The following is a 51868-nucleotide window of genomic DNA, read 5'->3' as shown; positions in this document are numbered from 1 at the left end:
CTTATGAGACGCGGATCTTCGGTCCCGACCGGGTGCGCGTCCAAGGCCGGCTCGTGGGATTGATGCGCCGTTATTGAGATCTTCTCGGGCGGCCATCCCTGCCCGCCAGATGTTTTAATCCCTTGAGCTTCGCGCGCTCCCCTCTCTCCCGAATGCGACGGCTGAACTAGCGCAAGGCATCCTCCTGCGCCTGCGAGGCGGAGTTCGATGCCGTCGACGGCTCTGCCATAGGCGGCAACAGTGGCATCCAGGGCCTCTGTCGCTGGGGCGTGCGGGCTGGCGCGACGCGCCAAAGCTCCTCGGGGCGCATGGCGCCGGCGACGTGGAACAGCGCGAGGGTCCCGGTGCGCGCCATGTCTGTCGGTGTGACCACCTGCGCCGGGCATTTGATGGGGGCGGGATTGGGGCTCACCACCAGAACCGCATTCAGGCAATCGGCTTCCAGCCCCTCCGGGCGACGCGAAACAGCGACGATGCCGCCGGACGTGCGGGCCGTGCATCCCATCCGGTCGCAAAGGAAGGCGTCGGCGAGGCCCGGGGATTGCGGGCTGCGTGCATCGCTCTCGCGGCTCAGCCATTGCTCCGCCACCATCTTGTTCGCGGACGCCCCGAGGATCGAGAGCGTCCCGTCCGCGATACGCACCGCCACCGTCCGCCCATCGGGCGCGATGAGAATATCGGGGCGCAGCGGGGCGCCGCCGAGCAAGAAGGCCGCGGCGGCGGGAAGCAATGCAATCGCCGCCAGCCGGGTGCGCATGAGGCACAGGCACAACAGGGCAAGGCTCAGGACAAGGACCGCCACCGGGTTGAACCAATCGGTCCTCAGGCCCGCGCCGGGCAGCGCAGCGACCCGGTCGGAGACCGCGACCATGATGTCGATGCCGACGCCCATCACCGGCCACGCCAGGGAATCCCAGCCGAACGGCAGCAGCAGAACCCCGAGCAGGCCGAACGGCATCACGAGAAAGCTCACCGCCGGCATGGCCGCGAGATTGGAGAGAAGGCCATAGGCGCCGACCCGGTGGAAATGCAGCGCCCCATAAGGCGCCGTCGCAAGCCCCGCCACCAGCGAGGTCAGCGCCAGGGTGCCGACGAACAGCGCGGCTTTCAGCGCGGCGCGTCCCGCCAAGCCGTGCGCCGCCCAACCGAGCCGCAGCGGGCGCAGGCGTTCGAACGCGGCGATAAGCGCCAGTGTCGCCGCGAACGACATCTGCATGCCGGGATCGAGCACCGAGACCGGGGCGATCGCCAGCACCAGCACCGCCGCCACCGCGACGCTGCGCAAGGTCAAAGCGGCCCGCCCCACCATCACCCCCAGCAGCACCAGCCCCAGCATGAGAAACGAGCGCTGCGCTGCGACGTCGTTTCCCGACAGCACGAGATAGGCCGCGCTCCCGAGCAGCGCGCATCCCGCCGCCAGGGATTTCACCGGTGCTCCCAGCGACAGCGGTGGAAATAGTGCGAGCACGCCGCGCACCAGCGCAAACAGCGTGCCCGCCACCAGCGCCATGTGCAGGCCGGAGATGGACAGCACATGGGTGAGGCCCGACAGGCGCATGCTCTCCTCGACCGCCGGGGTGATCGAGGAGCGGTCTCCGGTCACCAAGGCGACCGCGATGTCGGCGGCGGAGCCGCGCAGCACGCGACGGATCTTCTCGGCGAGCGCTACACGCACCCCATGAACGGTTGCGGCGATCTGCACGCTGAAGGGCGGCGCGGTGGCAAGTGCGATCGGCTTCGGCGGACCCAAGGAGAAGCCGACCGCATCGATGCCGGCGAACCAGGGCGCGCGGCCGAAATCATGGGCGCCCGGCATCGCCGGCCCGAGCGGCGGCAGCAGGCGGGCGGGCAGGCTCAGGCTCGCCCCCACCTGCGGCGCCGAGCCGCGCGGCAGCGACAGGCGCACCCGCTCGGGCTTCACATCGAGCCCCTTGGCCTTGGCGGTCTCGACCCGTAGGATGATGCGGTCGGCGCTCGCCCGCTTCTCCAGATGCTCCACATAGCCTGTCAGCTGAACGGTGCCGGCCGGCGGGATGAGGACCGGGCGGGCGATGCGGGCGGTCTGCAGGCAGGCCATCGTGAAGCCGCAACTGAGTGCGAGCACCGCGCTCAGCGCGGCGAACGAGAACGCCCGTGCGCGCGCCGCGATGGTTGCCGCCAGCAGTGCCGCCGTCAGCACGAGGCTGGCGACAAGCGAGGGCTCCTGGTCCGCGCCGAAATAAAGCAGGATCCCGGCCGCGAACAGCACCGGCAGCCACAGCACCAGGCGGCCCGCCTCCGCCTCCGCCATAAGGTCGGCGATGAGGGCGGCGCCGAACCGCGCGCGCAGGTCCGCGAGGAACATGGTCGCGCGCAGCCTTGGCACCGCGCGGCCGGTCCACGCAAGCGCGCGCGCCGCGCCCTTCGCGGCGCGCGGCGGGTCTTCATCGCCGGTGTGTGATGTCCTTGCCATGCCCCCGCGTTCCCCAACGCGCCGGCCTATGCTACACGGGCGCCGCCCGCGCGCCACATGCCGCCGGTCCATACGGCACCTCCGGCGGCGCGCCGCCCCGCTCCAGACCCCCTTTTCGGCGGACCTTCATGTCAGAGATCGTTACGCGCTTTGCTCCCTCCCCCACGGGCTTCCTGCACATCGGCGGCGCCCGTACCGCGCTGTTCAACTGGCTCTATGCCCGCGCCAAGGGCGGCAAGATGCTGCTGCGCATCGAGGACACCGACCGCCAGCGCTCCACCAAGGAAGCCATCGACGCGATCCTCGACGGCTTGAGCTGGCTCGGCATCGAATGGGACGGCGACACGGTCTATCAATTCTCCCGCGTCGCCCGGCATCAGCAGGCGGTCGCGGACATGCTGGCGCTGGGCAATGCCTATCCTTGCTATGCCACGGCCGAAGAGCTGGAGGAGATGCGCGAGACCGCCCGCAAGGAAGGCCGTCCGCCGCGCTATGACGGCCGCTGGCGGGATCGCGATCCCGCCGAGGCCCCCGCCGACCGCAAGCCGGTGATCCGCCTGCGCGCCCCGCAGGAGGGCGAGACCGTGATTCACGATCTGGTGCAGGGCACCGTCACCTTCCCGAACAAGGATCTGGACGATCTGGTCCTGCTGCGCTCCGACGGCACGCCCACTTACATGCTCGCCGTGGTGGTGGACGATCACGACATGGCCGTCACTCACATCATCCGCGGCGACGACCATCTGACCAATGCCGCACGCCAGACCCAGATCTATCGCGCCCTCGGCTGGGACGTGCCGCAGATGGCCCATATCCCGCTGATCCACGGGCCGGATGGCGCCAAGCTCTCCAAGCGCCATGGCGCGCTCGGCGTCGATGCCTATCGCGCCATGGGTTATCTGCCCGCCGCCCTGCGCAATTATCTGGTGCGCCTCGGCTGGAGCCACGGCGACCAGGAAATGTTCTCCACCGAGGAAATGATTGCGCTGTTCGATCTCGACCATGTGGGCCGCTCGGCCGCGCGGTTCGATTTCCAGAAGCTGGAGAACATCAACGGCCATTACATCCGGGCCAGCACTGACGATGAGCTGTTCGACGCCGTGATCGCCCTCATCCCCTATCTGCCCGACGGCGCCGAGCGGCTGGCGAAGCTGACGGAGGACCACAAGGCGCAATTGCGCGCCGCCATGCCCGGCCTGAAGGAGCGGGCAAAAACACTGGTGGAGCTGCTGGACAATGCCGGCTTCATCTTCGCCGAACGCCCCTTGCCGCTGGAGGAGAAGGCCAGCGCGCTTCTTAGCGACGAGGCGCGGGCCCATCTCGGCGCGCTGCTGCCGGCTTTGGCGGCGGCGGAATGGACCGTGCCGGCCACCGAGGCCGTGGTGCGCGATTATGCGGCGGCGGCGGGCATCAAGCTCGGCGCCGTGGCCCAGCCTCTGCGCGCCGCCCTCACGGGGCGCACCACCTCGCCCCCCATCTTCGATGTTCTCGCGGTGCTGGGGCGCGAAGAGAGCCTCGCGCGGCTCCAGGATCAGGCCACGTGATCGGCCCGTTTCCGCGCAAGCCGCCCGCCGAGGCAAGCGCTGCACCTGAAGTGCATCTCGACCTCAAGGGGCTCAAATGCCCCTTGCCGGCGCTGCGCACCCGCAAGGCGCTGGCGGCGTTGGCGCCGGGCGCACGGCTGGTAGTGACCTGCACCGATCCCATGTCCGTCATCGACATTCCCCATATCGCGCAGCAGACCGGCGATATCTTCGAGGGCCGGACGGTGGAAGCCGGCATCCTCGAGTTCCGCATGCGCAAGGCGGCGAAATAGCCGCGCTCAGCCGCGCTCAGCCCGCCCTCAACGCGCTTTCCACCAGCCGCACCCAATAGGAAGCGCCGAAGGGGATCGCAGCATCGGCGAAATCATAGGCCGGATGGTGCAGCCCGGCGCTCGGGCCGTTGCCAATGAAAATATAGGCGCCTGGGCGCGCTTCCAGCATATAGGCGAAGTCCTCCGCCGCCATCAGCGGCGGGGCGGCCCCGTTCACCTGCGGCGCGCCGGCCACCTCTTCCGCCACGCGCTGGGCGAAAGCGGTCTGGGCGGGATGGTTGATGGTGACGGGATAGCCCTCCACGAAATGCACCTCGGCCTTGGCGCCGAACGCGCTCGCGACGCCCTCGGCGATCTGCTTCACCCGTTCGCGCAATTGCAGCCGCACCGCCGGCGAGAGGCTGCGCAGCGTGCCGGTGAGTTTCGCGCTTGGCGGCAGCACATTGTCCGCATCGCCCGCATGGAACATGGCGATGGAGACCACGCCGGACTCCAGCGGATCCAGATTGCGCGCCACGACCTGCTGCAGCGCGGTCACGATGGAGGCACCGGTCAGCACCACGTCGACGCCTTCGTGGGGCTTCGCGGCATGGCTGCCCTTGCCCTCGACAATGATTTCAACGTGGTCGGCGGAGGCCATGATCGCCCCTTCGCGCATGCCGAAGCAGCCCACCGGCAGGCCCGGCAGATTGTGCATGCCATAGACCTCGTCGATGCCGAACCGCTCCATCAGCCCGTCCTGAACCATGGCGCGGCCCCCCGCGCCACCTTCCTCCGCCGGCTGGAACACCATGATGGCGGTGCCGGCGAAGCTTCGGGTCTCGGCAAGATGACGCGCCGCGCCGAGCAGCATGGCGGTGTGGCCATCGTGGCCGCAGGCATGCATCTTCCCGGGCGCCTGCGAGACATAGGCAACGCCGGTCCGCTCCAGGATCGGCAGGGCATCCATGTCCGCCCGCAGCGCGATGGTGCGGCCGGCGCCGCTGTTTCCGCGGATCACCCCGACAACGCCCGTCCGGCCGATTCCGGCCACCACCTCGTCGCAACCGAAGGCACGCAACTGCTCAGCCACGAATGCCGATGTGACGGGCAGATCGTATTGCAGCTCCGGCGTCTGGTGGAGCTGCCGGCGCCAGGCAGTGATTTCATCGGCCGCATCCGCGAGCCGGTTGATGACGGGCATGAAGGGCCTCCCTCTCAGCCGGATGGTGCGCGCGGGCGGGGGATGTGGTCAATGGCGTGGGTGGCGGTAATAAGGCGCACTGCAGCAAAACCGTGGCGAGTCGTCGCCGCAGCACACAGGCAGTTTCCCTTAGCCACCTTGACCCTGCGGCCCGCGCAGCCTAACACCCATGCCCAGTGAGCCCGTAGCTCAGCCGGTAGAGCACGTGACTTTTAATCATGGGGTCTCGGGTTCGAATCCCGACGGGCTCACCACCATCTCAAAATCATTGTCGTCGGATATGCAGCCGGCGGTTTCGCGCCGTCGGTGCAGAGGCATTCGGCCGGCCCTTCGCTCACGTTGTCGCAGCGAACGCCGATGCTTATGTTCAGCGAACACGTAACCGTCACATCGGCGACCAGAGGGCCGAAAAGGATACCGCCATGCCGCGCGTCCGGCACTACAGGCTTGATTGCAGCCCCGGCTGCGCCGTGGAAGCGACGCTTAGCCTGATCGACGGCAAGTGGAAGGGTGTGATCCTCCACCACCTCCTCGAGGGAACGCTGCGCTTCAGCGAGCTGCGCCGCCGCCTGCCGAGCGTGACCCAGCGCATGCTCACCAATCAGTTGCGGGAGCTGGAGGCGGACGGGCTGATCACGCGGCGTGTGTTCGCGCAGGTTCCGCCCAAGGTGGAATACAGCGTCTCCGAGCGCGGGCGGAGCCTGGCACCGGTGATCGCCGCCCTCAAGGCCTGGGGCGACGAGAACGTCATCCTGCCGTCCCGACTTGCAACCGAGGCGGACGAGGCGGCCTGAAACGCGCCGTCGCCCTCGGCTGGGGCGGCCTACGCGACGAGGATTTCCATCCGGTCGCGGCCGCCGTTCTTGGCGCGATAGAGCGCCTCGTCGGCATGGCGCATGAAATCGAAAACGTGCAGCCGCGCGGCATTCCGCGCCGTGCAGATTCCGATGCTCGCGGTCACCTGTTTCAGAAACGGGTGGAATTGCTCCCAGGGTTCTAGCGCCATGGCTGCACGGACCCGGCAACCAACCTCGACCGCGCCTTCTTCGCCGGTATTCGACAGCAGGATCGCGAATTCCTCGCCGCCGAAGCGTGCCGCGACATCCGCGGATCGGCGCACGGCCTCCTGGACGAGACTGGCGGTGCGCCGCAGGCAATTGTCGCCGACCACGTGGCCGAAGCGGTCATTCACCGATTTAAAGTGATCGATGTCCACCAGCAGCAGGGAAATGGTGGCATTGTCGCGGCTGCATCTGCGCCATTCCTCATCGAGCGCGGCATCGAAACGCCGCCGGTTCGCCAGTCCGGTCAGCCCGTCGGTCGTGGCCATCGCCGCGAGGTCGGCAAGGGCGCGCTTGAGCACCGTAATGTCAGAATGGGTGAAATAACCGATCCCGCTGGCCGTGCGGCGCGCGATGACCCGCCTCCAGCGGCCACCGGGCAGTTCGACCTCGAACGGCGTGCCGGCGAACAGCATGTTGTCCAACATCGACTGCTCCACGGCGCGCTCCGTGAAGCCGGCCTTTTCCCAAGCCTGCCGCACCACTTCAACGAGGGTCGATCCAACCACCGAGACGCCGTCCTCCAGGTCATAAAGCGACCGGAACTCCTTGTTGGTGGCGACGATCTTGTCGTTCTGGTCCAGAACCATCGCGCCGTCGGCGATATAGTCCAGCAAGTCGATCGGAAACTCGTTCCATGCGGTCGGCTCGGGCGTGTCGTGATCTTCCGACAATTGATGCCAGATGCGAATCCTCTGGCCATCATGGGTCGGTTGCGAGGCGACGCGAAGCCGCCGGCCGAGGTGGGTGAATATGAAAGGGCGCGTCTGGGTCCGATGACGGCTCACCCCTTCGTCAATATAACGCTCGATGAACGGAAGCTCTTCTTCGGTCAACCGGCCGGTGTAAAAGCGTCGCAGGTTTTCGCGATAGGGTTCACCAGTGTAGACATGAGACGCATGCTCCGGGAAAAATCGGATAAATGCTGAGTTCCAAAGAATCGTACGATCTTCGGCATCAAAAAGACAAAAAGCAATGTCTATACTGTCAAGAAGAGATGATATTAAGAGATAAGTATTTTGATCCGACACGAAATTCCTCGGACGATAGACAACGTAAGCAATATTAGGTCACACCAAACCAGAATAACAAGAATTTCCTTCAGCGGTATTTAAGTAGTCACGGACATCGCGATGCCGGGACGGATTATCGATTACGGCCTTCCCCAAACCGGGCATTTCCGTCGGGCTGTCATGGCAAGGGGGAGGCAACGCGAGGAGGCACGGTCGATGCACCTGCCGCTGCACCACCGCAGCCCGTCACAATACGCAGCGCGATGCCGCCGTCAGGCCATTGGGGGCGCCCCATTCATTGCTCGGCAGACCAGAAAAAGCGCCTTCGAACACCTGCCGCTTGAGGGTGAAGCGCACCGGCTTTCCGTCCGCGTCGAAGTCTACGATCCAGAAATAATCATAGGTCGCGAAAGGCCAGCTCGCCGGCACCTCCGGGAGCGTACCGAGCTTCAGCAACTGGCGCAGCGTGACAGCCGCGCCGGGATTGGCGGCTTCAAGTTCGGCATCGGCAATATGGTCGTGCTCCCACACCATGACGACGGTCTTGCCGCTCCAGCGCGGATCGGAGAGCACGTCATCCACCGCCTGTTGGGTGCGACTCGTGACCAGCCGCGTGAAATCCATCTTGCGCTCGGCCTTTGCCGAGTCGCTCACGGCCCTCTTCGGCTTGGGTTGCGCCGGTGGGGAGGCGCTGGCCGATGGCGCGCCGGGCGCTGGCGCCTTGCGCACCTTCCCGCGCGGACCTGCGGATGCGCTCGGCAAGGCGGTATACATAACCACCGGCTGGGCCCAGGTGGCAGCGGCGGGCGCGGCGAGTTCCATCGTGTGAAGCGTCACGGCGAAGAAGGCGGCCGGACCCTCGCCGGACGCGAACAGGGAGTTTGCAGCGCCCTTGCCGAGATATTGAGCCGCAAGCGCCCGCGCCCTTTCATTGCCGACCGAACAGAGGCGATAGGCATCCTGCTTCTCCCCGTGCCGCAGGATGATGATGCGGGCGGGCGCAGCATCCGCGGGTGGGGCCGTGAAAAAAGCCGCTGCCGTGACGCCGAAAACAAGAAGGCTGCGAAAAACCAGGCGCGAGAAGCAAAAAGCGGGCATGAATCGACCCTCAAGGCGGTGCGGGGTGACCTTACCAAAAGTCCGACGGAGCGCCATGCCGATGCGGTCGCTTGCCAATGTCCGCGCCCTCGCCTATGCGGAGCGACGCCATTGTCGGGGGTTTCCATGCAGAAGGTCTGGTCTTGGGTCGGAGGCGTCACCCTCTGCACGCTCGGCGTCGCGCTGGTCGCGGCGGTAGCTGATCGCGCCGTCGCTCAAAGCTCCAACCCGCCGCACATCACCATCCAACCCCACAATCCCAATGTGATCCACCTGCCTGTGATCCCACAGGGCAGCTATCTCGATCCCGGCCCGGGCGCGCCGATCCGTCCTGACGTCAGCTCTGGCGACGGTCGCAATGAGGATTATGTCTTCCCGCCGAATCTCGACGGCTATATGGGCTCCTCGCCTCCTGGCGATCCCACCGACAATGGTCAGTGGAGCCCGCTGCCCGGCGATACCCCGAGCTTCTGAGCGCCGGGCCACCCCTCAGCGCGTCGACGCGCGGGACCGCGCGCCTGGGCCACCCTCCAGGCAGCACGCCGACGCTGCCACCGCTCCGGGGCACACCACCAAACGCAAGGCATAAAAAAACGGCGGGGCAAAACCCCGCCGTTCTTCTTTTCGATCCCGCAAACGCGGAAAAGATCAGCGCTTCGAGAACTGGAAGCTGCGGCGAGCCTTGGCGCGGCCGTACTTCTTGCGCTCGACCACGCGGCTGTCGCGGGTCAGGAAGCCGCCCTTCTTGAGCGGGCCGCGCAGTTCCGGCTCGTAATAGGTGAGCGCGCGGGAAATGCCGTGGCGCAGCGCGCCGGCCTGGCCGGAGAGGCCGCCGCCGGAAACCGTGCACACCACATCATACTGCTCTTCGCGGGCCGCAGCCTGGAACGGCTGGTTGATCATCAGGCGCAGAACGGGACGGGCGAAATAGGTCACCACGTCGCGGTCGTTCACCATGATCTTGCCGGTGCCGGGGCGAATCCAGACGCGGGCGACCGCGTCCTTGCGCTTGCCGGTGGCATAGGCGCGGCCGAACTTGTCCAGCTTCTGGACATGGACCGGCGCCTCTTCGATGACACCCTGGCGGGAATCGAGCGCGTCGAGGGACTGAAGAACCTCAGCCATGATCAGTTCCCCACATTCTTGCGGTTGAGAGCGGCCACGTCGAGGGCGACCGGCTGCTGCGCTTCATGCGGATGAGAAGCGCCCTTGTAGACGCGCAGATTGCCCATGATCTTGCGGCCAAGCGGGCCGCGGGCGAGCATGCGCTCCACGGCCTTCTCGATGACGCGCTCAGGGAAGCGGCCTTCCAGCAGGAACTTGGCGGTGCGCTCCTTGATGCCACCGGGGAAGCCGGTGTGGTGGTAATAGACCTTCTGCTCGCGCTTGCGGCCGGTCAGCACCACCTTCTCGGCGTTCACTACGACGACATTGTCGCCGCAGTCCACGTGCGGGGTGTACAGCGGCAAGTGCTTGCCCTTCAGGCGCATGGCGATGATCGTGGCGAGACGGCCCACAACGAGGCCGGTCGCGTCGATCACCACCCATTTCTTTTCGATTTCGGCAGGCTTGGCCGAATACGTCTTCATGGATTGGTTTCCGAATGAGAAAGCTGGGCCCCGCGACAGATCGCACGGCTCCGGCAATGACGGGGCTTGTAACCCAGCCCTCCCGACACGTCAACGCGCCAAGGCCGTAAATTTTCCATATATTTCAGCGGCTTAGTAAAATGGTGCAATAACACCATCGTTCAAGCCACTTTTCCCGCATGTTAAACCCCCGTCTGCGCCGCTATCGGGCTGCGCGGCCGAGACGTTCCATCTCCCGCAACCAACCCGCCCGCTGTTCCGCGCCCGCTGCCTCGACCATGCCGAACAGGCTGTGGCGCACCGGGGAAATACCGACGAAATCGAGGATGTTGCGTTCCAATCCCAGCACGCCGTGGGCAAAGAAATACCAGCGATACATCAGGGACGGCATGCCCATGGTCACGATCACCCGCGCCGAGCGCCCGCCGAGCAGCTTTTGCGGAAATCCTGGCCCCGCCTGCACGAAGGCGAAGCCCGGTCGCATCAATTGCTCCAGAAACCCCTTGAGCAATGCCGGCATGGTCCCGAGCCAGAGCGGAAACAGCAGCACAACGTGGTGGGCTTCCAGCAAGGCGTCACGCGCCGGGAGCAGGTCGTGGGGCATGGAGCCTGTCTCGAAATCCGCCTGTGTCCGCATCAGGGGAAAATCGAGCGAGGCAACCTCCACCCGCGACACGCTGTGGCCGGCCGCCAGCGCCCCGCGCGCATAGGCCTCCGCGAGCGCATGGCACAAATGGCTGCCGTGCGGATCGGGATGGCCCTGGATGATGAGGATGGATCTTCGCATGTCGCCCCCTCTCTCGCATCCTGAGGTGCGGACATGGGGGGCGCATTGATCCTGATCAGGCCTCCTGCCCTTAAGTCAGCGAGCAGGGATCGAATAGGTGGCGACGCAATGGGCGACCAGATCCGCGCTGCCCGGGCTGTGCAGCGCCACGTCGCCGACCGCAAGGCGCTTGCCGAGCTTGATGATCCGCGCATCGGCAAGGATCGGGCCCGGCGCCGGCTTGCGCAGGAAATTGATCGAGAGATTGGTGGTCACGGCCAGCGCGACCGGGCCAATCTGCGCCAGCAGCGCCGCATAGACCGCCACATCCGAGAGCGCCATCAATGAGGGGCCGGAGACCGTGCCGCCGGGCCGCAGATGATCGTCACCGGCATCAAGCTGCACCGTGGCCGTCATGGGGCCGGTGGAGATCACCTTGTGCGCCTTGCCCGGGCCGAAAGCCTGGGGGAATTCCTCGTGCAGGAAAGCCTCCAGCGCCTCCGGCGACATCAGCACCGCGCCGTCCCCCATTGCGTCCTCCTGCATCTCGCTTCGCTGTTTGAGTTTGCATAGAGTAGCCGGGCACAAGATCAAAGCGCGGCCGACCGCGCGAGGGAGTTGCCCATGTCTTCAGCCGCATCCCCTGCTGCTGCGCCCGCCCACGCCGCCGAGCCCATTGTCCTGCGCAGCGACGCCGATGGCGTCGCGCTGGTGACGCTGAACCGCCCGGCAAGCCGCAACAGCCTTTCCGAATCGATGATGGCGGCGCTCTCCGAAGTGCTCACGGACATCTCGATCGATCCGGGCGTGCGCGCGGTGGTGCTCACCGCCAACGGCCCGGTGTTCTCGGCCGGTCATGATCTGAAGGAAATCCAGTCCCATCGCGGGGACGAGGATCGCGGCCGGCGTTATTTCGACCAGGTGCTGCGCCGCTGCGCGGCCTTGATGACCGCAATCGTCCGTCTTCCCCAGCCGGTGATCGCTGGCGTGGATGGCATGGCCACCGCCGCCGGCTGTCAGCTTGTGGCAAGCTGCGACCTTGCGGTTGCGGGAGCGAAAGCGCGGTTCTGCACGCCCGGCGTGAACATTGGTCTGTTCTGCCACACACCCATGGTGGCGCTCTCGCGCGCCGTCTCGCGTAAGCACGCCTTGGAAATGCTGCTGCTGGGGGAATGGGTGGAGGCGGACGAAGCGCACCGCATGGGTCTCGTGAACCGCGTGGTGGCCGATGGCACGGCGGTTGCGGCCGCGCGCGAGCTGGCGCTGCGGATCGCGGCGAAATCGCAGGTGCCGGTCAAGCTGGGCAAGGCAGCCTTCTACGCCCAGGCCGAGATGACGCTCGACAACGCCTATGCCTTCGCCTCGCAGGTCATGACGACCAACATGCTGGCGCGCGACGCCGACGAAGGCATCTCAGCCGTCATTGAGAAGCGCGCGCCGCACTGGGAAGACCGCTAAGCGCGAAAGGTCCGCCGGTCTTTACGTTCCCTAAACCATAAAGGGCTTTCCTAGTGTCCTGGTCGGCGTTGTGCCGGCGGCGAAGGAAGGCTCCATGACCGAAAGCCTCGGCCGCGAGACGATCCTCGAATGCGATGCCGAAGGGCAGCGGGTTCGCGTGCGGCGCGTCCGAACGTTCGCCGCCCTGGCCCTGCTGATCGCCGCGGCGCTGCTGCTTCTGCCGCTGCGCTATACCGCCGTCGCCACGCTCTCCTTCGATGTGGCCTCCCAGCCTCCCGCCGCCAGCGTGCGGGGTGTGGCGCAGGTGCTCGGCTCGCGCGAGATGGCGCAGGACGTGTTCAAGCGCCTCGGCGCGCAGGATCAGTCCGCCCTTGCGGGCCTCGACCGGTTCATGGCCACGCCGCGCTGGCTGGCGCCGGATCTGCCCCGCACGCTCGACGATGCCGCAGGCGCGGCGCTGGTTTCGGGCCTTACCGTCAATCCCCGCTTCGGTGGCCGGGTGCTCGACCTTGCGTTCACGGCAACCAGCCCGGGCCTCGCATCGCGCGTCGTCCAGACCTATGCCGATGCATTCGTTCATCTCGATGCCGAGGTGCGCGCGGATCTGGAGACCGGAACAACCGCGCCGCCGATGCGCATCGCCACCGAGGCCTCAGCCCCGGCCGCACCCGATGTGCCAAACCCTCTGCGGCTCGCCCTGCTCGTTTCGGCCGCGCTTGCCCTGGGCTTCATCGCCGCGCGGATCGGCCGTGTTCCCCACGACCGGCCGCAGACTCTGGACCGCACCGAACTGCCGGTCCAACTCACTGACGGGCGCAGCGTCACCTGGATGGATGCGGGCGGCGGACGCGGTCTGACGCAGGATGAGGCCCTCGCCCGTCTGCTCCAGATCCTGGAGGACCTGTGTGCGCAACCTTCGCAGGCCGGGCAACTCGTGGTGCTGACCGCCGACACCTCCCACACCCGGTCCGCCCGCTGCGCGATCGACCTTGCCCGCGCCCTTGCCATGGGCGATACGCGCGTCGCGCTTGTGGCTCTGGATGGGGATGCCGGCGACCTCGCCGGCCTGGTGTCCGACCCTTGGGCCGCGGGGGTCACGGAAATGCTGTTCGGTGTGGCCGGCTTCGGCGAGACGATCCATCGCGATCAGATCTCCCGCGCCCATATCATACCGCCTGGACGCGGCGCTCGCGGCGGCGACAGCGTCGCCACCGCCGACCGGCTCGCCCTGATTCTGCATGCACTCAGCCAGACCTATGACTGTGTCATCGTCGCAGCGCCCCCCGCACCGCATCTCACTGAGGCGTTCGCGCTGGCCGCCCAGCATCCGCTCCTTGTGTGCATCGAGGACATGGACGCCCCGCAGGGCTCCGCAGCGGAAGCTTATTCCGCACTCGCCTCGACCGGCTTCAACGCCGTGGTGATGCTGCGTCTAGCCGGCACCGAACCGGTGCCGCTGGCACCGGCCGTGGAGGATCTTGCCCCACCCGTTCCGGTTCGCCTAGCCGCCCGCCGGCTGGCACCAGCGGCCTGACTCCTCCCAACGGCTCATGTGACACATCCACTAGCGCCGATTGAAATTAACCATAAAAATCAAAATATTATACCGATCTTCTGAGGTTATAAATTACGCGAATCTCGATCATCGGCTGGGCTCGCGCGGCTTATCAGGGCGCTCCATCCAGCGGATCAGGAATGCCGCCGGCACAACCCACAACGATCCCAGGAGCACATAGGAGACGGTCTGCCAGAGCCACGGCAGCTCTGTCACGCGCCCCTGGGCGATCGCCATTGCCGCCAGTGCCCACACCACCACCAGGATCAGCATCAGCACCGTGCCGATGAGTTTGCGCAATCGCATGGGCATCGCGCCCTCCTCTTTTAAGCTCGCGCGGCTGACTTTCCCCTGCCGTCCCGGCAGCGACGCCGCGTCGTCTTGCATGCCGTTGAGCCGCTGTATATCGGATCGCCTGGGAGGGCCATATTCTGGAGCACACGCAGATGCCGCAGGGTCGCAGCGCGATCACCGCCGCCAGCGCAGGGGCAGGCGCAGGCGGGCGATATAAGGCCGTTCGCCTTTGGCTATATGCGGTTGCGGCCTTGATCGTCGTCATGATCGTGGTGGGCGGCGCGACCCGCCTCACGGAATCCGGCCTTTCCATCACCGAATGGAAGCCCGTTACCGGCGCCCTGCCCCCGCTCTCGCAGGCCGACTGGCAGGCGGAATTCGAGAAATACAAGACGATTCCGCAGTACGAGATCCTCAACAAGGGCATGGGGCTTGAGGGGTTCAAGCGCATCTTCTGGTGGGAATGGGGCCATCGCCTCCTGGGCCGGCTGATCGGCTTCGCATTCCTGCTGCCGTTCCTCTATTTCGCCATTCGCGGCGTGCTGCGCGGCCCGCTGCTGGTCAAATGCCTCGGTCTGTTCGTGCTCGGCGGCCTGCAGGGCGCGGTCGGCTGGTGGATGGTGGCGTCGGGCCTTGCTGCACGCACCTCCGTCAGCCAGTACCGGCTGGCGGTACATCTGACCCTCGCGTGCATCATCCTCGCCGCCATCGTCGCGGTCGGCCGCAGCCTCACCGCCGCGCGCCAGGAGAAGGTGCCGGGGTCCCTGCGTGCCGGCGCCGTCGCGCTGGTCGGCCTCGTGCTGCTGCAGATTTTCGCTGGCGGCCTGGTGGCCGGGCTGGATGCCGGCATGACCTTCAACACCTGGCCATTGATCGACGGACGTTTCATTCCCGCCGCCGCCCAATTGGGCGTGCTCGATCCCGCCTGGCGGAACCTGTTCGAGAATGTCCTGACCGTCCAGTTCGTCCACCGCATGATCGCCTACACGATATTCGCAGCGGCTTTCCTGCACGCCATGAATGCACGCCGCACCGGGGGATGGGTGGCGCGGGAAGCCTGGGGCGTGTTCGCTCTCGTCTGTTGCCAGGCGCTGCTCGGCATCCTCACGCTGGTGTTCGTGGTGCCGATGGATATCGCGCTGACCCACCAGTTCGGGGCGGCCGTGGTGCTGATCGCGGCAACGCTGCATGCGAGCGACCTTGCGCGCAGCGGGCACCTCGCCGTCTCGGCCGGTGTTCCCGCCCGGCCCGTGCGGGCCTGAACCTCAGCGCAGCGCGATCGCCACCAGCGGGCCGAGCAGCAGGTTCACGAAGCCAGCAAGGATCATCACAAGTCCGGCGATGGAGCCTTCCTCGCGGCCGATCTGATGCGCCTTGGCGACGCCCGCGCCATGGGCCCCCATGCCGAACAAGGCGCCCCGCGCCAGGGAGGAGCGCAGCGGCAGCCATTTCATCATCGCCTCGCCCATGGCCGCGCCGCAAATGCCTGTGATCACCACGAACATGGCGGTCAGATCCGGAATGCCGCCGATCTCACCTGACATGTTCATGGCGAACGGGGTCGTGGTGGAACGGGGCATCAGGCTGCGGCCGAGCACATCGGGCAGACCCAGCAAACTCGCCAGCCCCCAGGCGGAAACCAAGGCGACGGTGCTGCCGGCAATCACCCCGACCAACAGAACCGGCCAATGGCGGCGGATGGTGGCGCGCTGCTCATAGATGGGAATGGCAAACGCCACGGTCGCCGGCCCGAGCATCAGCACCATCCAATGTGTGCCGCGCAGATATTCGGCATAATCGGCGTGAAGCAAGGCGGTGAGGCCGAGGATCAGCACCGGCGTCAGCAGCAGGGGAGCGGTGAACCAGCGGCCGAACCGGCGGTTCAGCAGCCGCGCGGCGACATAGACCGCGATGGTGGCCGCCGGCCAGAACAGCAACCAGAACAGAGAGCCAGCCTCAGGCATGGGTTTCCCCCGCGTGGCGCAGACTCAAGCGATAGGCGAAATCCACGATCAGGGCCGTCGTACCCATCACGGTCACGGTGCCAATGAGGATCACGGCGGCGATCTTGAGCCCGAGGGTGCCGACGAACTCCCCATGGTCCATCACCGCCATGGCCGCAGGCACGAAGAACAGCAGCATTTCCGCCAGCAACCAATAGGCCCCGAGCCGCAAGCTTGCCGCCCTCAGCACCCCGCTCACCAACAGGACCAGCAGCAGCCCCATGCCGACCACGCCACCGGGAACCGGAAGGTGCAGCCAGCGCACCAGCATGTCTCCCACCAGCCAGAAGCCGAGCAGAACGAAGACCTGAAGCACGCGCGTGCGGCGCAGCATGAGGCGGAGACGAAGAAGGATCCCGGACATGGGAATGGTCCACAGACAGAGCAGGAGGAAGTGATTGGAAAACTACGCCGCACTGCGATATTCGTAAAATGAATTGAATGAATTCTGATAAGTCCAAATTGGAATAGAAATGGAACTGCGCACCCTGCGTGCCTTCGTCGAAGTGGTCCGCCAGGGCGGCTTTTCCCAGGCCGCGAAAACCGTGTTCGCCACCCAGTCCACCGTCAGCAAGGCGGTCAAGCATCTGGAGGACGAATTGGGCGTGGTCCTGCTGGATCGCCTCGGCCATCGCAGCGAGCTGACCGCGGCGGGCGAAATCGTCTATCGCCGGGCGCTCACTATGCTGGCGGAACGCGAGGATCTGATCACGGAGTTGGATGAGCTGCGCGGCCTCAAGACAGGCGTGCTGCGGCTCGGCCTGCCGCCGCTCGGCAGCTCGACCCTCTTCGCGCCCTTGTTCGCGCGCTTTCGCAGCCGCTATCCCGGCATCGAGATCCGCCTCGTGGAACAGGGCAGCAAACGCCTGGAAGAGATTCTATTGGCAGGTGAAGTCGAACTGGCGGGCTCGCTTCTGCCGGTGAAGGAGGATTTCGCCGCTCAGCCGGTGCGGCTGGAGCCGCTGGTGGTGCTGATGCCGGAAAACGACCCGCTCGCGCAGGCGGGGGCGCCGGTCACCTTCCCCGATCTTGCGGCCCTGCCCTTCATCCTGTTCGAGAGCGGGTTCGCCTTGAACCAGGTTATCCTCGATGCCTGTGAACGGGCCGGCGTTGCGCCGACCATCATCGCCCGTTCGGGCCAGATCGACTTCATCGTGGCCTTGGTAGGCGCGGGGCTCGGCATCGGCTTCCTGCCCCGCACCATCGCCGAACAGCGCCACCATCCCTTAGTGGCGCTGGTGCCCCTGAACGAGCCTAGCACCGATTGGCACATGGCATTGATCTGGCGCCGCCGGGCCTATCTGTCCCACGCAGCCCGCGCCTGGCTGGCGCTGGCGCGGGAATATCATGGCCCGGAGGGAGAGAGCGATTCTGCCCTCAGCTTACCGCCAGAGCCTGTTCCAGATCGGCGATGATATCGGCCACATCCTCGATGCCCACCGAGAGCCGAACCACCTGAGGGCCGGCGCCCGCGGCAACCTTCGCCTCGTCGGAGAGCTGGCGGTGGGTGGTGGAGGCGGGATGGATGATCAGCGAGCGGGTGTCGCCGATGTTGGCCAGATGGGAAAAGAGCTGAACGTTGGAAACCAGCTTCACGCCCGCCTCATAGCCGCCCTTCAGGCCGAAGGTGAACACGGCGCCGGCGCCCTTGGGCAGATATTTGCGGGCGAGCGCGTGATATTTGTCCTCCGGCAGGCCGGGATAGCTCACCCATTCCACCGCCGGATGAGCGGCGAGAAATTTCGCAACCATCAGCGCATTCTCGCTGTGCTGCTTCATGCGCAGGGTGAGCGTTTCGATGCCGGTGAGAATCAGAAAGGCATTGAACGGCGAGAGCGCCGGGCCGAGATCCCGCAGACCGAGCACGCGCGCCGCAATCGCAAAAGCGAAATTGCCGAAGGTCTCGTGAATCACGATGCCCTGATATTCCGGCCGGGGCTTGGAAAGGAAGGGATAGCGATCGGTGGCGGACCAGTTGAACGTGCCGGCGTCGACAATCACGCCGCCGATGGAATTTCCGTGCCCGCCCAGGAACTTGGTGGCGGAATGGATGACGATGTCGGCGCCGTGCTCGATCGGGCGCCACAGATAGGGCGTCGCCAGGGTGTTGTCGACGATCAGCGGCAGTCCGGCGGCTTTGGCGATATCGGAAATGGCCGCGATGTCGGTGACCACGCCACCGGGATTGGCGATGGATTCGGTGAAGATCGCCTTCGTCTTGGACGTGATGGCACGCTGGAAGGAGGGAATATCGTCCGGATCCGCCCACACAACATTCCACCCGAAGCTCTTGAACGCATGGGTGAATTGGTTGATCGAACCGCCGTACAGCTTACGTGAGGCGACAAATTCGTCACCCGGCGTCAGCAAGGTCTGGAAGACCAGCAGCTGAGCCGCGTGGCCGGACGCCACCGCAAGCGCGGCCGTGCCCCCCTCCAGCGCCGCCACGCGCTCTTCCAAAACGGCATTCGTTGGGTTGCCGATGCGGGTATAAATATTGCCGAAGGTCTGCAGGCCGAACAGCGCCGCCGCATGGTCCACATCGTCGAACACGAACGAGGTGGTCTGATAGATCGGCGTCGCCCGGGCCCCGGTGGTCGGATCGGGCTGGGCCCCAGCATGGATGGCAAGGGTGGCGAAGCCGGGTTCGCGGTCGGTCATGGCTGGTCTCCTCCAAGTCCCCGGCATTATGCCGTAGGCTTTACGTTATATTATATTTCATCCACCGAAAAAATGTTGTTTAAGCGAAGGTGGTCCGCTCTGACCCGCCGCCCCGGCTATTTCGGCCCGATCGGCGCCTTGGGCGTCCGCGACAGCGCGAGCCGCTGCACGCCATCCCCCAGCCGCTGCGGGCGCTTGGAGGAAATGGTGCGACTGTTGACACCGGTCCAGCCGATCTCGCCCGACAGCCGGCCGTATTCGATCTTCGGACAGCGATCCATGACCACCTTCATCCCCGCGGCCTCGGCCTTTGCGGCCACCTCGTCGTGCCGCACGCCCTGCTGCATCCACAGCACCTTTGGCAGCGGCGAGAGGGCGAGCACCTCTTCGAGAACCGACGGCACGAAAGCGGGTGCGCGGAAAATATCCACCATGTCGATCGGGACCGGCACATCGGCAAGCCGGGCATAGACGGTGCGGCCCGCAATCTCCTTGCCGGCCTGGCCGAGATTGACCGGATAGACCTCGAAGCCGCGCTCCGAGAGATATTTCGTGACGAAGAAAGACGGGCGCGCCGGATTGGGGCTCGCACCCACCACGGCGACCGTCTTCACGCTGGTGAGGATCTCGCGGATATAGGCATCGTCGTAACGATCATGGTTCATGGCACGGCTCCCGCGCGCAACCGCGCGCAACGCTTCGCGGATGGGCTCAGGCGCGCTGCGCCTTCGAGAACAGGGTGAAGAAATTCTGCGTCGTGCGCGCGGCGATGTCCTCAAGCGTGGTGCCGCGCGCCTGCGCCAGCACGGTCGCGGTCTCGCGCACGAATGAAGGCTCGTTGCGCTTGCCGCGATGGGGCGTCGGGGCGAGGAACGGCGCGTCGGTTTCCACCAGCAGCCGCTCGGCGGGAAGGGCGGCGGCAAGCTCGCGTAGCGCGGTGCTGTTCTTGAAGGTGATGACGCCGGAAAAGGAGACATAGCCGCCGAGCGCTACCGCGCGATGCGCAAGGTCCGCCCCGCCGGTATAGCAATGCAGCAGGAAGGGAAAAGCGCCCTTCGCGCTCTCAGCCTCCAGGATCGCGGCGACGTCGTCGTCGGCCTCGCGGGCGTGGATCACCAGCGGCAGGCCGGTTTCGCGCGCGGCGGTGATATGGGTGTGGAAGCCGTGCGCCTGCGCTTCGCGGGGGCTGTTGTCATAATGATAATCGAGCCCCACCTCGCCGATCGCCACCACCTTCGGATGGGCCGAGAGCGCCACGAGCTCCGCCGTCGTCACATCCGGCTCTTCCGCCGTCTGGTGCGGATGGGTGCCCACCGAGCAGAAGACATTCTCGAACCGCTCGGCGATGGCGCGGATCTGGTCGAACCGCTTTACCCGCGTGGAAATGGTGACGAGATGGGACACTCCCGCCGCCTGCGCCCGCTCCACGACGGCGGGCAGTTCCTCGGCGAAATCGGGGAAATCGAGATGGCAGTGGCTATCGACGAGCATGAATGAGGGCCTTCACAACAGGCCCCTCACATAGGCATTCGGCGCGGCGACGTCGAGTGACGCACAGCCGCGCCGCAATTGCCTCACGGCATCAGCGCGATCTGCTCCAGGCCCAGCGTCTCGGGATAGCCGAGCACCAGGTTCATGTTCTGCACCGCCTGACCGGAGGCGCCCTTCACCAGATTGTCCAGGGTAGAAAGCACGATCGCCCGGCCGCTCGCCCGGTCGGCGACCACGCCGATCATCACCATGTTGGAGCCGCGCACATGGCGCGACTGGGGCACCTGGCCGAACGGGAGAATATGGACGAAGGGTTCACCCTTGTAGAATTCCACAAGGATCTTGTGGAGATCCTCCGCCTTTGCGCCCGTGGTGCGCACATAGAGCGTGGCATAGATGCCCCGGTTCATCGGCGCGAGATGCGGCACGAACATGGGGGCGACCTGACGACCTGCCGCCTTGGAGAATTCCTGGTCCAGTTCGCCCATGTGGCGGTGCGAGCCGACGCTATAAGCGTGGATGCCCTCGGAAACCTCAGAGAACAGCATCGCCTCCTTGGCCGAGCGGCCGGCACCCGACATGCCGGTCTTGCTGTCGATGACGATGGTTTCCGGCTCGATAGCGCCGGCTTCCAGCAACGGCACGGCCGGTAGGATCGAGGTGGTGGTGTGGCAGCCGGGATTGGCGATCAGCCGCCCCTTGCGGATGTCGTCGCGATAGATCTCGACCAGGCCGAACACCGCTTCCTTCTGCAGGTCGAGCGCCGCATGGGGATGGCCGTACCATTTCTCATAGGCGCCGGGATCGCGCAGACGGAAGTCGGCGGAGAGGTCCACCACCTTCACCGCCGGCGCCTGTTCGAACACTTTTTTGATGACTTCCTGCGTGGTCGCGTGCGGCAGCGCGCAGAACACGAGATCCACCGCGTTGAAGTCCACCTCGTCGATGGTCACGAGCTTGGGCAGCGCATAGGGCGCGAACTGCGGGAACACGTCCGCCATGGACTGGCCAGCCTTGCGGTCCGCGGTCAGGGCCACCAGCTCGACGCGGGGATGGCGGAGCAGAAGGCGCACGAGTTCGGACCCGGTGTAACCCGAGGCGCCAAGAACCGCGATCCGTGCCTTTGCCGACTCCGACATATCCTTCTCCCGCCCGTGAGGGCTGTGCGACGTTGGCCACCCGAGCCCGCGCACACGGTGCGGCGAAGCGGGGTGGATCGGGGGTCTGTACACCGATCCCATATCAGGCGAAAGACAGGGATAAGTCGCCGGTCCCGCGCTACGCGCGTTTCCGGTATGTTCCCTTTCGTTCCCTCGCCCTGGCATGATGGCCGGTGGCGATTCGCCCTTCAGCGACCCAAAGAGCCTCATGTCCGATAACGACGATCTGTTTGCCGCACCCTCCCCCGCCCGCAAGGCCGCGACCCCGCGCGCCAAGGCGCCCGCCGCCGTGCCGGAGATGGCGAGCGATTATACCGCCGCCCATATCGAGGTGCTGGAAGGGCTGGAGCCGGTGCGCCGCCGCCCCGGCATGTATATCGGCGGAACGGACATCAAGGCGCTGCATCATCTGTTCGCCGAGGTGATCGACAATTCCATGGACGAGGCGGTGGCCGGACACGCCACCTTCATCGAGGTCCATCTTGCCGCCGACAGCACGCTGACCGTCAGCGACAATGGGCGCGGCATTCCGGTGGAGGCGCATCCCAAATTCCCCGGAAAATCCACCGTCGAAGTCATCATGACGACCCTGCACGCGGGCGGAAAATTCGACAGCAAGGTCTATGAGACGTCGGGCGGCCTGCATGGCGTTGGCGTTTCGGTGGTGAATGCGCTCTCCGACCATCTGGAAATCGAGGTGGCGCGCAACCAGACGCTCTACCGCCAGAGCTATTCCAAGGGCGCCCCGCTCGGCCCGCTGACGGAGGTGGGCCGCATCACCAACCGGCGCGGCACCAAGGTGCGCTTCCATCCCGACCCGGAGATCTTCGGCGCGGGCGTGCATTTCGATCCCGCCCGCGTGTTCCGTATGGCGCGTTCGAAGGCCTATCTGTTCGGCGGCGTGGAAATCCGCTGGTCTTGTGATCCCGCACTGCTGGTGGGCACCACCGGCGTGCCGGAAAAGATGAGCTTCCGCTTTCCCGGAGGCCTGAAGGACTATCTCGCCGGCGATCTCGAAGGCCAGACGCTGGTCCACAACGAGATTTTCGCCGGCCGCATCCAGAAGCAGGGTGGCCATGGCTCGGTGGAATGGGCGGTGGCCTGGGTTGCAGATGGCGAGGGCGCCATCTCCTCTTATTGCAACACCATCCCGACCCACGACGGCGGCACCCATGAGAACGGCCTGCGCCTCGTGCTGCTCAAGGGCATGCGCGATTATGCCGAGCGCATCGGCCAGGCAAAGCGCGGCGCGCTCCTGATCGGCGACGATATCACCGCCGGCTGCGCCGCCATGCTTTCCGTGTTCGTCCGCGAACCGGAATTCCAGGGCCAGACCAAGGACCGCCTTGCGACCGCCGAAGCCTCCCGCATCGTCGAGCAGGCGTTGCGCGATCCGCTCGACCATTGGCTGGCGGCCAATCCGGTGCAGGCAAACCGGCTGCTTGACTATGTGGTGGAGCGCGCCGAGGAGCGCCTGCGCCGCAAGCAGGAGAAGGAAATCTCCCGCAAGACCGCCGTGCGCAAACTGCGCCTGCCGGGCAAGCTCGCCGACTGTTCCAACACCGAGGCGGCGGGTTCGGAAATCTTCATCGTCGAAGGCGATTCGGCTGGCGGCTCAGCCAAGCAGGCGCGCGACCGCAAGACCCAGGCGGTGCTGCCACTGCGCGGCAAGATCCTGAACGTCGCCAGCGCCGGGCGCGACAAGCTGGCCCAGAACCAGCAATTGTCAGACCTGCTCCAGGCGCTCGGCTGCAGCACGCTTGCCCAGTATCGCGAGGCGGACCTGCGCTATGAGAAGGTAGTCGTCATGACCGACGCCGACGTGGATGGGGCACATATCGCCTCCCTCCTCGTCACCTTTTTCTATCGCCAGATCCCGAAACTGATCGAGGAAGGCCATCTGTTCCTGGCGGTGCCACCGCTCTATCGCATCACCCAGGGCGCAAAAACCCTCTATGCCCGCGACGATGCCCACAAGGACCAATTGCTGAAGAAGGAGTTTTCCGGACGCGGCAAGGTGGATATCGGCCGATTCAAGGGCCTTGGCGAGATGATGCCGGCGCAGCTCAAGGAAACCACCATGAGCCCGCGCACCCGCACCCTGCTGCGCGTCACCATCGAAGCGGCGGCGCAGGCCGACACGGCGGATGTTGTTGAGCGCCTCATGGGCAACAAGCCGGAGGCGCGCTTCGCATTCATCTCCGAACGGGCCGCTTTCGCCGGCGAGGACCTGCTGGATATCTAATCCCTCAGACGGCCGGATCCACCGGTGCCGGAGCCACGGGCTTGAGGCGGCGCGGCAGGCGCGAGGCGGGCCAGGCGAGGGCAATCAGGCAGACGCCAGCCCCGGCAAACAGCTCCACCGGCCCGATCACGCCGATGAGCTGCGCCGCCAGCAGAGCGCCCAGCGCCTGCCCGGAAAAGAAGAAGGTGGCGTAGAGCGCGACGGCTGAGCCGCGTGCGGCCGGCACCAGCTCGGTGGCCATGATCTGCAGGGTGTTATGGATCATGTAGAAGCCGAAGCCGAGCACGCCGAACAGGCCCAGCATCAGCCCCAGCGAGGGCACCAGCGCGATGGCGATCAGACACAGCCCCGCGAGGGTGGCGCCGAGCCCCGCCATCCCGGAAAGGCCGAGGCGCCGCACGAGCACGGCGACGAGAAAGGTGTAGATCACCCCGCCGAGGCCGAACATGCCCAAGGCGAAGCCCGCCTCGACCGCATCCCCGAGCGCGCGCCCGACCATGTGCGCGGCGACGAAGGGAAATACGCCGAAGATCAGCGCGCCCTCGATCGCAGCAACCAGGAACAGGCGGATCGACAAGGGGTTTCCGAACACCACACCATAGCGCGCCAGGGCGCCCCGGAGCGAAGGCCGTTGCGGAATGGCGGTCTCGCCCATGAACAACATGGCGCCGAGCGCCGCGTGCCGGCCACCACCGCCGCGCACCAGAACACCGCGCGCCAGCCGATAAGTGTCGAGATCATGCCCGAGGCCATGGCGCCGCCGAGCTGGCCCAGTACGATCGCCATCAGCAGACGGCCGAGCGCCTGGGGGCGCTGTTGCATGGTGACCCGGTCGCCTACCGTTGCCAGCGCCACGGGGATCACCCCGCCGGCCCACCCCCCTGAAAAGATGCGTCCCGCGAGCAGGGCGTCATGGCTCGGTGCCAGCGCGCAGCCGATCAGGCCGAGGCAGAGCATGGAAAGCGTCACGCGGATCAGGCGCACCTTGCCCACCGCATCGCCAATGGGTCCGAACACCAACTGCATGGCCGCATAGGGCAAGGAGAAGGCGCTAGCGAGCAGGGCCGCGCGCTGCAGCGTCACGGCAAGATCCGCCGCCAGCAGGTTGAGCATCGGATCCACCGCGCGCATGGAGAAGGCGCTGGCGAACCCGGCCAGACCGAGGACCAGAAGGAAGGGCATGGTGGCACAGCTTGAGGGAAAGGCGGGACGCCGCCCTGAAGAAGGGTTCGACGCGGACGGTTTCCTTGGCGCCCATTCGCAAGGGGGTCAAGGCCGGTTTCGCATGGCCGACGGGCCTATAATTCCGCTGGTGCATGGCACCCGAGATGACAAGCATTGACACAGCGCACAAAATCCTTACGTTACAAGGCGTCGTCCGATTATTTCGAATCCAAGCGCGCCGAGCGACGACCGCTCGCCCAGCCCCGTACGGCACGGGGCCTGCGATAAGCGGAGCGCTGCCGCATTAAGCGACGATATGTCATTTTCCGAACTCGGCCTGAGCGAAAAGGTCCTCTCGGCCGTCACGGCGTCCGGCTACACCACTCCTACGCCGATCCAGGCGCAAGCCATTCCGCACGTTCTCGCCCGGCGCGACGTGCTGGGCTTGGCGCAGACGGGCACCGGCAAGACCGCCGCATTCACCCTCCCCATGTTGACCTTGCTGGAGCAGGGCCGAGCGCGGGCGCGCATGCCGCGCACCCTAATCCTCGAACCGACGCGCGAACTCGCCGCGCAGGTTGAGGACAGCTTTGCCCGCTACGGCAAGAACCATAAGCTGAACGTCGCGCTGCTCATCGGCGGCGTCTCGTTCGGCGATCAGAACACCAAGCTGGTGCGCGGCGTCGATGTGCTCATCGCCACCCCGGGCCGGCTGCTCGACCATGTGGAGCGCGGGCAGCTTCTGCTTTCCGGCATCGAGGTGCTCGTCATCGACGAGGCCGACCGGATGCTCGACATGGGCTTCATCCCCGACATCGAACGCATCTGCAAGCTGGTGCCCTTCACCCGCCAGACGCTGTTCTTCTCAGCTACCATGCCGCCGGAAATCCAGCGCCTGGTGTCGCAGTTCCTCTCCAACCCGGTGCGCGTGGAAGTCTCCAAGCCCGCGTCCACGGCAACCACCGTGACCCAGGTTCTGGTGGCCACCGGCCGCGAGGATTACGAGAAGCGCGAGAAGCTGCGCGAATTGATCCGCGGTGCCGAGGGCTTGCAGAACGGCATCATCTTCTGCAATCGCAAAAGCGAGGTCTCGGTGGTTCACCGCTCGCTGCAAAAGCACGGTTTCAATGTCGTGTGCCTCCATGGCGACATGGACCAGCGCTCGCGGACTACGGCTCTGGACCAATTCCGGAGCGGCGAGGCGACATTGCTTGTGGCGTCCGATGTGGCGGCGCGCGGCCTCGACATTCCGGCCGTGAGCCATGTGTTCAATTATGACGTGCCCCACCATGCGGAGGATTATGTCCACCGCATCGGCCGCACCGGCCGGGCGGGGCGCAGCGGCATGGCCATCGCCTTGATGACCCATGACGACCTGAAATCGCTTGCCGCGATCGAAAAGCTGATCGGCAATCCCATTCCCTGGCAGGGCGAGCCTTTGGGCGAAGCCCCGCCGCGGGAGCGCCGATCTGCCGGTGCCGGCGACAAGCGCGGTCGCGACAAGGGCCGCGATGGGGGCCGTGGTCGCGACAAGGGCCGTTCGGCCCGACCGGAAGAAGGCGATGTGCCGCGCACCGAGCGGCAAAACACCCGCAACCGCAAGCCCCGCGATGGCGCCGCTCGTGAAGGGGCGCCCCGTGAAGAGGTGCCGGCTGAAATCGCGGCCGCGCCCGCCCGCGAGGCACGTCCGCCGCGCGAGCCGCGCCCGCCGCGCGAACCACGCGAGGCCCCTGCCCGTGAAGTGGCTGCCCGCGACAACGCTCCTCGTGAGACAAGCCGCGAACCCCGCGAAGCGGCACGTCCGCAGCGTCGCGAGCGTCCCCCGGTGAACGAGCCGGCGGACATGTCCCACCTCCCCGCCTTCCTCCTGCGCCCGGTGCGCGTGAAGGCCACAAGCTGAAATGCCGGGGCGCGGATCGGCCCGATCCCGCCCCGCTTTTCCACTCTCTTCATGGCCCGAGCGCCGGCGCGCGCGTGTGACAGGCCGGGTTCAGCCCCGGCGTTGGGCGATCCCTGCGCTAGGCTTTTGCGGCAAGCGCACGGCGGCGATTGGCCGGCGGACGCGCCCTGCGGGCCGCACGGGCGATCTCAAGGGCCCTGCTTGCGAGGTCTGCGAGATCCTCGCCATCGTCAAGCGCCGCTTCGGGCACTTTCCAATAGGACATGATCGTGCGCTTTCCTTTCGCCTCGTAGCTGAAGGGCACGGAGCCGCGCGCTTCAAGATCCCGAGCAAAGGCCGGATCCGCCTTGAGGTAGAGCTCGCCCCCGGCTTCCAGGGCGAACATGGCATCGTCCGCATAGATGCCGGCGCCACCGAACATGCGGCGCACCTGCACCGGTCCGAAGGGGGCGAACACGTCGCGGATATCGTCGCCGGTCATTTCGCGCCCTCCCACAGGCCGGCTAGGGCGAAACCAGCGCCGGCTTTTCCGCCGGCGCATAGAGCAGGGGCCGCAGCAGCTCCAGCAGATCCTGCTTCACCCCTGCGGCATGGGCGGGCGTCGTTGTCGCCGCAATGGTCAGCTCGATGCGGTCGTAGCCGAGCTTGCCTAAGGTTGCGCTCGGCTCCGGGCTCTGGATCACCCGGGGATCACCCTTCAGGAACGCCAGAGCCTTTGCTCGCACATCGTCCACATCAACGCTGGTCGCGACCTCCAGCGCCACGCTGACCGCGCTGTTGCCTGCGGGATAGGTGGATTTGTTGATAATCGCCGCGCCCCAGACCTGCCCGTTGGGGATCAGGATCTGCACATTGCCCGCGCCGGCAAGTTCGCTGGTGAACAAGGTCAGCGCGCGTACCGTGCCTGCCTTGCCCGCGACCTCCACGTCGTCGCCGACGCGGAACGGACGGAACATCAGCAGCATCACGCCTGCGGCCATGTTGGACAAGGTGCCCTGCAGGGCCAAGCCGACAGCCAAGGAGGCGGCGCCCAGCACGGCGATGATGCTGGTGGTCTGAATTCCGAAGCGCTGCAACACCGCCACCAGCACGAACACCAGGACCGCATATTTGGCCAGGCTGGCAAGGAAGCTCGCGACCGTCACGTCGATACGCCCCGTGGCGGAGAGGCCGCGCATCAGGAGGCGCTCGACGCTCCGGGCGATCCACCAGCCGACGGCCAGGAGGATCAGCGCATAGAGCACGTTGAGCCCATAGACCACAGCCACGTCGCCCAGGTGTTCGGTATCGATATCCATCGCCTTAGGCCTCGCTCTCATGTCCGGGGATTGAAAAGGCAAACGCGGCAGGGCGCAATAAGTTCGCGTGTCCGCATCCGGGGTTCCGGCGCGCGGCCCGAATGAATATGGTGCCGCTCCCTTATCGACAGCGTTGGATCATGCCCGCATCTCCCTCCCTCCTTGAACAGGCCATCGCCCTCCACGAGACCGGCCGGCTCGACGAGGCGACACCGCTTTATGACGCGTATCTGCGCGCCGCGCCCCAAGATGGCGAGGCGCTGTTCCGCCTCGGGCGGTTGCAGTGCCAGCAGGGTCGGCTTCAGGAGGGCGCGCGCCTGCTTGCCGCCGCGACCGCCGCCGCGCCGCAGGACGGACGGGCGTTCGATCTGATGGGGCTTGCTCTGGAGCGGCTCGGGCGCCTGCCGGAGGCGCTTGCCGCCTATGACCGCGCGATCGCCCTTGCGCCAGGAAATCCCGACGCCTGGGACAGCCGCGCCGGCCTGCTGGCAACCCTCGGGCGCCGCACCGAGGCCTTGCGGGCCTATGACGAATCCCTGCGACTCGCGCCGCGCCGTCCGGAGGGCTGGCTCAATCGCGGTGCCGTGCTTCAGGAAATGGAGCGGCACGAGGACGCGATCAAATCCTTCGATACTGCGCTCGCCATGGTCCCTGACCTGATCGCGGCCCATCTCAACCGCGGCGTCTCGCTGAGCGCGCTCTTGCGCTACGCTCCAGCCCTTGGCGCCTTCGAGACCGTGCTTGCGGCCGAGCCGGACAATGTCGGAGCCCTCTCCAACGCCGCCCTCGTGCTGCGCCATCTGGATCGACCTCAAGAGGCGCTTGATCTGCTGGACCGCGCGCTCGGTCTGGATCCGAATGCCGCGCAGGCGCATGCCAATCGTGCCAGCGTCCTGCTCGACCTGCGACGCTTCGCCGAGGGGGTCGAGAGCGCCGCGCGCGCTGCGGAATTGGCCCCCGACCGGGCGGATATCCTCTATACCCGCGCGCTGCTGTTCTCCACCGTCGGACGTCACATCGAAGCCCTCGCGGATCTCGACCGCGCGCTCGCCCGGGACCCCGGCTTCATCCGCGCGCACATCCTGCGCGCCCAACTGCACATGGACCTCGGCCAGCTGGACGTGGGCCGTCGCGATCTCGAAGCCCTGGCGCAGGCCGCGACGCCACATCCGGAAGTGGCCTTCCTGCTTGCCACCGCGCGCCTGCGCAGTGGCGACTGGATGCGCGGCTTGCCTCTGTTTGAACGGCGCAACGAATTGCGCCACAAGGGCTATGCCGAGTTTCCCTATCCCCGCTGGACCGGCGACAAGCCGGACCCGAAGAGCCTCCTCGTGCTCCAGGCCGAGCAGGGGCGCGGCGACATCATCCAGTTCGCCCGCTTCGCGCCGCTGCTGGCCCGCCTCGGCCATCGCGTGGCGCTTGCCGCACCGACTGAAATGCTACCGCTCCTCTCGACGATCGAGGGGATTGCCGGCGTGATGAGCATCGAGCAGGCAACGGCCCTGCGCGAACCCGCCCGCTGGGCGCCCCTCATGAGCGTGCCGCACCTCCTGCACCTCACGCCTCAGACCCTGCCCCCTTTTGCGCCCTATCTCAGGGCACAGCCCGCGCGCATCGAAGCCTGGAACCAAAAACTCGGCGAGGCCGGGTTCAAGATCGCGGTCGCCTTTGCCGGCAATCCCAAGGGCGAGGCGGGCATGAGCCGCGCTTTTCCGCTCGCAGCTCTCGCGCCCATCGCGGCGCTGGACGGCGTGCGCCTCATCTCGCTGCAGAAGGGATCAGGGGAAGAGGAGCACGCGGACCTCCTGCCGTTTGCGGTGGAGCGGCCGGAGGGCTTGGACCCGCAGGGAGAGGCTTTCCTCGACAGTGCCGCCATCCTCGCCGCCTGCGATCTGGTGATTTCCTGCGACACCGCCATGGTTCATCTGGCCGGTGCGCTGGGTCGCCCTGCCCTGCTGCCGCTGATCGCGGGGTGTGACTGGCGCTGGCTCGCTTCGCGCGAGGATACGCCCTGGTATCCGACTGTCCGACTGTTTCGCCAGGACACGCCGGGCGAGTGGGATTCGGTATTCGCCCGCATGGCGAAAGACGTGGGCCGGCGGATCGCCGCGCGCGACTAACTCGGGCCTCAGTCCAGCAGCGCGAGCAAGCGGGCGGCGGCGTCCATCTCCACCTTTCGGGCGGCATGGCGGGCGGCCGCGAGTTCATCCTCGCCCCATTGGGCGCGGTTCCAATCCTCATCCACATGGGCGGCGGCCCATGCCGCCTCGGCATCGATGGCGCCGTGCGCCACCGCAAGCGCCAGCAAGGCGGAGCCGGTGAGGCCGGTCATGGAGGTGACGGCGGCAAGGCGGAACGGCTCGTTCGGGACCAGAGCGGCGATGCGCGCCAGCGTCTCCTCGGGTTGCTGCACATGGCGCACCCCGGTGCTGAGGAAGAAACGGGCGCCGTGTTGATCGCGAAACCAATTCAGGACCGGGTCCCACGCCTGCGCCTGCAATGCTTCCAGCCGCGCGGGGCCATCGGCGCGATAGCACAGCAGATCGGTGCCGGCATAGCTCACCACCTCGGCCGCCGAGGCTGAGGGATCGCGCATCACGCCATCCAGCACGACGTTGACCAGACGGGTCAGCGGCATGGCGTGGGGATTGATTTGCTCGACCTGGGCCTCCCATTCCGCCGCGACCGCCTCCGCGAGGGCGCGGGTCGGCAGGCGCAGGATGCCGCGTGCCGGCGTGCGTACGGGACGGCCATCCAGAAGGATGGTGAAGCCCTCCTCGTCGGTGCCGACGCTGGCAGCCTTATAGAAGCGTTTCGGCAAAGCGGTCCGCTGGGCGGCGCGCACGGATTCGGCCGGGTCGATGCCGCTGGGCTCGATGCCTTCCAATAGATCGCGCATGTGAAGGTCTCGTCTGATTCAGGCTGCCGGGCTCGGGGCCGGGAGGCGACCGAAAAGGGTTTCGATGGCCGGGGGAAGATCCTCGAACCGCTCGACCATCAGATCGGCGCCGGCCTCGGTCAGGGCGGCGCGATCATGATAGCCCCAACAGACGCCGATGGCGAAAGCGCCAGCTGCCTTGGCCATCTGCATGTCATAGGTGGTGTCGCCCACGACCACGGTGCAGGCCGGGACGGCCCCAGCCTCGGCCATCGCCTGGAGCACCATGCCGGGGTGAGGCTTCGAGGGCGCATCGTCGGCAGTCTGGATGGTTGAGAACCAGCCCTCCATCGCGTGCCCGGTCAGAACGCGGCGCACGCCACGCCGCGCCTTGCCCGTCACCATGCCCAATTGCAGGTCGGCCCGCGCGAGCAGCGCTTCAAGCGTCTCACGCGCGCCGGGATAGAGCGGTTCGGGCGGGGCGGCCTCGCGCTGCGCCCGATAGGTCATGCGATAGGCCGCTTCGAGCGCACCCACGGGAAAATCCGCCACACCATTCGACAGCACGGCGAAGGTTTCGGGCAGCGAAAGTCCCACCACGGACAGTATCTCCTCCCGGGTGGGCGGCACCACGCCGCACGTCTCATAGGCAGCACACATCGCCTCCACGATGGCGTGCTGGCTGTCCACCAGCGTGCCGTCGCAATCGAATAGGACCAAGGCGGACACGGGGATGTCGGTGGTCATTTCTGGGTCAGCTTGTCGGTTTCGACGTCATAGGTCCAGGATATGGCATTTGGATCGGAGAATTGAATGGTCTTGAATCCCCGCTGCTTGCATTGCCGCGGGAAAGGGCCGGAGGCGATGAGTTCCACCGCGGTCTTGGCGGGAAAATTGAACTTGATGGCGATAATCGTCGCCTCCGGCCCAGTGGTCGTGACCTGGAGGTCGAGCCCGTTCTGAACAAAATTGTCCTGGGTGGTCTTGGCGAAGGCGCGCCGTGTCGGTTCGTCGACCGCCGGAACGGCCACCCCGGGGCGCAGCGTCGGCAGTTCCGCCGGCGCGTCCGAGGGTGGCGGTGCTGCCGGCGGGGTGAGCGAAGGCGCGACCAACCCGGAGGATACGGGCGGCATGAGATCAGACGATGTCGGCTGTGGTGCGCCGGTTGGTGCTGGGGGCGCAGGCATGGCAGGCGCGGCGGACGGTGCGACGGCCGCCTGCTGCGCCGGCTCCTCGTGCGTCGGGCTGAGCAGAATCCACACGCCAGCACCCGCCAGGATCGCCACCAGAATCCCGCAGACCCCGACAATCAAGGGCAGCATCGACTGACGATGCGGCAGGACAGTGCCGCATTCGGCGCATTCGATCGCGTGGGGATGCGTCGGCGCTCCGCAGCCCGGACACGCGTCTGGCTGTCGGCTCATGCATCACCTCCATAGGTGGTTGGATGATTCGCCCCCGAGCATCCCTGTAGCGCGGTTCGTCAGCAGGGGAAACCTGCCCGGCCTGGACGGCGGGGCGGAGGGCGTCGCGGGGCGGGCGAAGCGCCTGACCCACTTCAGGATTCCGGCGCTTCCAGAATCGGGTCGTATTGCGTCGCGTCGAGCCCCAGCACCGCCCAGGACTGAGCCATGTGCGGCGGCAGCGGAGCCGACACATCGATCACGCCGGTGCCACGCGGATGGGGAATGACGATGCGGCGCGCCAGCAGGTGCAGCTTGTTCTGCATGCCGCCGGGAAACTCCCAATTCTCGATGTTGAAATATTTAGGATCGCCGACGATGGGATGGCCGATATGGGCCATGTGGGCGCGCAACTGGTGGGTACGACCCGTCACCGGCTTCAGCGACAGCCAGGACATCTTCTGCGCCGCCTGGTCCACGACGGCATAATAGGTGAGCGCGTGGCTCGCATCATCCTCGCCGTGGCGGGCGACGCGCATGCGCTCCTCGCTCTCCTCGCGGGTAAGATAGGTGGAGATGCGGCCCTGCCGGGGCTTGGGCACGCCGGGAACCAGCGCCCAATAGATCTTGCGCGCCTCGCGCGAGCGGAAACTCTTGGTGAGGATCGACGCAGCCAGACGGGTCTTGGCGATCAGCAGGCAGCCGGCGGTGTCCTTGTCGATGCGGTGGACGAGGCGCGGCTTCTGTCCATCGCGGTCGCGCATGGAATCAAGCATGCCGTCGATATGGCGATAGGTGCCCGACCCGCCTTGGACCGCGAGGCCCATGGGCTTGTTGAGCACCATCACATCCTTGTCCTCATAGAGGATCATCGCCTTGAGGGCGGTCAGATCTTCGTTCTCGCGTCGGGCTGCAGCAGCCACAACCCCACGCGGCGCGGCCGGGCGTTCACCCGCCTCGCCACCTGTTGCGGTGGCCCGCGCCGCCTCATCAGCCGCATCCACCGGCTCGACCCCATCTGCATCCACACCCAGAGGCGGGATGCGCACGCTCTGGCCCGGATCGAGTCGGGTCGATGTCTTCGCGCGTCCGCCATCGACGCGCACCTGGCCGGTGCGCACCAGCTTTTGAAGGTGGCCGAACGAAAGATCCGGAAAATGCGCCTTGAACCAGCGATCAAGGCGCATTCCCGCCTCGTCCGCACTTACCTGCTTTACCTCGACCGCCATGGGTCACATCCTCGCAACGGTCGGAACTGGCGCGCAGATTTACGCGTCCCGTGCCGCTATGTCACGCAATGGCACGCATGAGAGCCATGCCGGCCATCACGGCCAGGAGGCACAGCACCAACGAGCCGCAAGCATAGGTCGCCGCATACCCCCACGCGCCGCGCTCCAGAAGCAGCGCGAACTCCAGCGAGAAGGTGGAAAAGGTGGTGAAGCCGCCAAGGACCCCGGTGGTCAGCAGCAGCCGTACCGGCTGGGACCAGGAAACCCCCATGCGCATGGAAAACCAGATCGTCAGCACGCCCATGAGGAAGCAGCCGAGAACGTTGACCAACAGGGTCACGTAGGGAAAGCCAACCATTCCCAGAATGCGCATGCCGGCGATGTTGAACAGATGCCGCATCAGGCCGCCGAAGCCCGCACCGACGAAGACCAGAACTGCGGGAACCATAGATACACCTGCTCGAAGAGGGACGAGCTTTGGTTATCTTCTTCCCACCTTCCGCCTTCAAGGTGCGACGGCTCTGTTTTTTGCGCCACAGCACGATGCTCGGCTCACGGCTCTCCGCGCTCGGCTCGAAGACGCGCCCAATAATCCATGCGCTTCTTGATCTCGCGCTCGAAGCCCCGTTCTACCGGCTTGAAAAAGCTCTGCCGGCCCAGCGCCTCGGGAAAATAATTCTGACCGGAAAAAGCGTCAGGCTCATCATGATCGTAGCGATAGCCTGCGCCGTAGCCTTCGCCCTTCATGAGCTTGGTCGGCGCATTCAGGATATGCTTGGGCGGCATCAGCGAGCCCCCGGACTTCGCGACCCGCATCGCGGCCGACCAGGCCTTGTAGACCGAGTTCGACTTGGGCGCGGTGGCGAGATAGACGGCCGCTTCCGCCAGCGCCAGTTCCCCCTCGGGCGACCCCAGGAAATCAAAGGCATCCTTCGCAGCACTGGTCACCACCAGGGCCTGCGGATCGGCAAGGCCGATGTCCTCCACGGCCATGCGCACCAGACGGCGCGCCAGGAACAGCGGGCTTTCTCCGGCATCCAGCATCCGCGCCAGATAATAGAGCGTTGCGTCGGGGTCCGAACCGCGCACCGATTTATGCAGCGCGGAGATGAGATTGTAGTGCCCGTCCTCGCTCTTGTCGTAGATCGGCGCACGTCGCTGCACCACATCCTGCAACGCGGCAGTGTCGAACACTTCCCCCGGCCGGGCCGCGCGCCACACCTCTTCGGCGAGCGTGAGCGCCGCGCGTCCGTCCCCATCGGCCATGCGGGCCAGAGCCTCCCGCGCTTCCGGATCGAGCGGTAGGAGACGCGCCTCCACCTCCTCCGCGCGCGAGAGTAGACGGGAGATGGCAACTTCGTCGAGCGCGCGGAACACCAGCACCCGCGCCCGAGAGAGCAGCGCCGCATTCAACTCGAAGGACGGATTCTCGGTGGTCGCCCCCACCAGTGTCACCGTGCCGTCCTCCATCACGGGCAGAAAACTGTCCTGCTGCGCACGGTTGAAGCGGTGGATCTCGTCCACGAAAAGCAAGGTGCCCCGCCCCGTCGCGCGGCGATGGCGGGCTTGCTCGAAGACTTTTTTCAGGTCTGCGACGCCGGAGAAGATCGCTGAGATCTGCTCGAAATGGAGGTCGGTGGCATTGGCCAAAAGACGCGCCACCGTGGTCTTGCCGGTGCCCGGTGGTCCCCACAGGATGAGCGAGCCGAGGGAGCGGCCCTCCAACATGCGGGTCAGAACGCCGTCTGGCCCGACGAGATGATCCTGGCCCACGACATCGGCGATCTTCTCCGGGCGCAGCCGGTCCGCAAGCGGGCGCGGGGCCCCTTGCTCCAGTCCTGCCGCTTCGAACAAGGTCGCCATGATTGCCTCTTATCCGCGGCGTCAGCCGCCGATCACCGCATTGATAACCCGTCCGCCGCGCGCAACGCTCACTTGCCAGGCCCGTGCGGGGGTCCGCGTCGCCTGCTCCAAATCGGCTGTGCGCGCGATCCTGGCTCCATTCACCGCAAGGATTACATCGCCCGCGCGGAAACCGGCCGCTGCGGCCGGAGAATTCTCGGCCACATCGGCGACCACCACGCCCGTATCGTCCACATCCACGCGCATCTCTTCGGCGACGGCGGGCGAGATGTTCACCACCCGTGCGCCGGCGAACGGCGAGCGCCCCCGCAGCACGACTTCCTGGCGCGGCACACTTTCGGGCGCCGGCTCCAGCGCCACCTTCACCTGGGTTTCCCGGCCCTGTCGGCTGATGGTGAAATTCACCATGCCGCCCATGGGCCGCGTCGCGAAGCGATAGCCCAGCGATTCTGGGTCATCCACCCCCTGCCCCTCCACCGCGACGATCAGGTCACCGGTCTTGATGCCCGCCTTTTCGGCCGGGCTGCCGGTGAGCACACTTTGCACCAGCACTCCGGTGGGCCGGGAAATGCCCAGACCCTCCGCAATATCGGGCGTTACCCGCTGAAGCTTGGCCCCGAGCCAAGGCCGGCGCACGGTGGTGCTGCCGGCCTTGGCGGACGCCACCACCACCCGCACCATATTCGTCGGAATGGCAAAGCCAATGCCGAGGGAGCCGCCGGAACGGGAATAGATCGCTGAATTGATGCCGATCAGCCGGCCTGCCATGTCCACCAACGCGCCGCCGGAATTGCCGGGATTGATGGCAGCGTCGGTCTGGATGAAAAACTGGTAGTCCGAGACACCGATCTGCGTGCGCGCCAGCGCCGAGACGATGCCCTGCGTCACCGTCTGCCCGACGCCGAACGGATCGCCGATCGCCAGCACCAGATCGCCGACCGCAAGATCGTCGGAATTTCCGAGTTCCAAGCTGGGAAAGCTCTTCTGGTCGCTCTTGATGCGCAGCACCGCAAGATCGGTGCGCGGATCGCTCAACAGCAGCGCTGCGTCGTATTCGCGCTTGTCGTTGAGGGCGATCCGGATCTGGTCGGCGCCTTGAATGACGTGGTGATTGGTCACGACGAGGCCGCTCGGATCGACGATCACGCCGGACCCCAGCGAACGCTGCATGCGCTCTGGTCCGCCAAGGCCAGGGGCCGCGCCGCCCTGGCCACCGCCGAAGAAGCGACGGAAGAAGGGATCATCGAAGAAGGGATTGGAGCGTGGCGCACTCTTGAGTGCATAGACGTTCACAACGGCGGGAGCCGTGCGGGCAACCACCGGAGCGAAGCTGAGCGTGATCTCGGACCGGGATGCCGGAACAGCCCGCCCCGCCGCAGCTGCGTCCGGGGCTTGCGCGTGCGCGCCAAGCGACCCGGCAAGCATTATCGCGCCGAACAACACGGCGCCTGGGACCGCCCCGCGCATTGCCCCCTCGAAGCGGAAAAACCGGGATATGCCAGAAGCCATGAGCCACCTTGGGTCCGCACCTGCGACGCACACGGTCGCCCGCACCATATAGAACTTGCCTGAAACGAAAGAAGGGCGACCTTGCGGCCGCCCTTCCAAACGCACAAAGAAACACGAAGTTTCGCCTTCAGGCGGCCTCGGCAGCCGCTGCGGTCCGGGCATGGTCGGACGCACCCTTGGCGTCAACGTCACGATCGACGAACTCGATCACCGCGACGGGGGTCGAATCGCCATAGCGAAAACCGGCCTTGACGATGCGGGTGTAACCACCCGGACGCGCCTGATAGCGGGGCGCGATCACGTCGAACAGCTTTTTCACCACTGCGACGTCGCGCAGCTCGGCGATGGCCTGGCGGCGCGCGTGCAGATCGCCGCGGCGCGCGAGGGTGACGAGCTTTTCCACCACCGGGCGAAGATCCTTCGCCTTGGGCAGCGTGGTGACGATCTGCTCATGGGTGATGAGCGCCGCGCTGAGATTCATGAACATCGCCTTGCGATGTTCCCAGGTGCGGTTGAACTTGCGATGTACCTTGCCGTGACGCATGACGGCGAACTCCTAAAATCCGACGGCGTTTCGAGCCGGCTTATGGTTGAGCGGCTCGAGCCGCGTATGGAATTGTTCAGTAGTGATCTTCGAAGCGCTTTGCCAGCTCTTCGATGTTCTCAGGCGGCCAGCCCGGCACTTCCATGCCGAGATGAAGACCCATGGAAGCCAGGACTTCCTTGATCTCGTTCAGGGACTTGCGCCCGAAGTTCGGCGTGCGGAGCATCTCCGTCTCGCTCTTCTGGATCAGGTCGCCGATATAGACGATGTTGTCGTTCTTCAGGCAGTTCGCCGAACGCACCGAAAGCTCCAGCTCGTCCACCTTCTTCAGCAGCGCCGGGTTGAAGGGCAGCTCCTGGATGGCGGTGGATTCGCTCTCGCGCTTGGGCTCTTCGAAATTCACGAAGATCTCAAGCTGGTCCTGCAGGATTCGCGCGGCATAAGCCAGTGCGTCTTCCGCAGAGATCGAACCGTCAGTCTCGATCTGCATGATCAGCTTGTCATAATCAAGAATCTGGCCCTCGCGGGTGTTCTCGACCTTGTAAGAGACCTTGCGCACGGGCGAATACAGGCTGTCGATGGGGATGAGCCCGATGGGCGCATCTTCCGGCCGATTGCGATCGGCCGCGACATAGCCCTTGCCCGTGTCGATGGTGAATTCCATCCGAAGCTCGGCGCCATCGTCCAAGGTGCAGATCACGAGGTTCGGGTTGAGAACCTGGATGTCACCCACGGTCTGGATGTCGCCGGCCGTCAGCACGCCGGGACCGGTCTTCTTCGCAACCAGACGCTTGGGGCCTTCGCCCTGCATCTTGATGGCGATGTCCTTGATGTTGAGGATGATGTCGGTCACATCCTCGCGCACGCCAGGGATCGACGAAAACTCGTGCAGCACGCCGTCGATATGCACCGACGTCACAGCCGCGCCCTGGAGCGAGGACAGCAGGATGCGCCGCAGCGAATTGCCGAGGGTCATGCCGAACCCGCGCTCCAGCGGCTCGGCCACGACCGTGGCCAAGCGCTTGGGATCGCGGCCAGCCGTGACCTGCAATTTCTCGGGCTTGATTAGTTCTTGCCAGTTCTTCTGAATCACTTGCGTCACCTTGCCTTCTCACCGGGCCGCTGCACTCAGGTGCGATCTCTGACCGCGAGGCGCCGACCCGTCCCCTATGTGGGGGGAGGAACCGGGCAGAAGGCTCGCCGACCGGGCCGGCGAGCCAATGGAACGCTCAGACGCGCCGGCGCTTGCGCGGACGGCAACCGTTATGCGGGATCGGGGTCACGTCCCGGATCGAGGTCACCATGAAGCCAGCGGCCTGAAGGGCGCGCAGGGCAGACTCACGTCCCGAGCCGGGACCGGAGACTTCCACTTCCAGGGTGCGCATGCCGTGCTCCGCAGCCTTGCGGGCCGCATCTTCGGCGGCCACCTGCGCCGCGTACGGCGTGGACTTGCGCGAGCCCTTGAAGCCCATGGCACCGGCGGACGACCAGGAAATGGTGTTCCCCTGCGCGTCGGTGATGGTGATCATGGTGTTGTTGAACGAGGCATTCACGTGCGCCACGCCGGAGGCGATATTCTTGCGCTCACGACGTTTGACGCGGGTAGCTTCCTTGGCCATCTGAACTTTGATCCTTCAGGCGCGCCCGTAACTCCAGGCGCTCGGGATGGGTGTCCCCACGGGGGACGGGTCGAACGAAACACATAAAGGGAAGGCCGGCAGAGCGGCCTCCCCCTGCGACTAAGCGCAGATCACTTCTTCTTGCCGGCGATCGCCTTGGCCGGACCCTTGCGGGTACGGGCATTGGTGTGGGTGCGCTGGCCACGCACCGGCAGACCGCGACGATGGCGCAGGCCGCGGTAGCAGCCGAGATCCATCAGGCGCTTGATATTCATGGACACTTCGCGGCGCAGGTCACCTTCCACGATGTAATCGCGGTCGATGGTCTCGCGGATCTGCAGCACTTCCTGGTCGGTCAGCTGGTTCACACGGCGCTCGGCCGGGATGCCAACCTTCTCCACGATTTCCTCGGCCTTCTTGGAGCCGATACCGTGGATGTACTGAAGCGCGATGATGACGCGCTTGTTGGTCGGGATATTTACGCCTGCGATACGAGCCACGTGTCTCTCCATGTGAACCGCCCGCATCTGCGGACGGTGGGTCTCCGCGTCCGGTGGAGGCCGGCCCTTGCGAAGATAAAACAAAAACCGCACCTCCCACGCCACCTTGAGTGGCGCGGGCAGCACGGATGCCGAATGAAGGGAGCGCAATTACACGCTTTTCAGGGAAACGTCAAGCGACGCGCCACTGAAGTCCCCGTCAGACCGTTTCGAGCACCTCCGAAATGGCCTTCGTCACCTCGTCGATAGGCCGCATGCCATCGATCTGTTGGAGCTGGCCGCGACCGGAATAATAAGGTGCCACCACCGCGGTATCGCGATTGTAGGCATCAAGCCGATGCCGGAATACATCCGGGTCGTCATCCTTGCGGACCGGCTCCCCGCGCGCCTTCGTCTCTTCCGCCCGGCGCATGATTCGCTGAACCAGAAGCGCCTGGTCGACCACCAGCTCGATCACCGCATCGAGCTTGAGGCCCTTCTCGGCGAGCATCCCGTCCAGCGCCTCGGCCTGAGCCACAGTCCGGGGGAAACCGTCGAGAATGAAGCCTTTTTGTGCGTCTGCGTGTTCCAGACGCTCGGCGATGATGCCGATGACAACATCGTCGGATACCAGCCCGCCGGCTTCCATCACCGCCTTAGCCTTCAGCCCAACCGGCGTCCCGGCCGCAACCGCTGCGCGGAGCATGTCACCGGTGGAAAGCTGGACGATCCCGTGACGGGCCACCAGTCGCTGGGCTTGCGTCCCCTTCCCGGCCCCGGGAGGCCCCAGCAGAATCAACCTCATTTTCGTTTCCCCCCACGCAGCTTGGCCTTCTTGACCAGTCCTTCGTACTGGTGGGCCAAGAGGTGTCCCTGTATCTGAGATACCGTGTCCATCGTGACGCTGACCACGATCAACAACGACGTCCCTCCGAAATAGAACGGAACGGCCGCGTAGGAAATGAGCAGTTCGGGGAAGAGACACACTGCCGCAATGTATGCGGCACCGACGACCGTGATTCGCGTCAGCACATAGTCGATGTATTCGGCGGTCCGCTCGCCCGGGCGGATCCCGGGAATGAAGCCGCCGTGCTTCTTGAGATTGTCCGCCGTCTCAACCGGATTGAACACGATCGCGGTGTAGAAGAAACAGAAGAACACGATCAGCGCGACATACATCACCATGTAAAGCGGACGACCGTGGCCGAGCTGGGTGGTGACGACGCCGAGCCAGTCCGGTCCCGAACCCGCCATGAAACTGGCGATGGTCGTGGGAATCAGCAGCAGGGAAGAGGCAAAGATCGGCGGAATAACGCCCGACGTGTTGAGCTTGAGCGGCAGATGGGAGGATTGCCCCTCATACAGGCGATTGCCGACCTGGCGCTTGGGATATTGGATCAGCAGCCGCCGCTGGGCACGCTCCATGAACACGATGAAGGCGATCAAGCCGACAACCATCACCAGCACAAGAAGGATGATGGGGGTCGAAATGGCGCCCTGGCGCCCAAGTTCAAGGGTCCGCACAAATGCGCCCGGAAGCTCGGCGACGATACCGGCGAAGATGATCAGAGACGTACCGTTGCCGATGCCGCGCGAGGTAATCTGCTCGCCTAGCCACATCAGGAACATCGTGCCGCCGGTCAGCGTAATAACCGTGGAAATGCGGAAGAACAAGCCTGGATCCTGCACCACGGCGCCGGAGCTTTCGAGGCCCACGGAAATGCCATAGGCTTGGAACAGAGCAAGGACCACCGTGAGATAACGGGTATACTGATTGATCTGCTTGCGACCGCTCTCGCCTTCCTTCTTCAGCGCTTCCAGCGTCGGAGAGACCGTGGTGAGAAGCTGAATGATGATCGAGGCGGAGATGTACGGCATGATGTTCAACGCGAAGATCGCCATACGTTCAACGGCGCCGCCGGAGAACATGTTGAACAAGCCGATGATGCCCTGCTGCGCCCCTTGGAAGACCTGGGACAGTGCATCGGGATTGATCCCCGGCAGGGGAATATACGTTCCCAGGCGATAGACCAGAAGAGCGCCAAGGGTGAACCAGATGCGCTTCTTGAGCTCTTCGGCTTTGCCGAGAGCGCCGAAATTCAGGTTCGCTGCGAGTTGTTCCGCCGCCGAGACCATGCCTTGCTCCGCTTGGGCCATCCGCGTGGGAACGGCCTATCCATGAGAAGCGGCAGCGCGCGGCGTCAGGGCGAGAGCCGGCACGCACCGCATCTTTCATCGGTCATACCCGCACTCGCCGCGGCAGACCATTGGCGAGATGACGCGCCGGGCCTACGCGAGGAGGCGGACCAACCGCCCCAAAACTCCGGCCCCATGCCCGCTGGGACCATAAATGCTTGCAAACAAGCCCATTCGCAGTCAGCAAATGGGAAAACGGCGGATGCTATAAAGCGATCCGCCGCCTTTTAGATCACGCAGCTTCGACCGCGACAGACGACATGGCGACAGAACCACCAGCCTTCTCGATCGCTTCAACCGCCGACTTGGTGGCATAAGCCACTTCAAGCGCAACCTTGGCCTTCAGCTCACCAGAACCAAGCACGCGCACGCCGTCCTTGGCGCGGCGGATGACACCGGCCGCCACAAGCGCAGCGGAATCGATGGTGGCATTCGCATCGAGCTTGCCCGCATCGATGGCGGTCTGGATCCGGCCCAATGCAACTTCATTGAAGTCGAGGGCGAAGATGTTGTTGAAGCCACGCTTCGGCAGGCGCCGATGCAACGGCATCTGGCCGCCCTCGAAGCCCTTGATCGCAACGCCGGTACGGGCCTTCTGACCCTTGACGCCGCGACCCGCGGTCTTGCCCTTGCCGGAACCGATGCCCCGGCCGACGCGCATGCGCTTCTTGCGCGCGCCGACATTATCTCTGATCTCGTCGAGCTTCATCTCGCTTCTCCTCAGTCGACGACGCGGACGAGATGGGCGACCTTCGCGATCATCCCCCGCACCGCCGGCGTGTCCTGAAGGGTCGAACGGCGATGACGCTTGTTCAGCCCGAGGCCCACGAGGGTTGCTTCCTGGTCAGCCGGACGGCGGATCGGCGAACCGACCTGCTCGACGGTGACGGTTTTTCCTTCAGACGCCTTAGCCATGGCGCGCTCCTATTCTGCGAGCCCGGCTCAGTCCGTCGCTTCCGCGTCTTCGACGCGGCGGCGGGACTGGAGCTGCGACACCTTGATACCCCGGCGCGAAGCGACGGAGCGCGGGCTGTCCTGATTGACCAGGGCATCGAACGTGGCGCGCACCATGTTGTAGGGGTTGGAAGACCCGAACGACTTGGCGACGACATCGTGGATGCCGAGCGTCTCGAACACGGCGCGCATGGGGCCGCCGGCGATGATACCGGTACCGGCCGGAGCGGCGCGCAGGATGACCTTGCCCGCTCCGTGATGACCATGCACGTCGTGATGCAGGGTGCGGCCTTCGCGCAGCGGCACCCGGATCAGCGCGCGCTTGGCGCTTTCCGTAGCCTTGCGGATGGCTTCGGGCACTTCACGCGCCTTGCCATGACCGAACCCGACGCGACCCTTCTGGTCGCCGACGATGACCAGGGCGGCGAAACCGAAGCGCCGTCCGCCCTTCACAACCTTCGCGACACGATTGATGTGGACCAGCTTGTCCACAAACGTGTTGTCACGATCCTCGCGATCTCCGCGGTGTTCCCGTTCACGGGCCATTTCGCTACGTCCTTCGCGTCAGAACTGAAGGCCGCCTTCGCGGGCGCCCTCAGCGAGCGCCTTGACGCGCCCATGATAGATGTATGCGCCACGGTCGAACACGACCGCGGTCACGCCCTTCGCCGCCGCACGCTCAGCAACCAGCTTTCCGATGGCCTTGGCGGCCTCGGTGTCTGCGCCGGTCTTCAGGGTGCCACGCAGGTCCTTCTCGAGGCTGGAGGCGGCCGCTACGGTCTCGCCCTTCGCATCGTCGATGATCTGCGCATAGATGTGCTGCGAGGTGCGGTGCACCGACAGGCGGGGACGCCCGTTGGCCGCAACGCGAATCGCACGGCGCACCTTGGCCTTGCGGCGCGCCAGCGCCTCCAAATCCTTAGCCATGGTTCGCTCCGTTACTTCTTCTTGCCTTCCTTGCGGAAGATGAATTCGCCTGCGTATCTGACGCCCTTGCCCTTATAGGGCTCGGGGCCGCGGAACTCGCGGATCTCAGCAGCGACCTGACCGACCTTCTGCTTATCCACGCCCGAAATCAGCACTTCCGTGGCTTTCGGGGTCACGATCTGGATCCCTTCCGGGATCGCGTAGATCACGTCGTGGCTATAGCCGAGCGACAGGTTCAGGTTCTTGCCGGCAGCCGCGGCCTTGTAGCCGACGCCGGTGATTTCGAGCTTCTTCTCGAAACCCTTCGTCACGCCTTCGACGAGGTTGGCGACCAGCGTGCGGGACATGCCCCACATCGCCCGGTGCCGCTGCGTCTCGCCGCGCATGGAGACCTGCAGCTCGGCGCCGTTCAGCTCCGCCAGCACTTCTTCCACGAGAGTCAATTCCAGGGCACCTTTGGGGCCCTTTACCTTCACCGTCTGACCGTCCACGCTGACATTGACGCCGGCGGGAATGGCGACGGGATGCTTGCCGATCTTCGACATGTTTCTCTCCGTCGCTCGCTCAGAACACTGTGCAGAGCACTTCGCCGCCGACATTCTTGTCGCGTGCGTCGTGGTCCGCCATCACGCCCTGGGGCGTGGAAACGACTGCGATGCCGAGACCGTTCGCAACGCGCGGAAGGGTCTTAACAGACGCATAGACCCGGCGACCCGGCTTGGACACGCGCTTGATCTCGCGAATGACCGGCTGGCCGTCGAAATACTTGAGTTCAATCTCGAATTCGGTCCGGCCATTGCCGTGATCGGTCGAGGTGTAGCCGCGAATATAGCCCTCGTCGCGAAGGACATCGAGCAAGCTGGCGCGCAGGCGCGAACCGGGGCTCGAGGTCTTGTCCTTGCGCCGCATCTGGGCGTTGCGGATACGAGTGATCAGATCGCTGATGGGATCGTTGATGGACATGAGCCTCTCCTCACCAGCTCGACTTCACGAGACCCGGGACAAGTCCCTGGGACCCGAGTTCGCGGAGCGCGATACGGCTCATCTTGAGCTTGCGGTAATATGCACGCGGGCGGCCGGTCACTTCGCACCGGTTGCGCACGCGGATCTTCGCGGAATTCCGCGGCATCTGCGCGAGCTTGAGGGTGGCGGCAAACCGCTCCTCGATCGGCAGTGTCTTGTCGTTCACGATCGCCTTCAGACCCGCGCGCTTGCCGGCCAAGCTCTTGGAGAGCCTGCGGCGACGCTCGTTTGTCTCGATCGCGCTCTTCTTCGCCATGTCTTGCTCCTGTTCTCCGCGTCTGAAGAGGCCAAAACCCCTCCACAGCCGGAAAATCACAACCTTCTCTTCATATGAGAGGGACGCGCGCCGACCGGTTGCCCGATGCTGGCGCGAATCGCCCCTTCTATACCGTCACTGGCGGAAGGGGAAGTCGAAAGCGCGCAGCAGCGCCCGCGCCTCGTCGTCCGTCTTTGCCGTCGTGCACACGATGATGTCCATGCCCCAGATCTGCTCGACCTGGTCATAGTTGATCTCGGGGAACACGATATGTTCCTTGATGCCCATGGCATAATTGCCACGGCCATCGAAGCTCTTCGGGTTCAACCCGCGAAAGTCGCGAACGCGCGGCAGCGCAATCGTGACCAGACGGTCGAGAAACTCGAACATGCGCACCTTGCGAAGGGTCACCTTCGCGCCCACAGGCTGGTTCTCGCGAAGCTTGAAGTTCGAGATCGCCTTGCGGGCCCGCGTCACGACCGGCTTCTGGCCGGCGATGCGCGCGAGGTCCGCCGCAGCGGTCGTCACCTTCTTGGTATCGGCAGTGGCTTCGCCGACACCCATGTTGATGACGATCTTCTCGATCGTCGGAACCTGCAGCGGGTTCTTATAGCCGAACTGCTCGATCAGCTTCGGGCGCACCACTTCGTCGTAGTGCTTGCGCAGCCGGGGGGTATAATTCACCTCAGCCATCGATCTTCTCCCCGGAACGCTTGGCCACGCGGACCTTGGTTCCGTCTTCCAACACCTGGAAGCCGACGCGCGTCGGCTTGCCGTCCTTGGGGTCGGCGACCGCAAGGTTGGACAGGTGGACGGGAGCCTCCTTGGAGATGATCCCGCCTTCCTGGTTCGCCGACTGGCGCTGGTGACGCTTGACGATATTGACACCGCGGACGAGCGCACGCTCTTCCTTCGGCATCACCTGAATAACCTCGCCGGTGCGACCCTTATCGCGGCCGATGAGAACGACGACCTTGTCGCCCTTTTTGATCTTAGCCGCCATCACAGCACCTCTGGCGCCAGGGAGATGATCTTCATGTGGTTCTTCGCGCGGAGTTCGCGCGGAACCGGTCCGAAGATACGAGTCCCCACCGGCTCTTTCTGATTGTTGATCAGCACGGCCGCATTGCGGTCGAAGCGGATCACAGAACCATCGACGCGACGAATGTCCTTGGCCGTGCGCACCACGACGGCCTTCATGACATCGCCCTTCTTAACCCGGCCCCGCGGAATCGCTTCCTTGACCGACACCACGATGATGTCGCCAACGTGAGCATACTTCCGCTTGGACCCGCCCAGCACCTTGATGCACATGACGCGACGCGCACCGGAATTGTCCGCCACGTCGAGATTGGTCTGCATCTGGATCATGACGCACCTGTTCTCGTCATCCAGCGCCGCCGGCAAGCCGGCATTGCCCGTTCCACATACCGTGCCCGCTCATCGGTACACGGCTCTAACTGCGATGCGGTCTCCACCCGGTCCAGGCGTCCCGAACTCGACGGACCCAGCATCGGAGCGCTTCGTTATCAGACCTCGGCCCGCTTCTCGCCCTGGACCACGATCCAGTTCTTCAGCTTAGACAGAGGCCGATGCTCTTCGATCCAGACGATATCACCCACATGATACGAATTGTCCGCATCATGCGCGTGATACTTCTTGGACCGACGAACGGTCTTCTTCAGCAGCGGATGAGTGAAGCGACGCTCCACCCGGACCACTACCGTCTTGTCCTGCTTGTCGCTCACCACGACGCCTTGGAGCACGCGCTTCGGCATCGTTCCCTCACTTCGCCTTCGACGCGGCCGCGCCGCGCTTGGTGGTCTGCACGGTCTTCACCCGCGCGATGTCGCGACGGATTTCCTTGGACCGCGCCGTGTTTTCCAGCTGACCCGTCGCCTTCTGGAAGCGCAGGTTGAACTGTTCCTTCTTCAGCTTCAGCAGCTCATCGGCGAGCTGATCGGGGCTGAGGGCCCGAACGTCCTCGGCTTTCATGAGCCTCTCCTCACTCGGCGATGCGCTGAATGAAGCGCGTCTTGATGGGCAACTTCGCGGCGGCGAGCGTGAGAGCCTCACGAGCCGTCTCGACGCTGACACCGTCGATTTCGAACATGACGCGGCCAGGCTTAATCTTGGCCGCCCAATATTCCGGGGCGCCCTTGCCCTTACCCATACGAACTTCGGTGGGCTTGGAGGTCACGGGCACATCGGGGAAAACGCGGATCCACACGCGACCGGCACGCTTCATGTGACGGGTAAGTGCGCGACGCGCGGCTTCGATCTGGCGGGCCGTCACGCGCTCGGGCTCGAGCGCCTTCAGGCCGAATTCGCCGAAATTGAGTTCCGTGCCGCCCTTAGCGACGCCGTGAATGCGTCCCTTGAACTGCTTGCGGAATTTCGTGCGCTTGGGTTGCAGCATGGCTTATCGCCTTTCTCTCTGCTCGAGCGTCAGGCCGCGTCGCGATCGCGGTCGCGACCATGGTCGCGATCACGGTCACGCCGGGGCGGACGCCCGCTCGGGCCTTCACTCTCAGCCAGGCGCTTCTCCTGGGCCATGGGATCGTGCTCGAGAATTTCACCCTTGAAGATCCACACCTTCACGCCGCACGTCCCGTAGGTCGTGAACGCCGTGGCAGTGCCGTAATCCACGTCGGCGCGCAGGGTGTGCAAGGGCACACGACCTTCGCGATACCATTCAAGGCGCGCAATCTCCGCCCCGCCGAGACGGCCGGAGCAGTTGATGCGGATGCCCTCAGCACCAAGACGCATCGCCGACTGAACGGCGCGCTTCATCGCACGGCGGAATGCAACGCGACGCTCAAGTTGCTGGGCGATCGACTCGGCTACCAAACGCGCGTCGATTTCCGGCTTGCGGATCTCAACGATGTTGATGAAGACCTCCGACTTGGTCATCTCGGCAACCTTCTTGCGAAGCTTGTCGATGTCGGCGCCCTTCTTGCCGATCACCACGCCCGGACGGGCGGAATGGATCGTCACGCGGCACTTCTTGTGCGGGCGTTCGATGACCACCTTGGACACCGCAGCCTGCTTAAGAAGCTTGAACAGCATCTTGCGGATCTTGATGTCTTCGTGGAGCAGTTCGCCATATTCGCCCTTATTGGCGAACCAGCGGCTGTCCCACGTGCGGTTGATGCCGAGCCGAAGCCCGATCGGATTGACCTTCTGACCCATCAGGCCCGCTCCTCAACTTCACGCACGACGATGGTGATCTGCGCGAACGGCTTCTCGATACGCGAGGCGCGACCACGCGCACGCGGCGAGAACCGCTTCATCACCAGACCCTTGCCCACGTGCGCTTCGGCGACGATCAGATCGTCAACGTCCAGCTCGTGGTTGTTCTCAGCATTGGCGATCGCGCTCTCGAGGCACTTCTTCACATCGCGGGCGATCCGCTTGCGAGAGAACTCGAGATCGGCGAGCGCCGTCGCCACCTTCTTGCCGCGGATCAGGCCCGCGACGAGATTCAGCTTCTGGGGGGAGACGCGCAGGTTGCGCGCGACCGCCTTGGCTTCGTTGTCCGCGAGAGCGCGGGGCTTTGCCTGTTTACCCATGGCCGATCACCGCCGCTTCGACTTCTTGTCGGCCGCATGCCCGTAATAGGTACGGGTCGGCGAGAATTCGCCGAACTTGTGGCCGACCATGTCTTCCGACACATAAACGGGGACATGCTTCTGGCCGTTGTACACGCCGAAAGTAAGGCCCACGAACTGGGGGAGGATCGTGGAGCGCCGGCTCCAGATCTTAATCGTATCGTTGCGACCCGAAGCACGCGCGGTGTCTGCCTTCTTGAGCAGATAGCCGTCGACGAACGGGCCTTTCCAAATCGCTCTTGACATAAGTCAGGCCCTCACTTCTTCCGCTTGTGACGGCTGGTCACGATGAACCGGTCCGTCGCCTTGTTGTTGCGGGTCTTCTTGCCCTTGGTCGGGAGGCCCCATGGGGTGACCGGATGACGGCCGCCCGAGGTACGTCCTTCACCACCGCCGTGGGGGTGATCGACCGGGTTCATGGTCACGCCGCGGTTATGCGGCTTGCGGCCGAGCCAGCGGTTACGACCCGCCTTGCCCAGCGAGATGTTCATGTGGTCCGGGTTCGAAACCGCACCCACCGTGGCATAGCACTCGCCGTGCACCAGGCGCTGCTCGCCCGAATTCAGGCGAACGATCACATAGCCATGGTCGCGGCCAACGATCTGCGCATAAGCGCCGGCGGACCGGGCCATCTGACCGCCCTTGCCGATCTTCAGCTCGACATTGTGCACGATCGTTCCGACCGGCAGGTTCGCGAGCGGACCGGCATTACCCGGCTTCACGTCGACCTGCGCCCCGGCGATCACGCTGTCGCCAACGGCAAGGCGCTGCGGCGCCAGGATGTAGGCGAGATCGCCGTCCTCGTACTTGACCAGGGCGATGAACGCCGAACGGTTGGGATCATATTCGATCCGTTCCACCACAGCCGCCATGTCGCGCTTGGAGCGCTTGAAATCCACCAGACGATAGGTCTGCTTGTGGCCGCCGCCACGGAAGCGAACCGTGATGCGCCCGTTATTGTTGCGGCCGCCCGAGGAGCTCTTGCCCTCGGTCAGCGTCTTCACCGGCTTGCCCTTGTAGAGGCCGGAGCGGTCCACGATCACGAGCTGGCGGAGGCTCGGCGTGACCGGCTTGAAATGCTTCAGCGCCATGGTCTTATTCCCGTCCCTCTGCTCACAGGCCCGTGGTGACGTCGATGGTCTGGCCCTCTTCGAGGGTCACGACCGCCTTCTTCACGTCGGACTGGACGCCTTTACGGCCTTTGAAGATCTTCACCTTGCCCTTGCGGACCAAGGTGTTGACGCTCTTCACCTTCACGTCGAACAGCTTCTCCACCGCCTCCTTGATCTGGGGCTTGGTGGCGGTGCGGGCGACCTTGAAGACGACCTTGTTGAATTCGCTCGCCGCCGTCGCCTTCTCGGTGATGACGGGAGACAGGATCACGTCGTAATGACGCGGCTCGATGTTCCGCTGCGGGCTCATTTGAAGCGCGCCTCCAGCGCGTCCACGGCTGCCTTGGTCAGGACCAGGGTGTCACGCCGCAGGATGTCGTAAACGTTGATGCCCTGGATCGGCAGAACGTCCACGTAAGGGAGGTTGCGCGCCGCCATGGCGACGTTCGCCTCCACTTCCGAGCCGTCCACGATCAGCACCGAAGCCCAACCGAGCTTCGCGAACTGTTCCTTCAGGGCCTTGGTCTTGGGGTCGGTCAGCGACATATGGTCGAGAACGACGATCTGCGCGGCCTTCGCCTTGGACGAAAGCGCATGCTTCAGGGCCAGCGCACGCACCTTCTTCGGCAGGTCGATGGCGTGGGAGCGCACGACCGGACCGAAGGCACGACCACCGCCACGGAATTGCGGCGCAGACGCCGCACCATGACGGGCATTGCCGGTGCCCTTCTGCTTGTAGAGCTTCTTGGACGTCCGGTTGATTTCCGAACGGCCCTTCGTGCGATGCGTGCCAGCCTGGCGGCGAGACAGCTGCCAGGTCACGCACCGGTGCAGGATATCCGCACGGGGTTCGAGACCGAAGATCTCGTCCGAGAGCGTTACCGAACCTGCGTCGGCACCATCGAGCGTCTTGACGGCGATTTCCATCACGCGCCCTCCCCGTTCGTCGCTTCGGCCTGAACCTCGGCAACTGCACCATTACCGTCGCGCAGCTTGAACGCACCCGGCTTGGGGGCTTCGCTGGGCAGGCGCTTCTTTACCGCGTCGCGGACCATGATCCAGCCGCCGGCATGACCGGGAACTGCACCTTCGACCGCAATCAGTCCGCGCTCGACGTCGGTCATCACGACCTTGAGGTTCTGGGTGGTGACGGTGACGTCGCCCATGTGCCCAGGCATCTTCTTGTTCTTGAAGGTCTTGCCCGGATCCTGGCGACCACCGGTCGAACCGATGGAGCGGTGGGAGACCGACACGCCGTGAGAGGCGCGCAGACCACCGAAATTGTGCCGCTTCATACCGCCGGCAAAGCCCTTGCCGATCGTGGTGCCAGTGACATCCACGAACTGGCCCACAACGAAGTGGTCGGCCGTGATCTCGGCACCGACCGGGATGAGGCCTTCGGCATCCACGCGGAATTCCGCGAGCTTGCGCTTGGGCTCCACCTCGGCCACGGCGAAGTGGCCCCGCTCGGCGCGGGTGGTGTTCTTCGGCTTGCGACGGCCAGCACCAAGCTGAACCGCGACATATCCGTTGCTATCGAGCGTACGGTGGGCAACCACCTGGCAGCTCTCTACTTTCAGCACAGTGACCGGAACATGTTCACCAGCATCCGTGAAGATGCGTGTCATGCCGAGCTTCTGGGCGATGACGCCTGACCGCATGGTCGTGTCTCCTCGCCTCACTTCAGAGCTTGATTTCGACGTCAACGCCGGCGGCGAGGTCGAGCTTCATCAGCGCGTCCACCGTCTGGGGCGTCGGATCGACGATATCGAGCAACCGCTTGTGAGTACGCATCTCAAACTGCTCGCGCGACTTCTTATCGACGTGCGGAGACCGGTTGACGGTGAACTTCTCGATCCGCGTCGGCAGCGGAATCGGACCGCGCACCTGCGCGCCCGTGCGCTTGGCCGTGGCGACGATCTCGCGTGTTGACGCATCGAGGATGCGATGATCGAACGCCTTCAGGCGAATTCGAATGTTCTGGCCGTTCATGGCTCTAGGGCTCCACGAAAGAGGGACGCATGGGCGAACCACGCGCCCCCGTTCAAACTTCTAATT

Annotated in this window: 65 protein-coding genes and 1 tRNA gene (1 of these 66 cut by a window edge); 13 read left to right on the top strand and 53 right to left on the bottom strand. The window is 65.2% G+C overall.

The window, feature by feature from the left end:
- Window positions 1-77 carry the 3' end of a transcriptional repressor LexA gene (lexA, locus tag V5F77_RS17355; protein WP_429006635.1) on the top strand. 640 nt of this gene lie to the left of the window's left edge, so 77 of the gene's 717 nt are visible here — the last part of the coding sequence; the start codon falls outside the window, past its left edge; the stop codon is at window positions 75-77.
- Window positions 78-166: 89 nt separating this feature from the next.
- Here lexA and V5F77_RS17350 read toward each other — a convergent pair whose 3' ends face one another.
- Window positions 167-2452, bottom strand: a complete 2286-nt coding sequence (locus V5F77_RS17350) for a ComEC/Rec2 family competence protein (protein ID WP_429006593.1) — start codon at window positions 2450-2452, stop codon at window positions 167-169.
- 128 nt (window positions 2453-2580) lie between these two features.
- On the opposite strand from V5F77_RS17350, the gene gltX reads away from it, so the two are divergent.
- Together gltX and V5F77_RS17340 are read left to right on the top strand one after the other, a co-directional pair.
- Window positions 2581-3996 (top strand): glutamate--tRNA ligase, encoded by a 1416-nt coding sequence (gltX, locus tag V5F77_RS17345; protein WP_429006592.1) that lies wholly within the window; start codon window positions 2581-2583, stop codon window positions 3994-3996.
- Window positions 3993-4268: a sulfurtransferase TusA family protein gene (locus V5F77_RS17340; protein WP_429006591.1), complete on the top strand. Its 276-nt coding sequence runs from the start codon at window positions 3993-3995 to the stop codon at window positions 4266-4268. The genes gltX and V5F77_RS17340 overlap by 4 nt, the downstream gene beginning before the upstream one ends.
- A gap of 16 nt (window positions 4269-4284) precedes the next feature.
- On the opposite strand, the gene V5F77_RS17335 is transcribed toward V5F77_RS17340, so the two are convergent.
- Entirely contained in the window at window positions 4285-5451 is a 1167-nt protein-coding gene (locus tag V5F77_RS17335; RefSeq protein WP_429006590.1) for a M20 aminoacylase family protein, read from the bottom strand.
- A gap of 178 nt (window positions 5452-5629) precedes the next feature.
- Here V5F77_RS17335 and V5F77_RS17330 point away from each other — a divergent pair.
- Both V5F77_RS17330 and V5F77_RS17325 read left to right on the top strand, forming a co-directional pair.
- Window positions 5630-5705 (top strand) — tRNA-Lys (locus V5F77_RS17330).
- Between the two features lie 168 nt (window positions 5706-5873).
- On the top strand, window positions 5874-6245 hold the full coding sequence (locus tag V5F77_RS17325) for a winged helix-turn-helix transcriptional regulator (protein ID WP_429006589.1): 372 nt from the start codon (window positions 5874-5876) through the stop codon (window positions 6243-6245).
- 29 nt (window positions 6246-6274) lie between these two features.
- Here V5F77_RS17325 and V5F77_RS17320 read toward each other — a convergent pair whose 3' ends face one another.
- Both V5F77_RS17320 and V5F77_RS17315 read right to left on the bottom strand, forming a co-directional pair.
- Window positions 6275-7543: a sensor domain-containing diguanylate cyclase gene (locus V5F77_RS17320; protein WP_429006588.1), complete on the bottom strand. Its 1269-nt coding sequence runs from the start codon at window positions 7541-7543 to the stop codon at window positions 6275-6277.
- Window positions 7544-7771: 228 nt separating this feature from the next.
- The gene (locus V5F77_RS17315; RefSeq protein WP_429006587.1) at window positions 7772-8623 is read right to left on the bottom strand and encodes a histidine phosphatase family protein; all 852 of its coding nucleotides are present in this window, start codon (window positions 8621-8623) and stop codon (window positions 7772-7774) included.
- Between the two features lie 126 nt (window positions 8624-8749).
- On the opposite strand from V5F77_RS17315, the gene V5F77_RS17310 reads away from it, so the two are divergent.
- Window positions 8750-9097, top strand: a complete 348-nt coding sequence (locus tag V5F77_RS17310) for a hypothetical protein (protein ID WP_429006586.1) — start codon at window positions 8750-8752, stop codon at window positions 9095-9097.
- 174 nt (window positions 9098-9271) lie between these two features.
- Here V5F77_RS17310 and rpsI read toward each other — a convergent pair whose 3' ends face one another.
- From rpsI to V5F77_RS17290, 4 genes are all read right to left on the bottom strand, one after another.
- Window positions 9272-9748 (bottom strand): 30S ribosomal protein S9, encoded by a 477-nt coding sequence (rpsI, locus tag V5F77_RS17305; RefSeq protein ID WP_429006585.1) that lies wholly within the window; start codon window positions 9746-9748, stop codon window positions 9272-9274.
- 2 nt (window positions 9749-9750) lie between these two features.
- The gene (gene rplM, locus V5F77_RS17300; protein ID WP_429006584.1) at window positions 9751-10212 is read right to left on the bottom strand and encodes a 50S ribosomal protein L13; all 462 of its coding nucleotides are present in this window, start codon (window positions 10210-10212) and stop codon (window positions 9751-9753) included.
- A gap of 202 nt (window positions 10213-10414) precedes the next feature.
- A complete protein-coding gene (locus V5F77_RS17295) occupies window positions 10415-10999 on the bottom strand; it encodes an NAD(P)H-dependent oxidoreductase (protein ID WP_429006583.1) in 585 nt (194 codons plus the stop codon).
- Window positions 11000-11074: 75 nt separating this feature from the next.
- On the bottom strand, window positions 11075-11509 hold the full coding sequence (locus tag V5F77_RS17290) for a PaaI family thioesterase (RefSeq protein WP_429006582.1): 435 nt from the start codon (window positions 11507-11509) through the stop codon (window positions 11075-11077).
- A 93-nt stretch (window positions 11510-11602) separates the two neighbouring features.
- Here V5F77_RS17290 and V5F77_RS17285 point away from each other — a divergent pair, with 93 nt between their 5' ends.
- Together V5F77_RS17285 and V5F77_RS17280 are read left to right on the top strand one after the other, a co-directional pair.
- A complete protein-coding gene (locus V5F77_RS17285; RefSeq protein WP_429006581.1) occupies window positions 11603-12436 on the top strand; it encodes an enoyl-CoA hydratase in 834 nt (277 codons plus the stop codon).
- A gap of 94 nt (window positions 12437-12530) precedes the next feature.
- Window positions 12531-13970, top strand: coding sequence for a hypothetical protein (locus V5F77_RS17280; protein ID WP_429006580.1), 1440 nt, complete (start codon window positions 12531-12533; stop codon window positions 13968-13970).
- 108 nt (window positions 13971-14078) lie between these two features.
- Here the strand turns inward: V5F77_RS17280 and V5F77_RS17275 are convergent, their stop codons facing one another.
- Window positions 14079-14303, bottom strand: a complete 225-nt coding sequence (locus V5F77_RS17275) for a DUF2842 domain-containing protein (RefSeq protein ID WP_429006579.1) — start codon at window positions 14301-14303, stop codon at window positions 14079-14081.
- Between the two features lie 134 nt (window positions 14304-14437).
- Between V5F77_RS17275 and V5F77_RS17270 the strand changes: the two genes are divergently transcribed.
- On the top strand, window positions 14438-15547 hold the full coding sequence (locus V5F77_RS17270) for a COX15/CtaA family protein (RefSeq protein ID WP_429006578.1): 1110 nt from the start codon (window positions 14438-14440) through the stop codon (window positions 15545-15547).
- Window positions 15548-15550: 3 nt separating this feature from the next.
- Here the strand turns inward: V5F77_RS17270 and V5F77_RS17265 are convergent, their stop codons facing one another.
- Complete coding sequence (locus tag V5F77_RS17265) at window positions 15551-16249, bottom strand: LrgB family protein (RefSeq protein ID WP_429006577.1); 699 nt, start codon at window positions 16247-16249, stop codon at window positions 15551-15553.
- Window positions 16242-16652, bottom strand: coding sequence for a CidA/LrgA family protein (locus V5F77_RS17260; RefSeq protein WP_429006576.1), 411 nt, complete (start codon window positions 16650-16652; stop codon window positions 16242-16244). The genes V5F77_RS17265 and V5F77_RS17260 overlap by 8 nt, the downstream gene beginning before the upstream one ends.
- A gap of 109 nt (window positions 16653-16761) precedes the next feature.
- Here V5F77_RS17260 and V5F77_RS17255 point away from each other — a divergent pair, with 109 nt between their 5' ends.
- Window positions 16762-17703, top strand: coding sequence for a LysR family transcriptional regulator (locus tag V5F77_RS17255; RefSeq protein WP_429006575.1), 942 nt, complete (start codon window positions 16762-16764; stop codon window positions 17701-17703).
- On the opposite strand, the gene V5F77_RS17250 is transcribed toward V5F77_RS17255, so the two are convergent.
- From V5F77_RS17250 to argC, 4 genes are all read right to left on the bottom strand, one after another.
- Window positions 17666-18949 carry an O-acetylhomoserine aminocarboxypropyltransferase gene (locus tag V5F77_RS17250; RefSeq protein ID WP_429006574.1) on the bottom strand — a complete coding sequence of 428 codons (1284 nt, stop codon included), beginning with the start codon at window positions 18947-18949 and terminating at the stop codon, window positions 17666-17668. The two genes, V5F77_RS17255 and V5F77_RS17250, sit on opposite strands and share 38 nt — an antisense overlap.
- 116 nt (window positions 18950-19065) lie before the next feature.
- Window positions 19066-19614, bottom strand: coding sequence for a CoA-binding protein (locus tag V5F77_RS17245; RefSeq protein WP_429006573.1), 549 nt, complete (start codon window positions 19612-19614; stop codon window positions 19066-19068).
- A gap of 46 nt (window positions 19615-19660) precedes the next feature.
- Window positions 19661-20440, bottom strand: a complete 780-nt coding sequence (locus V5F77_RS17240) for a TatD family hydrolase (RefSeq protein WP_429006572.1) — start codon at window positions 20438-20440, stop codon at window positions 19661-19663.
- An 83-nt stretch (window positions 20441-20523) separates the two neighbouring features.
- Complete coding sequence (gene argC / locus V5F77_RS17235) at window positions 20524-21579, bottom strand: N-acetyl-gamma-glutamyl-phosphate reductase (protein ID WP_429006571.1); 1056 nt, start codon at window positions 21577-21579, stop codon at window positions 20524-20526.
- Window positions 21580-21808: 229 nt separating this feature from the next.
- Between argC and parE the strand changes: the two genes are divergently transcribed.
- Window positions 21809-23845: a DNA topoisomerase IV subunit B gene (gene parE, locus V5F77_RS17230; protein WP_429006570.1), complete on the top strand. Its 2037-nt coding sequence runs from the start codon at window positions 21809-21811 to the stop codon at window positions 23843-23845.
- A gap of 4 nt (window positions 23846-23849) precedes the next feature.
- Here the strand turns inward: parE and V5F77_RS17225 are convergent, their stop codons facing one another.
- Both V5F77_RS17225 and V5F77_RS17220 read right to left on the bottom strand, forming a co-directional pair.
- Window positions 23850-24422 (bottom strand): MFS transporter, encoded by a 573-nt coding sequence (locus V5F77_RS17225; protein ID WP_429006569.1) that lies wholly within the window; start codon window positions 24420-24422, stop codon window positions 23850-23852.
- Entirely contained in the window at window positions 24377-25027 is a 651-nt protein-coding gene (locus V5F77_RS17220) for an MFS transporter (RefSeq protein WP_429006568.1), read from the bottom strand. Before V5F77_RS17220 ends, V5F77_RS17225 begins: the two co-directional genes overlap by 46 nt.
- A 298-nt stretch (window positions 25028-25325) precedes the next feature.
- Here V5F77_RS17220 and V5F77_RS17215 point away from each other — a divergent pair, with 298 nt between their 5' ends.
- Window positions 25326-26909 carry a DEAD/DEAH box helicase gene (locus tag V5F77_RS17215; protein ID WP_429006567.1) on the top strand — a complete coding sequence of 528 codons (1584 nt, stop codon included), beginning with the start codon at window positions 25326-25328 and terminating at the stop codon, window positions 26907-26909.
- A gap of 118 nt (window positions 26910-27027) precedes the next feature.
- Here the strand turns inward: V5F77_RS17215 and V5F77_RS17210 are convergent, their stop codons facing one another.
- Together V5F77_RS17210 and V5F77_RS17205 are read right to left on the bottom strand one after the other, a co-directional pair.
- The gene (locus V5F77_RS17210) at window positions 27028-27390 is read right to left on the bottom strand and encodes a TfoX/Sxy family protein (protein ID WP_429006566.1); all 363 of its coding nucleotides are present in this window, start codon (window positions 27388-27390) and stop codon (window positions 27028-27030) included.
- 22 nt (window positions 27391-27412) lie between these two features.
- The gene (locus V5F77_RS17205; RefSeq protein WP_429006565.1) at window positions 27413-28207 is read right to left on the bottom strand and encodes a mechanosensitive ion channel family protein; all 795 of its coding nucleotides are present in this window, start codon (window positions 28205-28207) and stop codon (window positions 27413-27415) included.
- Between the two features lie 140 nt (window positions 28208-28347).
- Here V5F77_RS17205 and V5F77_RS17200 point away from each other — a divergent pair, with 140 nt between their 5' ends.
- Entirely contained in the window at window positions 28348-30327 is a 1980-nt protein-coding gene (locus V5F77_RS17200; protein ID WP_429006564.1) for a tetratricopeptide repeat protein, read from the top strand.
- An 8-nt stretch (window positions 30328-30335) separates the two neighbouring features.
- Here V5F77_RS17200 and V5F77_RS17195 read toward each other — a convergent pair whose 3' ends face one another.
- From V5F77_RS17195 to rpsJ, 34 genes are all read right to left on the bottom strand, one after another.
- Window positions 30336-31106, bottom strand: coding sequence for an ATP12 family chaperone protein (locus tag V5F77_RS17195; protein WP_429006563.1), 771 nt, complete (start codon window positions 31104-31106; stop codon window positions 30336-30338).
- An 18-nt stretch (window positions 31107-31124) separates the two neighbouring features.
- Window positions 31125-31832 (bottom strand): HAD-IA family hydrolase, encoded by a 708-nt coding sequence (locus V5F77_RS17190; RefSeq protein WP_429006562.1) that lies wholly within the window; start codon window positions 31830-31832, stop codon window positions 31125-31127.
- Window positions 31829-32509: a hypothetical protein gene (locus tag V5F77_RS17185; RefSeq protein WP_429006561.1), complete on the bottom strand. Its 681-nt coding sequence runs from the start codon at window positions 32507-32509 to the stop codon at window positions 31829-31831. The genes V5F77_RS17190 and V5F77_RS17185 overlap by 4 nt, the downstream gene beginning before the upstream one ends.
- 134 nt (window positions 32510-32643) lie before the next feature.
- The gene (locus V5F77_RS17180) at window positions 32644-33717 is read right to left on the bottom strand and encodes an RluA family pseudouridine synthase (protein WP_429006560.1); all 1074 of its coding nucleotides are present in this window, start codon (window positions 33715-33717) and stop codon (window positions 32644-32646) included.
- A gap of 61 nt (window positions 33718-33778) precedes the next feature.
- On the bottom strand, window positions 33779-34165 hold the full coding sequence (gene crcB / locus V5F77_RS17175; RefSeq protein WP_429006559.1) for a fluoride efflux transporter CrcB: 387 nt from the start codon (window positions 34163-34165) through the stop codon (window positions 33779-33781).
- Window positions 34166-34269: 104 nt separating this feature from the next.
- On the bottom strand, window positions 34270-35580 hold the full coding sequence (locus V5F77_RS17170; protein ID WP_429006558.1) for a replication-associated recombination protein A: 1311 nt from the start codon (window positions 35578-35580) through the stop codon (window positions 34270-34272).
- 21 nt (window positions 35581-35601) lie between these two features.
- Complete coding sequence (locus V5F77_RS17165) at window positions 35602-37005, bottom strand: Do family serine endopeptidase (RefSeq protein ID WP_429006634.1); 1404 nt, start codon at window positions 37003-37005, stop codon at window positions 35602-35604.
- A gap of 211 nt (window positions 37006-37216) precedes the next feature.
- Window positions 37217-37633 (bottom strand): 50S ribosomal protein L17, encoded by a 417-nt coding sequence (rplQ, locus tag V5F77_RS17160; RefSeq protein ID WP_429006557.1) that lies wholly within the window; start codon window positions 37631-37633, stop codon window positions 37217-37219.
- 76 nt (window positions 37634-37709) lie between these two features.
- Window positions 37710-38735, bottom strand: a complete 1026-nt coding sequence (locus tag V5F77_RS17155; RefSeq protein ID WP_429006556.1) for a DNA-directed RNA polymerase subunit alpha — start codon at window positions 38733-38735, stop codon at window positions 37710-37712.
- 127 nt (window positions 38736-38862) lie between these two features.
- Window positions 38863-39252: a 30S ribosomal protein S11 gene (gene rpsK, locus V5F77_RS17150; RefSeq protein WP_348845071.1), complete on the bottom strand. Its 390-nt coding sequence runs from the start codon at window positions 39250-39252 to the stop codon at window positions 38863-38865.
- 131 nt (window positions 39253-39383) lie between these two features.
- Complete coding sequence (rpsM, locus tag V5F77_RS17145) at window positions 39384-39752, bottom strand: 30S ribosomal protein S13 (RefSeq protein ID WP_429006555.1); 369 nt, start codon at window positions 39750-39752, stop codon at window positions 39384-39386.
- Between the two features lie 199 nt (window positions 39753-39951).
- Entirely contained in the window at window positions 39952-40536 is a 585-nt protein-coding gene (locus V5F77_RS17140; RefSeq protein ID WP_429006554.1) for an adenylate kinase, read from the bottom strand.
- Window positions 40533-41867, bottom strand: a complete 1335-nt coding sequence (secY, locus tag V5F77_RS17135; RefSeq protein ID WP_429006553.1) for a preprotein translocase subunit SecY — start codon at window positions 41865-41867, stop codon at window positions 40533-40535. The genes V5F77_RS17140 and secY overlap by 4 nt, the downstream gene beginning before the upstream one ends.
- Window positions 41868-42159: 292 nt before the next feature.
- Entirely contained in the window at window positions 42160-42636 is a 477-nt protein-coding gene (rplO, locus tag V5F77_RS17130; RefSeq protein ID WP_429006552.1) for a 50S ribosomal protein L15, read from the bottom strand.
- Window positions 42637-42647: 11 nt separating this feature from the next.
- The gene (rpmD, locus tag V5F77_RS17125) at window positions 42648-42842 is read right to left on the bottom strand and encodes a 50S ribosomal protein L30 (RefSeq protein ID WP_394012589.1); all 195 of its coding nucleotides are present in this window, start codon (window positions 42840-42842) and stop codon (window positions 42648-42650) included.
- Between the two features lie 27 nt (window positions 42843-42869).
- The gene (gene rpsE / locus V5F77_RS17120; protein WP_348845067.1) at window positions 42870-43427 is read right to left on the bottom strand and encodes a 30S ribosomal protein S5; all 558 of its coding nucleotides are present in this window, start codon (window positions 43425-43427) and stop codon (window positions 42870-42872) included.
- 18 nt (window positions 43428-43445) lie between these two features.
- The gene (gene rplR / locus V5F77_RS17115; protein ID WP_348845066.1) at window positions 43446-43808 is read right to left on the bottom strand and encodes a 50S ribosomal protein L18; all 363 of its coding nucleotides are present in this window, start codon (window positions 43806-43808) and stop codon (window positions 43446-43448) included.
- Between the two features lie 11 nt (window positions 43809-43819).
- Window positions 43820-44353: a 50S ribosomal protein L6 gene (rplF, locus tag V5F77_RS17110; RefSeq protein WP_429006551.1), complete on the bottom strand. Its 534-nt coding sequence runs from the start codon at window positions 44351-44353 to the stop codon at window positions 43820-43822.
- Between the two features lie 19 nt (window positions 44354-44372).
- The gene (gene rpsH / locus V5F77_RS17105; protein WP_429006550.1) at window positions 44373-44771 is read right to left on the bottom strand and encodes a 30S ribosomal protein S8; all 399 of its coding nucleotides are present in this window, start codon (window positions 44769-44771) and stop codon (window positions 44373-44375) included.
- Window positions 44772-44781: 10 nt separating this feature from the next.
- The gene (gene rpsN, locus V5F77_RS17100; RefSeq protein ID WP_429006549.1) at window positions 44782-45087 is read right to left on the bottom strand and encodes a 30S ribosomal protein S14; all 306 of its coding nucleotides are present in this window, start codon (window positions 45085-45087) and stop codon (window positions 44782-44784) included.
- A 135-nt stretch (window positions 45088-45222) separates the two neighbouring features.
- Window positions 45223-45780 (bottom strand): 50S ribosomal protein L5, encoded by a 558-nt coding sequence (rplE, locus tag V5F77_RS17095; protein WP_429006548.1) that lies wholly within the window; start codon window positions 45778-45780, stop codon window positions 45223-45225.
- Window positions 45773-46090, bottom strand: a complete 318-nt coding sequence (gene rplX / locus V5F77_RS17090) for a 50S ribosomal protein L24 (RefSeq protein WP_429006547.1) — start codon at window positions 46088-46090, stop codon at window positions 45773-45775. Before rplX ends, rplE begins: the two co-directional genes overlap by 8 nt.
- A complete protein-coding gene (rplN, locus tag V5F77_RS17085; RefSeq protein WP_029006297.1) occupies window positions 46090-46458 on the bottom strand; it encodes a 50S ribosomal protein L14 in 369 nt (122 codons plus the stop codon). Before rplN ends, rplX begins: the two co-directional genes overlap by 1 nt.
- 158 nt (window positions 46459-46616) lie before the next feature.
- Window positions 46617-46865 (bottom strand): 30S ribosomal protein S17, encoded by a 249-nt coding sequence (rpsQ, locus tag V5F77_RS17080; protein WP_348845060.1) that lies wholly within the window; start codon window positions 46863-46865, stop codon window positions 46617-46619.
- 7 nt (window positions 46866-46872) lie between these two features.
- The gene (gene rpmC, locus V5F77_RS17075) at window positions 46873-47082 is read right to left on the bottom strand and encodes a 50S ribosomal protein L29 (RefSeq protein WP_348845059.1); all 210 of its coding nucleotides are present in this window, start codon (window positions 47080-47082) and stop codon (window positions 46873-46875) included.
- A gap of 10 nt (window positions 47083-47092) precedes the next feature.
- Window positions 47093-47506, bottom strand: a complete 414-nt coding sequence (gene rplP, locus V5F77_RS17070; protein WP_429006546.1) for a 50S ribosomal protein L16 — start codon at window positions 47504-47506, stop codon at window positions 47093-47095.
- Window positions 47507-47535: 29 nt separating this feature from the next.
- The gene (gene rpsC / locus V5F77_RS17065) at window positions 47536-48279 is read right to left on the bottom strand and encodes a 30S ribosomal protein S3 (RefSeq protein WP_429006545.1); all 744 of its coding nucleotides are present in this window, start codon (window positions 48277-48279) and stop codon (window positions 47536-47538) included.
- Entirely contained in the window at window positions 48279-48659 is a 381-nt protein-coding gene (gene rplV / locus V5F77_RS17060; RefSeq protein WP_348845056.1) for a 50S ribosomal protein L22, read from the bottom strand. Before rplV ends, rpsC begins: the two co-directional genes overlap by 1 nt.
- A gap of 6 nt (window positions 48660-48665) precedes the next feature.
- Window positions 48666-48944, bottom strand: coding sequence for a 30S ribosomal protein S19 (gene rpsS / locus V5F77_RS17055; RefSeq protein ID WP_209105111.1), 279 nt, complete (start codon window positions 48942-48944; stop codon window positions 48666-48668).
- 11 nt (window positions 48945-48955) lie between these two features.
- Complete coding sequence (gene rplB / locus V5F77_RS17050) at window positions 48956-49789, bottom strand: 50S ribosomal protein L2 (RefSeq protein ID WP_429006544.1); 834 nt, start codon at window positions 49787-49789, stop codon at window positions 48956-48958.
- 22 nt (window positions 49790-49811) lie between these two features.
- Complete coding sequence (locus V5F77_RS17045) at window positions 49812-50120, bottom strand: 50S ribosomal protein L23 (protein WP_348845054.1); 309 nt, start codon at window positions 50118-50120, stop codon at window positions 49812-49814.
- Window positions 50117-50737 (bottom strand): 50S ribosomal protein L4, encoded by a 621-nt coding sequence (rplD, locus tag V5F77_RS17040; RefSeq protein ID WP_429006543.1) that lies wholly within the window; start codon window positions 50735-50737, stop codon window positions 50117-50119. Before rplD ends, V5F77_RS17045 begins: the two co-directional genes overlap by 4 nt.
- Window positions 50737-51471 (bottom strand): 50S ribosomal protein L3, encoded by a 735-nt coding sequence (gene rplC / locus V5F77_RS17035; RefSeq protein ID WP_429006542.1) that lies wholly within the window; start codon window positions 51469-51471, stop codon window positions 50737-50739. The genes rplD and rplC overlap by 1 nt, the downstream gene beginning before the upstream one ends.
- 22 nt (window positions 51472-51493) lie before the next feature.
- Window positions 51494-51802, bottom strand: a complete 309-nt coding sequence (rpsJ, locus tag V5F77_RS17030) for a 30S ribosomal protein S10 (RefSeq protein WP_348845050.1) — start codon at window positions 51800-51802, stop codon at window positions 51494-51496.
- Window positions 51803-51868: the final 66 nt, after the last annotated feature.

Source organism: Roseixanthobacter psychrophilus (assembly GCF_043195195.1).
In the GTDB taxonomy this organism is placed as follows: Bacteria; Pseudomonadota; Alphaproteobacteria; order Rhizobiales; family Xanthobacteraceae; genus NCEH01.
This window is presented reverse-complemented; position numbering and strand designations above follow the sequence as displayed.

What these genes read in the sequence shown, in the direction of transcription:
- rpsN (WP_429006549.1), bottom strand. Translation starts at nt 45,087, where the DNA reads ATGGCGAAGAAGAGCGCGATCGAGACAAACGAGCGTCGCCGCAGGCTC.
- rplO (WP_429006552.1), bottom strand. Translation starts at nt 42,636, where the DNA reads ATGAAGCTCGACGAGATCAGAGATAATGTCGGCGCGCGCAAGAAGCGC.
- rplD (WP_429006543.1), bottom strand. Translation starts at nt 50,737, where the DNA reads ATGGAAATCGCCGTCAAGACGCTCGATGGTGCCGACGCAGGTTCGGTA.
- rpsK (WP_348845071.1), bottom strand. Translation starts at nt 39,252, where the DNA reads ATGGCCAAGGAAGCTACCCGCGTCAAACGTCGTGAGCGCAAGAATATC.
- V5F77_RS17165 (WP_429006634.1), bottom strand. Translation starts at nt 37,005, where the DNA reads ATGCTTGCCGGGTCGCTTGGCGCGCACGCGCAAGCCCCGGACGCAGCT.
- rplF (WP_429006551.1), bottom strand. Translation starts at nt 44,353, where the DNA reads ATGTCGAAGATCGGCAAGCATCCCGTCGCCATTCCCGCCGGCGTCAAT.
- rpsI (WP_429006585.1), bottom strand. Translation starts at nt 9,748, where the DNA reads ATGGCTGAGGTTCTTCAGTCCCTCGACGCGCTCGATTCCCGCCAGGGT.
- V5F77_RS17045 (WP_348845054.1), bottom strand. Translation starts at nt 50,120, where the DNA reads ATGAGCCCGCAGCGGAACATCGAGCCGCGTCATTACGACGTGATCCTG.
- V5F77_RS17275 (WP_429006579.1), bottom strand. Translation starts at nt 14,303, where the DNA reads ATGCCCATGCGATTGCGCAAACTCATCGGCACGGTGCTGATGCTGATC.
- rpsH (WP_429006550.1), bottom strand. Translation starts at nt 44,771, where the DNA reads ATGTCCATCAACGATCCCATCAGCGATCTGATCACTCGTATCCGCAAC.
- V5F77_RS17240 (WP_429006572.1), bottom strand. Translation starts at nt 20,440, where the DNA reads ATGCTCGTCGATAGCCACTGCCATCTCGATTTCCCCGATTTCGCCGAG.
- rplX (WP_429006547.1), bottom strand. Translation starts at nt 46,090, where the DNA reads ATGGCGGCTAAGATCAAAAAGGGCGACAAGGTCGTCGTTCTCATCGGC.
- rpsJ (WP_348845050.1), bottom strand. Translation starts at nt 51,802, where the DNA reads ATGAACGGCCAGAACATTCGAATTCGCCTGAAGGCGTTCGATCATCGC.
- V5F77_RS17210 (WP_429006566.1), bottom strand. Translation starts at nt 27,390, where the DNA reads ATGACCGGCGACGATATCCGCGACGTGTTCGCCCCCTTCGGACCGGTG.
- V5F77_RS17350 (WP_429006593.1), bottom strand. Translation starts at nt 2,452, where the DNA reads ATGGCAAGGACATCACACACCGGCGATGAAGACCCGCCGCGCGCCGCG.
- V5F77_RS17220 (WP_429006568.1), bottom strand. Translation starts at nt 25,027, where the DNA reads ATGCCCTTCCTTCTGGTCCTCGGTCTGGCCGGGTTCGCCAGCGCCTTC.
- rpsE (WP_348845067.1), bottom strand. Translation starts at nt 43,427, where the DNA reads ATGGCCCGTGAACGGGAACACCGCGGAGATCGCGAGGATCGTGACAAC.
- V5F77_RS17280 (WP_429006580.1), top strand. Translation starts at nt 12,531, where the DNA reads ATGACCGAAAGCCTCGGCCGCGAGACGATCCTCGAATGCGATGCCGAA.
- rplV (WP_348845056.1), bottom strand. Translation starts at nt 48,659, where the DNA reads ATGGGTAAACAGGCAAAGCCCCGCGCTCTCGCGGACAACGAAGCCAAG.
- rplQ (WP_429006557.1), bottom strand. Translation starts at nt 37,633, where the DNA reads ATGCGTCACGGCAAGGTACATCGCAAGTTCAACCGCACCTGGGAACAT.
- V5F77_RS17335 (WP_429006590.1), bottom strand. Translation starts at nt 5,451, where the DNA reads ATGCCCGTCATCAACCGGCTCGCGGATGCGGCCGATGAAATCACTGCC.
- rpsQ (WP_348845060.1), bottom strand. Translation starts at nt 46,865, where the DNA reads ATGCCGAAGCGCGTGCTCCAAGGCGTCGTGGTGAGCGACAAGCAGGAC.
- crcB (WP_429006559.1), bottom strand. Translation starts at nt 34,165, where the DNA reads ATGGTTCCCGCAGTTCTGGTCTTCGTCGGTGCGGGCTTCGGCGGCCTG.
- rplR (WP_348845066.1), bottom strand. Translation starts at nt 43,808, where the DNA reads ATGGCTAAGGATTTGGAGGCGCTGGCGCGCCGCAAGGCCAAGGTGCGC.
- parE (WP_429006570.1), top strand. Translation starts at nt 21,809, where the DNA reads ATGTCCGATAACGACGATCTGTTTGCCGCACCCTCCCCCGCCCGCAAG.
- V5F77_RS17270 (WP_429006578.1), top strand. Translation starts at nt 14,438, where the DNA reads ATGCCGCAGGGTCGCAGCGCGATCACCGCCGCCAGCGCAGGGGCAGGC.
- V5F77_RS17290 (WP_429006582.1), bottom strand. Translation starts at nt 11,509, where the DNA reads ATGGGGGACGGCGCGGTGCTGATGTCGCCGGAGGCGCTGGAGGCTTTC.
- V5F77_RS17190 (WP_429006562.1), bottom strand. Translation starts at nt 31,832, where the DNA reads ATGACCACCGACATCCCCGTGTCCGCCTTGGTCCTATTCGATTGCGAC.
- rplC (WP_429006542.1), bottom strand. Translation starts at nt 51,471, where the DNA reads ATGCGGTCAGGCGTCATCGCCCAGAAGCTCGGCATGACACGCATCTTC.
- rplN (WP_029006297.1), bottom strand. Translation starts at nt 46,458, where the DNA reads ATGATCCAGATGCAGACCAATCTCGACGTGGCGGACAATTCCGGTGCG.
- V5F77_RS17265 (WP_429006577.1), bottom strand. Translation starts at nt 16,249, where the DNA reads ATGCCTGAGGCTGGCTCTCTGTTCTGGTTGCTGTTCTGGCCGGCGGCC.
- rpsC (WP_429006545.1), bottom strand. Translation starts at nt 48,279, where the DNA reads ATGGGTCAGAAGGTCAATCCGATCGGGCTTCGGCTCGGCATCAACCGC.
- rpmD (WP_394012589.1), bottom strand. Translation starts at nt 42,842, where the DNA reads ATGGCTAAGGCGTCTGAAGGAAAAACCGTCACCGTCGAGCAGGTCGGT.
- V5F77_RS17180 (WP_429006560.1), bottom strand. Translation starts at nt 33,717, where the DNA reads ATGGCGGTCGAGGTAAAGCAGGTAAGTGCGGACGAGGCGGGAATGCGC.
- V5F77_RS17170 (WP_429006558.1), bottom strand. Translation starts at nt 35,580, where the DNA reads ATGGCGACCTTGTTCGAAGCGGCAGGACTGGAGCAAGGGGCCCCGCGC.
- V5F77_RS17245 (WP_429006573.1), bottom strand. Translation starts at nt 19,614, where the DNA reads ATGAACCATGATCGTTACGACGATGCCTATATCCGCGAGATCCTCACC.
- gltX (WP_429006592.1), top strand. Translation starts at nt 2,581, where the DNA reads ATGTCAGAGATCGTTACGCGCTTTGCTCCCTCCCCCACGGGCTTCCTG.
- rpsS (WP_209105111.1), bottom strand. Translation starts at nt 48,944, where the DNA reads ATGTCAAGAGCGATTTGGAAAGGCCCGTTCGTCGACGGCTATCTGCTC.
- V5F77_RS17285 (WP_429006581.1), top strand. Translation starts at nt 11,603, where the DNA reads ATGTCTTCAGCCGCATCCCCTGCTGCTGCGCCCGCCCACGCCGCCGAG.
- rplM (WP_429006584.1), bottom strand. Translation starts at nt 10,212, where the DNA reads ATGAAGACGTATTCGGCCAAGCCTGCCGAAATCGAAAAGAAATGGGTG.
- V5F77_RS17140 (WP_429006554.1), bottom strand. Translation starts at nt 40,536, where the DNA reads ATGAGGTTGATTCTGCTGGGGCCTCCCGGGGCCGGGAAGGGGACGCAA.
- argC (WP_429006571.1), bottom strand. Translation starts at nt 21,579, where the DNA reads ATGTCGGAGTCGGCAAAGGCACGGATCGCGGTTCTTGGCGCCTCGGGT.
- rpmC (WP_348845059.1), bottom strand. Translation starts at nt 47,082, where the DNA reads ATGAAAGCCGAGGACGTTCGGGCCCTCAGCCCCGATCAGCTCGCCGAT.
- V5F77_RS17325 (WP_429006589.1), top strand. Translation starts at nt 5,874, where the DNA reads ATGCCGCGCGTCCGGCACTACAGGCTTGATTGCAGCCCCGGCTGCGCC.
- V5F77_RS17250 (WP_429006574.1), bottom strand. Translation starts at nt 18,949, where the DNA reads ATGACCGACCGCGAACCCGGCTTCGCCACCCTTGCCATCCATGCTGGG.
- rplP (WP_429006546.1), bottom strand. Translation starts at nt 47,506, where the DNA reads ATGCTGCAACCCAAGCGCACGAAATTCCGCAAGCAGTTCAAGGGACGC.
- V5F77_RS17185 (WP_429006561.1), bottom strand. Translation starts at nt 32,509, where the DNA reads ATGAGCCGACAGCCAGACGCGTGTCCGGGCTGCGGAGCGCCGACGCAT.
- rplB (WP_429006544.1), bottom strand. Translation starts at nt 49,789, where the DNA reads ATGGCGCTGAAGCATTTCAAGCCGGTCACGCCGAGCCTCCGCCAGCTC.
- secY (WP_429006553.1), bottom strand. Translation starts at nt 41,867, where the DNA reads ATGGTCTCGGCGGCGGAACAACTCGCAGCGAACCTGAATTTCGGCGCT.
- rplE (WP_429006548.1), bottom strand. Translation starts at nt 45,780, where the DNA reads ATGGCTGAGGTGAATTATACCCCCCGGCTGCGCAAGCACTACGACGAA.
- V5F77_RS17215 (WP_429006567.1), top strand. Translation starts at nt 25,326, where the DNA reads ATGTCATTTTCCGAACTCGGCCTGAGCGAAAAGGTCCTCTCGGCCGTC.
- V5F77_RS17195 (WP_429006563.1), bottom strand. Translation starts at nt 31,106, where the DNA reads ATGCGCGATCTATTGGAAGGCATCGAGCCCAGCGGCATCGACCCGGCC.
- V5F77_RS17315 (WP_429006587.1), bottom strand. Translation starts at nt 8,623, where the DNA reads ATGCCCGCTTTTTGCTTCTCGCGCCTGGTTTTTCGCAGCCTTCTTGTT.
- V5F77_RS17295 (WP_429006583.1), bottom strand. Translation starts at nt 10,999, where the DNA reads ATGCGAAGATCCATCCTCATCATCCAGGGCCATCCCGATCCGCACGGC.
- V5F77_RS17255 (WP_429006575.1), top strand. Translation starts at nt 16,762, where the DNA reads ATGGAACTGCGCACCCTGCGTGCCTTCGTCGAAGTGGTCCGCCAGGGC.
- V5F77_RS17260 (WP_429006576.1), bottom strand. Translation starts at nt 16,652, where the DNA reads ATGTCCGGGATCCTTCTTCGTCTCCGCCTCATGCTGCGCCGCACGCGC.
- V5F77_RS17200 (WP_429006564.1), top strand. Translation starts at nt 28,348, where the DNA reads ATGCCCGCATCTCCCTCCCTCCTTGAACAGGCCATCGCCCTCCACGAG.
- V5F77_RS17310 (WP_429006586.1), top strand. Translation starts at nt 8,750, where the DNA reads ATGCAGAAGGTCTGGTCTTGGGTCGGAGGCGTCACCCTCTGCACGCTC.
- V5F77_RS17205 (WP_429006565.1), bottom strand. Translation starts at nt 28,207, where the DNA reads ATGGATATCGATACCGAACACCTGGGCGACGTGGCTGTGGTCTATGGG.